Origin of the sequence: Microcoleus sp. Aus8_D2, from assembly GCF_036702665.1 — a bacterium.
Lineage (GTDB): Bacteria > Cyanobacteriota > Cyanobacteriia > Cyanobacteriales > Microcoleaceae > Microcoleus.
This window is the reverse complement of sequence record NZ_JAUBUN010000001.1, coordinates 69955-127625: the sequence shown is the minus strand read 5'-3', so window position 1 is coordinate 127625 and position 57671 is coordinate 69955. Positions and strand designations below refer to the sequence as shown.

General features: G+C 45.9%; 56 protein-coding genes, 1 tRNA gene and 1 pseudogene (1 of these 58 running past the window's edge). 20 read left to right on the top strand and 38 right to left on the bottom strand.

All coding sequences use genetic code 11. The annotated features are described in order from the left end of the window. The 5 genes from dxs to QUB64_RS00580 form a co-directional block, all read right to left on the bottom strand. Nucleotides 1–463 carry the 5' end (the start) of a 1-deoxy-D-xylulose-5-phosphate synthase gene (dxs, locus tag QUB64_RS00595; RefSeq protein ID WP_333270884.1) on the bottom strand. The gene continues 1445 nt to the left of window position 1, outside the view, so the window shows 463 of its 1908 coding nt (coding positions 1–463); its start codon is at nucleotides 461–463; its stop codon lies beyond the left edge, outside the window. Nucleotides 464–701: 238 nt separating this feature from the next. Continuing rightward, complete coding sequence (locus QUB64_RS32870) at nucleotides 702–866, bottom strand: DUF4926 domain-containing protein (RefSeq protein ID WP_442921621.1); 165 nt, start codon at nucleotides 864–866, stop codon at nucleotides 702–704. Next, nucleotides 850–969, bottom strand: coding sequence for a DUF4926 domain-containing protein (locus QUB64_RS32865; protein WP_442921617.1), 120 nt, complete (start codon nucleotides 967–969; stop codon nucleotides 850–852). Before QUB64_RS32865 ends, QUB64_RS32870 begins: the two co-directional genes overlap by 17 nt. Before the next feature lie 115 nt (nucleotides 970–1084). Further along, a complete protein-coding gene (locus tag QUB64_RS00585; RefSeq protein WP_333270881.1) occupies nucleotides 1085–1237 on the bottom strand; it encodes a hypothetical protein in 153 nt (50 codons plus the stop codon). Further along, nucleotides 1237–1470, bottom strand: a complete 234-nt coding sequence (locus tag QUB64_RS00580) for a hypothetical protein (protein ID WP_333270879.1) — start codon at nucleotides 1468–1470, stop codon at nucleotides 1237–1239. Before QUB64_RS00580 ends, QUB64_RS00585 begins: the two co-directional genes overlap by 1 nt. A 134-nt stretch (nucleotides 1471–1604) precedes the next feature. On the opposite strand from QUB64_RS00580, the gene QUB64_RS00575 reads away from it, so the two are divergent. Next, nucleotides 1605–1817 (top strand): helix-turn-helix domain-containing protein, encoded by a 213-nt coding sequence (locus QUB64_RS00575; RefSeq protein ID WP_332942973.1) that lies wholly within the window; start codon nucleotides 1605–1607, stop codon nucleotides 1815–1817. A gap of 451 nt (nucleotides 1818–2268) precedes the next feature. Here the strand turns inward: QUB64_RS00575 and QUB64_RS00570 are convergent, their stop codons facing one another. Continuing rightward, nucleotides 2269–4377 carry a thioredoxin domain-containing protein gene (locus QUB64_RS00570; protein WP_333270876.1) on the bottom strand — a complete coding sequence of 703 codons (2109 nt, stop codon included), beginning with the start codon at nucleotides 4375–4377 and terminating at the stop codon, nucleotides 2269–2271. 638 nt (nucleotides 4378–5015) lie between these two features. Here QUB64_RS00570 and QUB64_RS00565 point away from each other — a divergent pair. The 4 genes from QUB64_RS00565 to QUB64_RS00550 all read left to right on the top strand — a co-directional run bounded on the left by QUB64_RS00565 (nucleotide 5016) and on the right by QUB64_RS00550 (nucleotide 9522). Further along, the gene (locus QUB64_RS00565; RefSeq protein WP_333270874.1) at nucleotides 5016–5687 is read left to right on the top strand and encodes a PEP-CTERM sorting domain-containing protein; all 672 of its coding nucleotides are present in this window, start codon (nucleotides 5016–5018) and stop codon (nucleotides 5685–5687) included. Between the two features lie 160 nt (nucleotides 5688–5847). Next, nucleotides 5848–6684: a cyanoexosortase A gene (gene crtA / locus QUB64_RS00560; protein ID WP_333270871.1), complete on the top strand. Its 837-nt coding sequence runs from the start codon at nucleotides 5848–5850 to the stop codon at nucleotides 6682–6684. A gap of 386 nt (nucleotides 6685–7070) precedes the next feature. Continuing rightward, complete coding sequence (locus QUB64_RS00555) at nucleotides 7071–8666, top strand: outer membrane protein assembly factor BamB family protein (protein WP_333270868.1); 1596 nt, start codon at nucleotides 7071–7073, stop codon at nucleotides 8664–8666. Nucleotides 8667–9024: 358 nt separating this feature from the next. Beyond that, nucleotides 9025–9522 carry a 2TM domain-containing protein gene (locus QUB64_RS00550; RefSeq protein ID WP_333270866.1) on the top strand — a complete coding sequence of 166 codons (498 nt, stop codon included), beginning with the start codon at nucleotides 9025–9027 and terminating at the stop codon, nucleotides 9520–9522. A gap of 138 nt (nucleotides 9523–9660) precedes the next feature. Here the strand turns inward: QUB64_RS00550 and QUB64_RS00545 are convergent, their stop codons facing one another. Beyond that, nucleotides 9661–11121 (bottom strand): NB-ARC domain-containing protein, encoded by a 1461-nt coding sequence (locus tag QUB64_RS00545; RefSeq protein ID WP_442921616.1) that lies wholly within the window; start codon nucleotides 11119–11121, stop codon nucleotides 9661–9663. Between the two features lie 211 nt (nucleotides 11122–11332). Between QUB64_RS00545 and QUB64_RS00540 the strand changes: the two genes are divergently transcribed. Then, nucleotides 11333–11797, top strand: coding sequence for a hypothetical protein (locus tag QUB64_RS00540; RefSeq protein ID WP_333270863.1), 465 nt, complete (start codon nucleotides 11333–11335; stop codon nucleotides 11795–11797). Between the two features lie 181 nt (nucleotides 11798–11978). Then, the gene (locus QUB64_RS00535; protein WP_333270860.1) at nucleotides 11979–12437 is read left to right on the top strand and encodes a hypothetical protein; all 459 of its coding nucleotides are present in this window, start codon (nucleotides 11979–11981) and stop codon (nucleotides 12435–12437) included. Nucleotides 12438–12655: 218 nt separating this feature from the next. Here QUB64_RS00535 and QUB64_RS00530 read toward each other — a convergent pair whose 3' ends face one another. The 3 genes from QUB64_RS00530 to QUB64_RS00520 all read right to left on the bottom strand — a co-directional run bounded on the left by QUB64_RS00530 (nucleotide 12656) and on the right by QUB64_RS00520 (nucleotide 13568). Then, nucleotides 12656–12862 (bottom strand): type II toxin-antitoxin system HicB family antitoxin, encoded by a 207-nt coding sequence (locus QUB64_RS00530; protein ID WP_333270858.1) that lies wholly within the window; start codon nucleotides 12860–12862, stop codon nucleotides 12656–12658. A 67-nt stretch (nucleotides 12863–12929) separates the two neighbouring features. After that, a complete protein-coding gene (locus QUB64_RS00525) occupies nucleotides 12930–13235 on the bottom strand; it encodes a hypothetical protein (protein WP_333270856.1) in 306 nt (101 codons plus the stop codon). A 12-nt stretch (nucleotides 13236–13247) separates the two neighbouring features. Further along, the gene (locus QUB64_RS00520) at nucleotides 13248–13568 is read right to left on the bottom strand and encodes a ribbon-helix-helix domain-containing protein (protein ID WP_333270854.1); all 321 of its coding nucleotides are present in this window, start codon (nucleotides 13566–13568) and stop codon (nucleotides 13248–13250) included. A gap of 74 nt (nucleotides 13569–13642) precedes the next feature. Between QUB64_RS00520 and QUB64_RS00515 the strand changes: the two genes are divergently transcribed. Beyond that, nucleotides 13643–13876, top strand: a complete 234-nt coding sequence (locus tag QUB64_RS00515) for a hypothetical protein (protein WP_333270851.1) — start codon at nucleotides 13643–13645, stop codon at nucleotides 13874–13876. A gap of 349 nt (nucleotides 13877–14225) precedes the next feature. On the opposite strand, the gene QUB64_RS00510 is transcribed toward QUB64_RS00515, so the two are convergent. From QUB64_RS00510 to QUB64_RS00465, 10 genes are all read right to left on the bottom strand, one after another. After that, on the bottom strand, nucleotides 14226–15242 hold the full coding sequence (locus tag QUB64_RS00510) for a CHAD domain-containing protein (protein WP_333270849.1): 1017 nt from the start codon (nucleotides 15240–15242) through the stop codon (nucleotides 14226–14228). Between the two features lie 654 nt (nucleotides 15243–15896). Beyond that, a complete protein-coding gene (petJ, locus tag QUB64_RS00505) occupies nucleotides 15897–16235 on the bottom strand; it encodes a cytochrome c6 PetJ (protein WP_333270847.1) in 339 nt (112 codons plus the stop codon). Between the two features lie 126 nt (nucleotides 16236–16361). Continuing rightward, nucleotides 16362–16862, bottom strand: coding sequence for a photosystem II cytochrome PsbV2 (gene psbV2, locus QUB64_RS00500; RefSeq protein ID WP_333270845.1), 501 nt, complete (start codon nucleotides 16860–16862; stop codon nucleotides 16362–16364). Nucleotides 16863–16960: 98 nt separating this feature from the next. Then, entirely contained in the window at nucleotides 16961–18202 is a 1242-nt protein-coding gene (locus QUB64_RS00495) for an RNA-guided endonuclease InsQ/TnpB family protein (protein ID WP_333270945.1), read from the bottom strand. A gap of 262 nt (nucleotides 18203–18464) precedes the next feature. Beyond that, nucleotides 18465–18953 (bottom strand): photosystem II cytochrome c-550, encoded by a 489-nt coding sequence (gene psbV / locus QUB64_RS00490; RefSeq protein WP_293156458.1) that lies wholly within the window; start codon nucleotides 18951–18953, stop codon nucleotides 18465–18467. Nucleotides 18954–19102: 149 nt separating this feature from the next. Further along, complete coding sequence (locus QUB64_RS00485) at nucleotides 19103–19294, bottom strand: translation initiation factor IF-2 (protein WP_293156461.1); 192 nt, start codon at nucleotides 19292–19294, stop codon at nucleotides 19103–19105. A 477-nt stretch (nucleotides 19295–19771) separates the two neighbouring features. Beyond that, nucleotides 19772–20725, bottom strand: a complete 954-nt coding sequence (gene accD / locus QUB64_RS00480; RefSeq protein ID WP_333270942.1) for an acetyl-CoA carboxylase, carboxyltransferase subunit beta — start codon at nucleotides 20723–20725, stop codon at nucleotides 19772–19774. A gap of 446 nt (nucleotides 20726–21171) precedes the next feature. Then, a complete protein-coding gene (locus QUB64_RS00475; protein WP_333270838.1) occupies nucleotides 21172–21390 on the bottom strand; it encodes a hypothetical protein in 219 nt (72 codons plus the stop codon). A 71-nt stretch (nucleotides 21391–21461) separates the two neighbouring features. Continuing rightward, the gene (locus QUB64_RS00470) at nucleotides 21462–22283 is read right to left on the bottom strand and encodes a prepilin peptidase (protein WP_333270837.1); all 822 of its coding nucleotides are present in this window, start codon (nucleotides 22281–22283) and stop codon (nucleotides 21462–21464) included. 320 nt (nucleotides 22284–22603) lie between these two features. After that, nucleotides 22604–22762, bottom strand: coding sequence for a hypothetical protein (locus tag QUB64_RS00465; RefSeq protein WP_333343228.1), 159 nt, complete (start codon nucleotides 22760–22762; stop codon nucleotides 22604–22606). 190 nt (nucleotides 22763–22952) lie between these two features. On the opposite strand from QUB64_RS00465, the gene QUB64_RS00460 reads away from it, so the two are divergent. Further along, the gene (locus tag QUB64_RS00460) at nucleotides 22953–24530 is read left to right on the top strand and encodes an adenylate/guanylate cyclase domain-containing protein (protein WP_333270833.1); all 1578 of its coding nucleotides are present in this window, start codon (nucleotides 22953–22955) and stop codon (nucleotides 24528–24530) included. 32 nt (nucleotides 24531–24562) lie between these two features. On the opposite strand, the gene QUB64_RS00455 is transcribed toward QUB64_RS00460, so the two are convergent. From QUB64_RS00455 to QUB64_RS00425, 7 genes are all read right to left on the bottom strand, one after another. Next, nucleotides 24563–24805 carry a YgiT-type zinc finger protein gene (locus QUB64_RS00455; protein ID WP_333270830.1) on the bottom strand — a complete coding sequence of 81 codons (243 nt, stop codon included), beginning with the start codon at nucleotides 24803–24805 and terminating at the stop codon, nucleotides 24563–24565. Nucleotides 24806–24809: 4 nt separating this feature from the next. Next, entirely contained in the window at nucleotides 24810–25049 is a 240-nt protein-coding gene (locus QUB64_RS00450) for a DUF4258 domain-containing protein (RefSeq protein WP_333270827.1), read from the bottom strand. 245 nt (nucleotides 25050–25294) lie between these two features. Further along, a complete protein-coding gene (locus tag QUB64_RS00445; protein ID WP_333270825.1) occupies nucleotides 25295–25804 on the bottom strand; it encodes a GNAT family N-acetyltransferase in 510 nt (169 codons plus the stop codon). Nucleotides 25805–26376: 572 nt separating this feature from the next. After that, a complete protein-coding gene (locus tag QUB64_RS00440; protein WP_333270823.1) occupies nucleotides 26377–26589 on the bottom strand; it encodes a hypothetical protein in 213 nt (70 codons plus the stop codon). 62 nt (nucleotides 26590–26651) lie between these two features. Next, complete coding sequence (locus tag QUB64_RS00435) at nucleotides 26652–26945, bottom strand: hypothetical protein (protein WP_333270820.1); 294 nt, start codon at nucleotides 26943–26945, stop codon at nucleotides 26652–26654. Between the two features lie 13 nt (nucleotides 26946–26958). Further along, entirely contained in the window at nucleotides 26959–27288 is a 330-nt protein-coding gene (locus QUB64_RS00430) for a flavoredoxin (protein ID WP_333270818.1), read from the bottom strand. Nucleotides 27289–27844: 556 nt separating this feature from the next. Next, nucleotides 27845–28285: an RDD family protein gene (locus QUB64_RS00425; RefSeq protein WP_333270815.1), complete on the bottom strand. Its 441-nt coding sequence runs from the start codon at nucleotides 28283–28285 to the stop codon at nucleotides 27845–27847. Between the two features lie 221 nt (nucleotides 28286–28506). Here QUB64_RS00425 and QUB64_RS00420 point away from each other — a divergent pair, with 221 nt between their 5' ends. From QUB64_RS00420 to QUB64_RS00405, 4 genes are all read left to right on the top strand, one after another. Next, nucleotides 28507–29862, top strand: a complete 1356-nt coding sequence (locus QUB64_RS00420) for an NB-ARC domain-containing protein (protein WP_333270812.1) — start codon at nucleotides 28507–28509, stop codon at nucleotides 29860–29862. Between the two features lie 460 nt (nucleotides 29863–30322). Continuing rightward, nucleotides 30323–30664 (top strand): DUF433 domain-containing protein, encoded by a 342-nt coding sequence (locus QUB64_RS00415; protein ID WP_333270810.1) that lies wholly within the window; start codon nucleotides 30323–30325, stop codon nucleotides 30662–30664. Between the two features lie 3 nt (nucleotides 30665–30667). Further along, nucleotides 30668–31009, top strand: coding sequence for a DUF5615 family PIN-like protein (locus QUB64_RS00410; RefSeq protein WP_333270808.1), 342 nt, complete (start codon nucleotides 30668–30670; stop codon nucleotides 31007–31009). A gap of 11 nt (nucleotides 31010–31020) precedes the next feature. Beyond that, nucleotides 31021–31623 carry a Uma2 family endonuclease gene (locus QUB64_RS00405; RefSeq protein WP_333270805.1) on the top strand — a complete coding sequence of 201 codons (603 nt, stop codon included), beginning with the start codon at nucleotides 31021–31023 and terminating at the stop codon, nucleotides 31621–31623. 527 nt (nucleotides 31624–32150) lie between these two features. Here the strand turns inward: QUB64_RS00405 and fba are convergent. From fba to QUB64_RS00365, 8 genes are all read right to left on the bottom strand, one after another. Further along, a complete protein-coding gene (gene fba / locus QUB64_RS00400) occupies nucleotides 32151–33230 on the bottom strand; it encodes a class II fructose-bisphosphate aldolase (RefSeq protein WP_333270802.1) in 1080 nt (359 codons plus the stop codon). A gap of 240 nt (nucleotides 33231–33470) precedes the next feature. Continuing rightward, nucleotides 33471–33542, bottom strand: a tRNA-Lys gene (locus QUB64_RS00395). A 67-nt stretch (nucleotides 33543–33609) separates the two neighbouring features. Then, nucleotides 33610–34479 carry an aldose epimerase family protein gene (locus QUB64_RS00390; protein WP_442921620.1) on the bottom strand — a complete coding sequence of 290 codons (870 nt, stop codon included), beginning with the start codon at nucleotides 34477–34479 and terminating at the stop codon, nucleotides 33610–33612. A gap of 144 nt (nucleotides 34480–34623) precedes the next feature. Beyond that, nucleotides 34624–36699, bottom strand: coding sequence for a CapA family protein (locus QUB64_RS00385; protein WP_333270797.1), 2076 nt, complete (start codon nucleotides 36697–36699; stop codon nucleotides 34624–34626). 1043 nt (nucleotides 36700–37742) lie between these two features. Beyond that, entirely contained in the window at nucleotides 37743–38519 is a 777-nt protein-coding gene (gene panB / locus QUB64_RS00380) for a 3-methyl-2-oxobutanoate hydroxymethyltransferase (protein ID WP_333270795.1), read from the bottom strand. A gap of 60 nt (nucleotides 38520–38579) precedes the next feature. Further along, on the bottom strand, nucleotides 38580–38987 hold the full coding sequence (locus QUB64_RS00375) for a hypothetical protein (protein ID WP_333270792.1): 408 nt from the start codon (nucleotides 38985–38987) through the stop codon (nucleotides 38580–38582). Between the two features lie 71 nt (nucleotides 38988–39058). Continuing rightward, the gene (locus QUB64_RS00370; RefSeq protein WP_333270789.1) at nucleotides 39059–39538 is read right to left on the bottom strand and encodes a hypothetical protein; all 480 of its coding nucleotides are present in this window, start codon (nucleotides 39536–39538) and stop codon (nucleotides 39059–39061) included. Nucleotides 39539–39783: 245 nt separating this feature from the next. Further along, nucleotides 39784–42450, bottom strand: a complete 2667-nt coding sequence (locus QUB64_RS00365) for a tetratricopeptide repeat protein (RefSeq protein WP_333270787.1) — start codon at nucleotides 42448–42450, stop codon at nucleotides 39784–39786. A gap of 484 nt (nucleotides 42451–42934) precedes the next feature. Here QUB64_RS00365 and QUB64_RS00360 point away from each other — a divergent pair, with 484 nt between their 5' ends. Further along, nucleotides 42935–43429, top strand: coding sequence for a hypothetical protein (locus tag QUB64_RS00360; protein ID WP_333270783.1), 495 nt, complete (start codon nucleotides 42935–42937; stop codon nucleotides 43427–43429). 6 nt (nucleotides 43430–43435) lie between these two features. On the opposite strand, the gene QUB64_RS00355 is transcribed toward QUB64_RS00360, so the two are convergent. Then, nucleotides 43436–43930, bottom strand: a complete 495-nt coding sequence (locus QUB64_RS00355; RefSeq protein ID WP_333270939.1) for an IS630 family transposase — start codon at nucleotides 43928–43930, stop codon at nucleotides 43436–43438. Nucleotides 43931–43965: 35 nt separating this feature from the next. Beyond that, entirely contained in the window at nucleotides 43966–44478 is a 513-nt protein-coding gene (locus tag QUB64_RS00350; protein WP_333270780.1) for a helix-turn-helix domain-containing protein, read from the bottom strand. A 670-nt stretch (nucleotides 44479–45148) separates the two neighbouring features. Here QUB64_RS00350 and QUB64_RS00345 point away from each other — a divergent pair. The 6 genes and pseudogenes from QUB64_RS00345 to QUB64_RS00325 all read left to right on the top strand — a co-directional run bounded on the left by QUB64_RS00345 (nucleotide 45149) and on the right by QUB64_RS00325 (nucleotide 55162). After that, nucleotides 45149–48298 carry a DUF4347 domain-containing protein gene (locus QUB64_RS00345; RefSeq protein ID WP_333270778.1) on the top strand — a complete coding sequence of 1050 codons (3150 nt, stop codon included), beginning with the start codon at nucleotides 45149–45151 and terminating at the stop codon, nucleotides 48296–48298. Between the two features lie 210 nt (nucleotides 48299–48508). Next, nucleotides 48509–50443, top strand: coding sequence for a tetratricopeptide repeat protein (locus tag QUB64_RS00340; protein ID WP_333270776.1), 1935 nt, complete (start codon nucleotides 48509–48511; stop codon nucleotides 50441–50443). Nucleotides 50444–50626: 183 nt separating this feature from the next. Then, nucleotides 50627–50743, top strand: a pseudogene (locus QUB64_RS32860) (hypothetical protein); the annotation flags it as partial. A gap of 21 nt (nucleotides 50744–50764) precedes the next feature. After that, nucleotides 50765–52108: a serine/threonine protein kinase gene (locus QUB64_RS00335; protein WP_333270773.1), complete on the top strand. Its 1344-nt coding sequence runs from the start codon at nucleotides 50765–50767 to the stop codon at nucleotides 52106–52108. Between the two features lie 19 nt (nucleotides 52109–52127). Then, entirely contained in the window at nucleotides 52128–53501 is a 1374-nt protein-coding gene (locus tag QUB64_RS00330) for a serine/threonine protein kinase (RefSeq protein WP_333270770.1), read from the top strand. A gap of 383 nt (nucleotides 53502–53884) precedes the next feature. Beyond that, entirely contained in the window at nucleotides 53885–55162 is a 1278-nt protein-coding gene (locus QUB64_RS00325) for an RNA-guided endonuclease InsQ/TnpB family protein (RefSeq protein WP_333270768.1), read from the top strand. Between the two features lie 287 nt (nucleotides 55163–55449). Here the strand turns inward: QUB64_RS00325 and QUB64_RS00315 are convergent, their stop codons facing one another. Further along, nucleotides 55450–57204 carry a serine/threonine protein kinase gene (locus QUB64_RS00315; protein WP_333270765.1) on the bottom strand — a complete coding sequence of 585 codons (1755 nt, stop codon included), beginning with the start codon at nucleotides 57202–57204 and terminating at the stop codon, nucleotides 55450–55452. Nucleotides 57205–57671 lie beyond the last annotated feature (467 nt).

The following is a 57671-nucleotide window of genomic DNA, read 5'->3' as shown; positions in this document are numbered from 1 at the left end:
CTTCTAGTGCCATACCCCCTGTGAGTGCGCCGTCGCCGATGACTGCTACGGTTTTAAAGTTTTCGCCTTTAAGGTCGCGCGCCATCGCCATCCCTAGGGCTGCGGAGATGCTCGTGGAAGCGTGACCGGCGCCGAAATGGTCAAATTTGCTCTCGCAGCGCTTGAGATAGCCTGCAACACCGTCTTTTTGGCGCAGGGTGTGGAATTGGTTGTAGCGGCCTGTGATCAATTTGTGCGGATAAGCTTGGTGGCCGACATCCCAGGTCACTTTGTCGCGATCGAGGTCGAGTGTTTGGTAGAGTGCTAAGGTCAGTTCGACTACACCCAATCCTGGGCCGAGGTGTCCGCCGCTAGCGGCTACAGTTTCTAAATGCTTTTCTCGAATTTGTCGGGCAATTTGTTCGAGTTGATGAATCGACAGGCCGTGTAATTGGTTTGGATGAGTCAGTTCGCTGAGATGCATATTTTAAAATCCTGCTCCTAAGAATTAGGACGAATCCTTAACAGATAATAGGTTGAGCCTGCCGCGTTGGGTACGCGCAAACTTAGAATAGTTTACCTGTTATTTGGGGAAAACTGTTAGGCGTAAGATTTTTGTTATTTTTGGCCTGGTAATTATAGTAAATTAATTGTGCGCAGTCAATATAAAAAAGCTTATGTTGTTAGCTGCTGACGGCTAATTGTTAGCTGCACGGGGATTATTAGCGATTTAAAACTGGTTTTTGTAATGAGGGCTGACTTTTTAGCCATGGGGTTTCTGCAAGCGGACTGTGATGCAAAATCATTAACTGCGACTTGCTAAGGGGTTCTAGCGCGTAGGTACAACCAGGCAAATTGCTAAACTCAACCTCAAAAAAATTCTGCATCGTATTCATCAACTACTGTTCCCACTTGACCGCGATATAAGCCCTGTTGTGGTAAGTCTTCTAGTAATGCAACGACATCAAGTAGTTTGATTGTACAATTCATTTTTAGATGCCTCCTTTGTCGATCGATCGCCTTTTAAGTTAGCATGAACAGGATTTACGCATTCAGACCAAAGAAACCGGGTTTTTTACGACAATTCTTCGTTGTCGCCTGTAGATTAGGCAAAAAACCCGGTTTCTGACAAAGGAGTGCGATCGCAAACCAATGAAGACAACAAAGCCGATCGCCCTTCACGATTTATTGCTGGCAAATTCCAACACAAAAGGGCGATTCTTGCGCGGGATAGCTTCGCTCGCACGTACTTATCCATTAAAGCATTCGCTCTATCTCAGATGTTCGAGCATCTGGCAATTTCTCGGCCCCAGTCGTATCAAAGACGATCGCGTGTTTAGTCGCGGGTAACAACCGCCGTAAAATCTGAATATAGCCGTCAGCATCGCCCCGCCGGTGGAAGCGCGCCACAACCAATCGCTGCATATTTGGGAGTTGGCGCACGATGCACCAGGGATGAGTGTGTGATTTGGGCTTTGATGTTGGTATCATAGGATAATGTTTCCCCGCTCCAAGCGGGGTTGGCTAGAAAAGCGATCGCCCTTAAGTTTTCGAGGCTCCTAGGGCGATCGTTTTTAGTGTACATAGATCTTGTCGGGTACATATGCACCGATGTCAAGCCAAATATGGGATACGTGAGGCTCCGGATTCGAGAACTAGCTGAGCAAAGGGGTTGGACTTTTAAGGAAGTTGCCGATCGATCCGGAGTCAACTACAACACGGTAAAAAGCTACGGGAGACGCGATGCTTTAAACACAGTCGATTTGTCTGCTGTCTACAAAATTGCCCGCGCTTTCGACGTGACGATGGAAGATTTGGTTGAGATTTTGGAAGATTGAGAGCGATCGCAGATGCAGATGCAGACGGCGGTTGAAACCGCACGCCAAACAAACGATGTCCGCCGGACGCCGACTGAATAAAATAACGTAAAACGTAATTTCAACCGCCCACTCGGAAACCCACACTCCTTGGGTTTTGTTTGTATAGACGCGGTTTTAACCGCCCAGTCTTTATCCTCGCGTTTGACTTTGCACAATTTCTGCCAACAGCATCTCTTGATTTTATAACTCGTTCCCAGGAAGAGCCTGGGAACCTATATCCAGAGGCTCTGCCTCGGCTGCGAAAATGGAGGCAGAGCCTCCGGATCGGCGTGACCAGGCTCTTCCTGGTAATGAGTATAAACCCACACTCCTTGGGTTTTGTTTGTACAGACGCGGTTTCGACCGCCCACTCGGAAACCCACGGAGGTGCGTGAGTGTTTGTATAAACCTGGTTTCAACCGCCCGGTCTTTATCCTCGCGTTTGACTTTGCACAATTTCTGCCAACAGCATCTCTTGACTTTTCGCCGGTTCTTTGCAAGTCAAACACTCGCAAACTAACCCGATCGCACCTTCAGGCAAATCCGCCTCAATCTGACAAACAGCAGTCGGAAAATACTGCGAAATCAACCCCGAAATCTGGTCGGGCGAAGTGCGAACCAGGGTAGAATGCCGATACCAATCCAGAGCCGAAAGCAGACTCGGACAAGCTTGGGGAGTATCTCGGACAATACTGCTGAAAGCTTGCAAACCTTGTTCGGCGCGATCGAGATATTCTAAATTTTGGGCCAGCAGCGCAAGACGAACCAAAGAGGCGATCGCAATTCCATTCGCCGCCGGAGTCGCATTGTCAGTATAACTGCGTTCCCGCACCAACAAATCCCCGCTAGCATCCTTCGCAGTATTGTAATACCCCCCCAACTCCACGCTCCACAAAAACTCATCAAACTCATCTTGCACCCGCACAGCTTTCTCCAACCAAAACTGAGAATTCGGCAATTGCTGTGCTGCTTCCCCGTTTCCTAAAGCCAAACTCGCTTGATGCAAATCCAACAAAGCCTTCACAAACAAAGCATAATCTTCCGACTGCGCCGCCACAGCAGATTTTCCGTCATAATTCAGCCGCTGAAACCGCCCGTCAGTCCACTGATTGTCTAAAATAAAACTAGCAGCATTCACAGCCAATTCCAGATATTCGACATTCCCAAAAACAGCCGCAGCCCGCGCCAAACCCGAAATCATTAAGCTATTCCAAGCCGCAATCATTTTCGTGTCAGTAACTGCGGGAATTCTCCCCGGCCAACTGTCGTTTTTCGCTTCTTGATTGTTGCGGGCTGGGGGAAAAGTTTTCACAGTATCGGGATTCCCACCGTAGCGCACAGCGAAAAGTTTAGCCAAAGCCGTTTCTACCGTTTCGCTGAGTTTTCCCGGATGGCGGCGCTGCAATACATTCTTCCCTTCAAAATTGCCGCTGCGACTAACATTAAACTCTTCTTGAATTTCCGCAAATTCCTCAGCAGTTAACCGCGTTTGTAGTTCGGCGTAAGTCCAAACATAAAACGCTCCTTCCTCCGGTTCAGACCCCCCCGTTGCCCCCCCTTGGTAAGGGGGGGTTGGGGGGGTAAAGCTATCAGCATCCTGTGCAGCATAGAAATAGCCCGTCGGCGCGGTCATTTCTCGCTTCAACCATTCTACTGTCCGCGCGATCGCACTTTCAAAAGCCGGCTCTTCAATTCCCGCACTCCACAAATTCGCCAAATACTCCACAATTTGACCGTTGTCGTAGAGCATTTTTTCAAAGTGCGGTACAGTCCAAGTCGCGTCAACCGTGTAGCGGTGAAATCCCCCGGCTACGTGATCGTAAATGCCGCCCAACGCTAAGTCTAAGCCCCGCTGAGTGCAGGCTTGTTTGCTGTCGTATTTTGAATTAAAGCGCGTTCCCCGCAGTGCTAGCTCAGCATAGGGCATCATCGGAAAACTGGGCCCGGGGTTGCTGGTGGCAATAATTGCGGTATTGAGTTCTAAGCCTTTTTGGAAGACTTCGCGATTTAATTCTGCGGTTGCTGCTGTCAGCAGCGCCGACTGGTGGAGGCTGTCTAAAATTTCTCCTTTGAAGGCTTGCAATTTCCGCTTTTCTGTGTCGTAAAAGCGGCGAATAGATTGCAACACTTCTAAAAATCCGGGGCGTCCGTAGCGCGGAGTTACGGGGAAATAAGTGCCGCCGTAGAAGGGAACTCGCTCGTCGGGAGTGAGAAAAATGTTGAGGGGCCAACCGCCTTGGCCGGTCATCATCTGCAAAGCTTGCATATAAATGCTGTCGATGTCCGGGCGTTCTTCGCGATCGACTTTTATCGGTATAAACTGCGAATTCATGTATTGGGCGATCGCGCGATCGGAAAATGCTTCTCCTTCCATCACCGTACACCAGTGGCAGCTAGAGTAGCCGATCGACAGGAAAATCGGCTTATTTTGGCGGAGGGCCGTTTCTAAGGCTTCGTCGCACCAGGGCCACCAGTCGATCGGGTTTTCGGCGTGTTTCCGCAGGTACAGGCTTTGGGATTGAGCAAGACGGTTGACCATAATCAAATCTACTTTAACTCTTACTGGCTGCGCTTGTTAGTTCTCTAGCAGTTTAGCGCGATCTGTTTTACCTGAGTTGTTGGCGATCGCCCTGTTTTAAGCTGTACTGCATTTAAATGGTATATTTCCACGACCATCAAAAATCGTCAAATCCTCTCCCCCTATCCCCTATCCCCCTATCCCCTTCTCTGCCTCGATCGCCATACACAATCTAGATGCACAACAGCTTAACACTATCGCTAATTATCTAGATCTAAAATGGAGCGATCGTTGCGGAGAACATTCAATCCACAGATATTACAGTTTTTCCTTTGCTAAGTAGTAGTTCCGAATTAATTACACGGAATTTCGCCTGAAACCCTTACGCAGCAAAGATTCTTTCTGTAATTATTTTGGTTGTGTTACTTAATGACAGCGGTTCCTCCTGCTGCGATTGGCATCTAAGTACGTAAGAGAAAACACCTAAGTATGGGCCATCAATCTAGAAAAATTGGCTAAATCCAAGGCACCTCGTCTTCCCCAAAAAACTTCATCAAAACTTTATCAAAAGCCATTGCGTTAACCTGTGTTTCCGTTTATATTGAAGATGTCAAGGAAAAACACTCACTCCAGCCAAATTGAAAATAAAGGTATCAATCATGAAATTTACATTAACTGCAGTCAAGTCTATTTTAGCTGTTGCCAGTGTCGCTGCTCTTAGTGCTTTATCCGCTGCACCTGCCTCCGCCTTCAGCTTTGGTAATATCGCGGGTGGCGATACAATTGGAGACTCTTATGTTAATGACTTTAGCTTTGATGTCACAGACAATGGCAACAACAACGTTGGATTCAAAATTGCCAATAATAATACATCTGTAGCCGGTATATTTATTGGTTCAGTCTACTTCGACACAGGTAATAACTCTGGTTTATTGAGCAGCTTTGGCATTAATACTGGTAATACTGGTACGGTTAATTTTGGAAATAATGGAACTGCTAATATGGCACAAAGTGCCAACCTTACTACTGCTTGGTCAACAGATTTTTCAGCTACGAAAACAGGTGCTGCGTCGAACGGTGTCAACACAGGTGAGGTTTTGGGGTTGAGTTTTGGTGGAAATTATAATAACGTAATTTCCGCGTTGAATGCTGGTACTTTAAGATTAGGGTTGCACGTCCAGGGTATTAATGGCGGTAGCGATACTTTCGTCAGCAGCACTAGCAACACTGAAAATACTCCCGAACCTTTAACCATGCTCGCTGCGGTCACAGCCGTTGGTTTTGGTACTATGTTCAAAAAGCAACGCGCTCAGGCTCAAAAAGCTGAATAGACCACCATCATTTTAAGGGGTTTTGCATCAGGGCTTGACCCCAAAATAATTACTTTTAGATAGCTATAAAAATCTGGTTTCAGCAAGAAACCAGATTGATTGTATTTTTATTTAAAGGATATGATACGATCTAATCAATCAATTAATAACTAATGTCAAAATGTTCAAAAGAAAACTTTTTGGGCTAATCATCATCGCCACAGGTTTAGTAACCCTGAATATGACACTCCTTTGGAAAATGGGGGATATTGCTCATTTTTATATGAGTATAGTTTTTTGGTTGGCTGTGGGTTCCATACTTTGGGACAAGCAGAATCTTCTGAAACAAAGCGGGGTAAAAAGTGACATATTATCGATAGTTGCTGGAACTATAATAATAGCTTTTATTTTATTGAAAAGTGCTATGGTTTCCAGTAAATTCGATCAATTTTTAAGAATAGCACCTTTTTTATCTGGTTTAGGCTTGGGCCTAATTGCGGTAGGTTTTCAGGATTTAAAACAATATTGGCGTGAATTGGTAATACTTTTTTTTCATGGCATTCCCAGTGTAATTACATCACCTTTATTGGATATTATTACCTCGTTTACTGCTAGGTTTGCTCAGGTTATTTTGTGGTATTTAGGTTTTGATGTAATGCGTGAAGGTAATTATGTTGCTTTACCGACAGGAAGGGTGCTTGTATATGGGGGATGTTCTGGTATGGAGGCAATGAATTACTTATTAGGTTTATCTGTAGTTTGTTTGGTGATGTTCCCTACTAAACAAAATAAAGCTTTGGTAATAGGTGTCGCTATCGCTGCGGGTTTTATTATTAATGGTTTTAGAGTGGCGGCAATGGCATTGTTAGTTGCATCTAAGCGCCTAGATTTATTTAAATATTGGCATGATGGTGAAGGTTCTTTAGTGGTGGGGATGATTGCGGTGATTTTGTTTGGGATATTTTATCAATTTATGTTGAAAAAAGATAGCAAACTTAGTAAAAAATCGGTAAATTAATTCGTTTCAAGTTGAGGCTCTATGACGCAAACAGTAGTTAAAATACCATCTAGCTCATTGAGTCTCCCAGAATGGAAACCTGGTACTTGGGATTATTTGATCTAATCTCTAGTTTTAATGACCTTTTGACGATGATATTTTGATGATATTTTATATGGTTGGCTCAACAAGCAAATCCCTGTTTTACTTTTTTTAGTTATGAGTTATGAGTTATGAGTTATTGGTTATTGGTTATTTAGTAATGTTGCGCTCCCAGACGGCGGGGTAGACACGGGGACGCTACCCTACAGATTTACACCATTTATTTAGACGCACTCTCGTTAAATTTATTTATGCCGACCTACTCAATCATGTTTTAATATTATGATTGATTATTGAGAGCTACAATGAGTTTATCATCTCGGAGAACCTTCAATCGACGGCTAGGGCAATTTTTACTGACTGCCGCAGTTCCTCCCGCTGTTCTCAAACAGTGCCAAGCTGAATCCCCGAACCAAGTCGCACCATCGAACCAAGCGGTATTAAAAAGTAATAGTAAGAAAGTTCCGACTAAAAAAGTAGTTCCCGAAGTAGAATTATTCGTGCCGACTTTTTTAGGAAATGACCAGCGCAGGTTTTACGGTAGAGGTGTCCCCAAAGGCTTGAAGTTAATCGACAAATTTGAGCTAGGAAGCGGACGGACTTTTCTGGGGAGACAATCGCAAATTTGGAGCGGCGCCGGTTGGACTGGACAGCCAACAATTACCAGAGACAGAGATAAAACTTATATAATTATAGGTTCTTTCGACCACTATTTGCACAAAATAGATATGGCGACCAATAAAGAAGTTTGGCGCTATGAATTTGATGATATAATTAAAGGTTCATCAACAATTTATATCGACAAAACAGCCAGCGCCGAAAACAGAATTGTGATTTTGCAAGGCAGCCGCAGCGGCGGTGGCGGCAAAAATGTTGTGCCGAGTTTTAGGGCAGTGTCTTTTAGAACTGGTAAGGAACTGTGGAAGTTGGACATCAGGAGAACGCCCAGCTACAGTCAGGATAATGACAGCAGCGCTTTGTATCTGGGCGATGGCGTGTTGTTCAATGCCGGGGAAAATGCGATCGGCTATTTTATCAATAGTTCTGCCAGCAAAGCCAAAGTCCAACAAGGAATCAAGCAACCGCAGATATTGTCGGAAGTCCAGCTTTACGCTGCGGGAGATATTGGCAAGCACGGCGGCAACTTAGTAGCAGAATCATCACCATCTCGGCTGAAAGATAGACTATTTATCTCTGCTGGTTCCGGTCATATTTACGGTATCAGTATTAAAACCAAAAAGATAGTTTGGGATTTTTATACTGGTTCAGATATCGACGGAAGTGCTGTAATTTCTAAATCGGGAAAACTGTTTTGTGCGATTGAAAAACAATACATTGCCGGTAACGGCGGAGTCCTAAAACTGAATCCGAACAAAGAACCGAATGCCAGCGTTGAATGGTTTTTACCCACCGAAAACCGCCGACTTTCGGGCTGGGAAGGCGGGATAATCGGCTCTGTAGCGCTGAATGATGAGTACAATCCAGGGGAGTTTCCAGCCTTATTTGCCACAAATGCGATCGACGGCAATTTGTACATCGGTTCCCAAGATACAATTACAGGCAAAAAGAATTTTGTACCTTGGCGAAATCAGTCTTACGATACTCCGGTAATCGTGTTTAAAAAAGAGATTGGCTCTTCAATTTCCACTCCGATATTTACCGACGGCAATAAACTAATCAGTGCTGGATACAACGGTGTTTATTTGTTCGAGTTGAAGTGGGAACGAGCCAAGTCTGGGGATAAGAATGCTTTAAAAAATACTAAAGGCGAGTTTTACCGTTTGAAAGTAAAAGAATCCGCGAGATTTAAACCGGGTTTATCCTTTGAGGCGACGCCTGTAGTTTGGGACGGAATTGTCAGGATTTGCGCGAGAGACGGGTGGATGTATACTTTAGGTTAAAATCAAGGTTTGTAGTGAGGACTTTAGTCCGCATTTTCCGGGTGTTGAAATCCGCCAATGCCACCACCTGCCGTTTAACTGCACTTATCTCTATCATAGAAAAGATGTCAGAAATTAAAGGTTTGTAGTGAGGACTTTAGTCCGCATTTTCCGGGTGTTGAAATCCGCCAATGCCACCACCTGCCGTTTAACTGCACTTATCTCTATCATAGAAAAGATGTCAGAAATTAAAGGTTTGTAGTGAGGACTTTAGTCCGCATTTTCCGGGTGTTGAAATCCGCCACTCTCACCACCAGCCATTTAACTGCGCTGATCTCTATCATAGAAAGGATCTCAGGAATTATAGGAAACTTGTTATATGGCGACCAATGACAGTCAAATAACTCAAATTTACGGTTCAGAGGATGCTCAAGGTATTTTACAGCTTGCGATCGCCCGCCGACAAGATGAAGGCGAACTTTCCCGAGTGCAGCTTTTCGAGATTGCAGCGGAATTGGGCATTTCCGAACAGGATATCGTGGCGGCGGAACAGCAATGGTTAGCGACTAGAGGGGAATTTCAAGAAAAACTGGTTTTTAACACTTACCGTCGCGGCAAATTGCAGAAAAATGTGACAAAGTACGGTATTATCAATACTTTTTTAGTTTTGTTTAATCTAGCAGGATCGCACGAGCTTTCTTGGTCGCTTTTTATTTTACTAACGTGGGGATTGGGATTGTCGCTGAATGCTTGGAATGTTTATCAGACTGAAGGGGAAGAGTACGAACAAGCGTTTCAGCGGTGGCGTTTGAAGAAACAGGTAGGACAGTCGATTGGTACTGCGACGGATAAGTTCGTGAAGTGGTTGCAGTCATAAGAAGATTGGGCGGTTGAAACCGCTTCTATACAAGCAAAACCCACTCCAAGCGGGTTGAAGACAAAGGCGGTGAAAATTACGTTATAGTCTTCAGTCGGTGAGCGGACTGAAGTCCGCACTACGAACCTTTGTTTGCGGTCAATCGACGGGATATGATATCATATATTGTCTCAGCACTGGCGATAAACTGAACAGGGCTTGATTATCCTGTTCTTCTTTTTCAATCAATGCTCGATTTCCTAAAGATAGCAGTACATTGCATAAATCGTCCGGCGATAATTGCACATTTTCTAGCAATTTAGAAATTGAAACCGGTTCGATTTCATTCGCGATGCAGCACATGACCTGTTTCTCTAATTCCGATAAGCGATCGCACTGCTGCTCCAATCTTGCTTTCAATTCCTCTCCCAAGAATAGCGTATCATATTTTAAGAATTCGGCAACTCGACTGCTAAATAATTCTTGAATCATGGCTGCCACTATTTTCAACCACAAGGGATTCCCTCGATAAGTGTCAATCAGGGTTTCCCATTTCTCCGGTTCGAGTAAACCTTTTTCTCGGAGTATTTCGCCTGCTGCTGCACCTAAACCGTTGAGTCGTAAGGTGCGAACGCGGGCGTTTTCTCTGTTTAATGCGACAATTTCTCTAGGCGATTCCCAACTATTGACGATTAAGCAACTGTTGTGGCAAGTTTGGCCAATACGTTTGAATAGGGTGCTGTAATTCTCATATTCTGGTCGATAATTTCCTGCTATTTGTCCGCTGCTGAGAATTGTTTGTACGTCGTCTAGGATGATGAGGCAGCGGTGCGATCGCAATTTGTCGATTAGCAGCGATAGCAGTTCATCGGTGCTGGCTGGCAAAACCCCCCCTTCGCCCCCCCTTGCTAAGGGTGGGGATTGATTAGATAAAAATTTAAGTAGGCTTTTTAGGGTATGATCGAGGGTTGGGGATGTGCCGAGACTTCGCCAAATTATATATTCAAATTGATGCTGGATTTGTGGGAGGAGGTGGAGTGCGAGATTGGTTTTGCCAATTCCGCTGAGTCCTAATATTGCGACTAGGCGGGTGCGATCGTGTACGATCCACTGTTGTAGGGTGGCGAGTTCGGATGTGCGATCGTAAAATGAGCTGATATCTGGTGCGTCTCTTAAGTCTTGGCGTATTTCGGGTTGGGTGTTTTCTGAGGTTGAGGGCGATCGGTCTTTTGGAACTTCTGGAGAGTGTAAAGTGTCTCCACAGAGATTGATATTCCCAATCCCTACAAAGGCGTTACCGATAGCTGATGAAACATTAGAAAATTGGAACCTTTTCAAAGTAGAGCGAAAATTAGATTTATGAACTGCTTCACCTAATACATCTGAAAGTATTTTCCATAATTCCGAAGCAACATCCCTAGCATGACCTTCACTACAATGAGCTTCCTGTGAGATTTTTGGGTATTTTTGACCTTGCCAAGCACCGATCAATATAGCCTCTTGTACGTTGTCGAGGTGTTTTCCAGTCTTGGTAAAAACAAGGTTGTCGGCAAATTTTAAGATTTCTTCAACGTCCATCGATCGGGGTGGTGTGGGAGTTTTAGCTATTATATCCGACATTTTCCGATATTTTCCAATGGTGCTAAGATTTCCCTATCTGTGAAGTAGTAAAAATTATGTAAAACTACCGACACAATCCTACATTTTCCGACTAGACATAACTTGAAATTTGAGAGGAAAATATATTATAGTTACAAACATAACTGTACTTTCAATCGTCAAGTGTATAGCTAAAGCCAAGAAAAAATAACTTGCTATAGGAGGGAGGATTATGAGTAGTAGTAATAGTACCCTTGTTATTGTTAGTCTTGGGATTGGTATTGTTGTTATTATGGGCGTGGGCGGCCTTGTGGCATACTCGAATGTGAATAATCAGCTAGTTAGCAGTCAAGCTCAGTTACAGCAAGTGCAGAAGGAGCGAGACGATCTCAAAAAGCAGAGCGAGGACAAAGATAAAGAGATTAAAGACCTTCATGGAACTATCAGCGGTGGCAAAGAGGAAATTTCTCGAAAACTAGAAGAAATTCAGCAAGCTAAAACAGAAACTCAGACAGTAAGTGGCTGTCTAAAAGGTGTAGTGGAGGCGCTCTCATATACAGACGATCAAGCTAAGGCTATCTTTGCTCTAGGAGCAGTAAAGGATAAGTGTGCGTCAGCCGAAAGGATCGTAAAACGAATAGAAGACACACGAGATGAACAACCAAGATCACCTCGTACAAACAATATAAGCAATTAACGAACCAGTGTCGGTCGTGTATTTGTTCAAAAGTCAGCGGATTTCTTTAACTTCCATTGATTGTGTAGGTGTCATGGTTTTGTTTATTTAACTTTGACTTACCTTACACTGGTAAATTTCCTCAATTCTATACTTAATCGGGTGTTCTACACTCTGTACACATCATTTTGTCACTAAGGAAATGAACAAAAAATTAGGAATGTTCGCGATCGCAGCTTTGTTTACTCTAAGTGGGGCTATCCTTAAAGGTACTCAAATGGCTAATGCTAACCTAGTGCCACCCACTACAGTTACTAATCAACACTTTACAAATACTAACTCAACAATCTTATCCCAGGGTTATGGACAACCGCAGGGCAGCCCTTGGGGACAAGTAAGAGAGCCACAAACATACACAAATCCCGATACCGGGCAAGAATTTTGTTTTTATTCATCGGCACGTTGGGCACCCTGTCCAAATCACGGCACTACAGCTATCGTACCCCGGAATGCCAAATGTACGGGTTCCAATACTACCAAAGCATTAGCTGATCAATGTCCACGCGCTCAGTGTGAACTCGCGCGCCTCCAAGCCAGCTTCAGCGCACTTAGCAATAATGGCTACTCAACTCCTGCTTTACCTTGTACCGGTCTCCCCTAGCAAGCAGATGCAGATATACCTGATGAGTGAGTGTGATTTATACGGATGGCTTTATTAATACCTTTACTCTGGTATCAAATAATTTCTTTCCTTTTTAGGATTTTATCCCCAAAAGCGATCGCCCTTTTTTTCCTAAAGTGCGATCGCCCTTTCATTAACTACCGATACTCAACTACCGATGCGATCGCTATTGCAATATCATCCCTAGTAATAAAAGTCTAGGCACTTAACACCTCAAATGTTGTTAGTAAACGCGGGGAAGTTTTAGGTAAAGGGAATTCTTCTAAATAGAGTTCTGTTGCTTCTTTCAGATTGGCGATCGCTTCTTCAATGGTTTCACCCTGGCTGGCAGTTCCCACTTCAGGACATTCTGCCACATAAACATCTTCTTCCCAATAAACGATTGCTGTAAAGATACGAGGCATATTTTTTGCAATACCTACTTAGTTCTCACTCTAATCCTTATTTTAGCACATCGGGCGATCGCCCTGACTAATTTCTGACCTCTTGATATAAACCATCTGAGGGTACAGGTTTTGCTATCTCAGGCATATTACTCTCCTTAATAGCCTTCATCAAATCTTCCCGTAGCGCTTCTAAAAAATAGCAATCATTGCCCATATCCGATACTTCATCATCATCTAACTCTTCATCTTTCAAGCGTTTTTGGTATGCCTCGATCCGAAACTCCAGAGCTTCAATAATAAATTGTACATCCTTAAAAGATAGAATCATCACAACTCCATACAATTTGTTAGCTGGCTGGTTACGATCGCCCTTATCCTCATCGCAAACCATTAACTTCCTACTTCACTGTTGCTCGTCGTTGTCACTTTTTGGTTGCGATCGATTGTCACTGGGAATTCTGCCCTCAGATTTAGCTCGATCTAATGCTTCTTGAATTAATGACAGCACCATATTGGAGACTGGCCGATAATGCGATTTCGCTAACCGCTCTAGGTCTGCTTTAACCTCTTCTGGAAGATATACAACTATTCTGGGGAGTTTTGCTGGCAAGGCTGTTATCTGTGCTTTTACCGCCCTATTGTACCTTTTTTTGACCTCTAAAGTATCAATCTTACCATCAAGGGTTGACTTGGAGTGCATACCGTGATACTTTAGAGTTGACAAAAAACAAACCCCCACCGCTCAGACTTGCAATCGTTCGGTAGGGGCTTGAACTCCCATATTCAGGAGGAATCTCTATGATATCACCGCCCAAGTCAGTTCCAGAACTGCTCCGCAAAGAAACTCCCGACGCACCCATTGGCAAACAACCCATCCGGTTGCTGATTTGCGGGATTCCCAAAGGTGTAGACAGCATCGTCAATCTGCTGCACGTCTTAGGCTTTGCCGAAGTTGGGGAATGGAGCCCGCCTTTACCATCGCCGATCGCAGGTGAGATAATTCGGATCTTAACCCGTTACTCGAAAGAATAATCTTTGAGGTCGATCGCCCTTTCTTTAGCCATATCATGAAGTGCGATCGACCTTTCTTGTACATCTGTAGGGACACGGCACTGCCGTGTCCGGATTTCGGAAGGACACGGCAGTGCCGTTTCCCTACCAATATCTGTTATTTTACGCCATATTTGTAGGAACACGATGGAGGACACGGCAGTGCCGTTTCCCTACGAATATCTGTTATTTTACGCCATATTTGTAGGGACACGATGGAGGACACGGCAGTGCCATTTCCCTACGAATATCTGTTATTTTACGCCATATCTGTAGGGACACGGCACTGCCGTCTCCGGATTATCCTCCCCACGTTCTGCACCCAAAAAACCTAATAATTGTGCTGCGGAGCATCCCCATTAGCAGCATCATCAACCAGAGGATGAATTAAAGTCGATCGCAAACCTTCTCGAACTTCCGAACTCAAATACTTATTCTGCAAAACCTGCCATTTCTGCCAAGCCCCGTAGCGTTTTTCTGCCAACAAACCAGCCAGTTTCGGCAACTCTTTTGGCAAATCGCCATCGACAAAATCCGTCAAAAACTCCCCTAAAACTTCACTGTCTTGAATATCGCCCAAACATTCCTGAACAGCTTTCACATCTTCGACATAAGCTTCATAACTCTCGCCGTAAAAATCGCCAAACAGATTCATCAAATAGCGAACCCGCTTAGCTTGCTTCCGCAAATCGTGCAGAATTGTTCCCTCCGCTGCTAGCTTTTCTTCCACAGCCTCAGCAGTCAACTCAGCAACTTTAACTTTGCCGTCATATTCTGTGCCCAGCAGCCAAGCCGGATGCAGGAAAAATTCGCTGACTTGAGGTAACAGCAAATCTGGCAAAACCTCAGCAATTGGCAACTGTTCGATCGCCCGAAACTGCGGTTTTGAGAGCCAATTCTCGATCAACTGTTTCAGCGACTGGTAACTTTTATGTTCCAAAACAGCCCTCACCCGTTTCAAAGCCCGACGGCGCTGTTTGAGCAAACTCAACAAAGCGTCATCCAAAACTTCCTGTTCGTGGGCCGGCAAATTCGGGTAATAGCGGTTTTGGAGACTTTCGAGCATCACATCCAAATCCCTGAGGGTTCCCAGAATCCGCCCCACTTTACCAATTTTGCGTTCAGAAGCTGCTTTTGGCAAGTCTAGAACTCGAGCAAAACCCGTTACAGCCGATCGCAAACGCCGCATTCCCACTCGCATTTGGTGAAGTTCTTCGGCGTCTTTGTCTTTGAGAACTTCATCCTCGTGCTCTACTGTTTTGCGGAAATATTTCTCGATCGCACCAGAGGCTGCGTCTCCGAGAGTTTTAACTTGAGTCTTCACTTTTGCTGATGTTTTTACGTTCATGGTTGATGTAGAGTCCAATGAAAGTGATCGACTTTAATTTTGATTTCAAAGCTTTTCTAATAAGGTGTTACATCCTAGCACACACTTTTCTTCATGAACCACAGCCACAATAAATCTTAATATAAAGTGCTTGACAATTTATCCAAAGTCAGCATTGAGTAATTAATTGGCGATCGCGCGCTAATTTAATTGACGCGGTTTCTGAGTGTATTTCTGGTGTCTTGTCGCAAATTTTGCTGAGAAACCGGGTTTCTTGTCCCCATACGGAGGCCCTGTTACTTGCGACCTCAGAAACCCGGTTTCTTCAGATATTTCTCGTTTTTAGTCGCAAATTTTGCTGAGAAACCGGGTTTCTTGTCCCCATGCGTCGGTACTATTAATGTCCTGTGCTTGACAATTTATACAAAATTAGCAATCTTCAATCTTCAATCTCAAAAATCTTCAATCTAAAATCTCAAATCTCAAATCTCAAATATAATTTCCCTCCCCCACCCTTGAGCCAATAAATCCGATTTCTGGCGCGCTTTCCCAAATAGGTTAAGATCGCTGCAAACCGAGATTTATTCGCCAAAGAGAGAGAGAGGGTGCGATCGGGAAGACAAGTTTTAAAATTCAATCAAGTCCGCCCAGCTTGTCCGACTTCAAAGAGGCAGTTTAGCCTTTCCAGTCTTTCTCAGATTGTTCGAGCACGTAGGTTGCTACATCCTCGATTTGTTCGGGCTTCAAGCGGCCGGCGAAAGCAGGCATAGCATTTTTGCCCTTAGTTACCTGAGTCGTAATAGCTTCGATAGAATTCATGCCATACTTCTCAAGAGCGCCCTTTTTCAAGGTTTTCATTGCCATAACGACGTTGCCGCCACCGATGTGACAAGCAGAACAGTTGTTGCTAAAGATTTTAGATCCTTTAACAGCATCTCCAGCCAAAGCAGGGCGGCCGAAGCCGACAGTCAAAATTGCGAACGCTAACAGGGCGATCGATAAGAGTCTTTTCAACGCAGTTCTCCTCTAATGGACACACAAAGGGTGATTCTTTAGATATTTTACCTGTTAAAACAGGCGCGATCGCGACTACGCGATTGCCTTCTCCCGAGTAATTTACCACTTTTTGGCAGTGGCAGTTCAACTCTCAAAATTATCCACGCCCCAGCCCGGAGCTTTCTGAGCAGCCCGGATCACAAAAGCAGCCAAATTTTCAATCTCAGCCTGCGGCATCCAGCTTTCGGGCACTTGGCGGCACCAAAAAGTTTCCTCACTACCGTCATAAGTCATCGGCTCTCTCAGATACGACACCAAACCATTGATGTTGCTGCGGGGAGGCGTTGCCCCCTGGAGATCGGCCAAAGACAGAGATATCATCGGATCGGGCAAAGTTGCTCCTCCGACGTGGCAATTCAGGCAATTTTTCTCGAACAACACCTTGCCGACAGACAAATCCTGAGCTGAAAACAACCGAGTGTGTCCCTCAGCGTCCAATTCGAGTGCTACAGGTTCCCTGGCTTGTAAATATCTATTCACGTAAGAATCGCCAGCAGCCAAAACAGGTTGAGGAGCCAGCAGCACGAGCGGCAAAATAATTAACATCCCCAACAGAAAGCAGAGAAAAACACCACGATGCAGCATAAGGGCGTAGAAAAGTCAATAATTCACTAACATTTGCTCACACAATCAAATTTTCTTGTTGCACTCTGGCTTTCGTCGGCATCAACCAGTCCACAAGCTTAATTGACAACTCCCCTGCTATCGAGGCGAGGGGATTCTTGGATCGTCGGGAGTCCAATGACTTTACCCTCACCAAAATTCATTGCGATGTGCCCCACCGCTGTATATCCGCGTTGCAAAATCATTTGAGCGGCTGCGACATCTCGATTTGTTTCATAGCCACACTCAGGACATTTATGCACTCGTTGGGACAATTCTTTTTTGCCTGTATGCGTTTGGCATCTTGGGCAAGTCTGGCTAGTCCTATGCGCGTCCACTTTGGCAAAGTATGCCAAACGCTTAAAACAAACGTGACTCAAAATATTCAGGAACTGACCAAACCCGGCATCAAGCGTGTGCTTGCAGAGCATCCCTGCTGACATAGCTTTGAGATTCAAGTCTTCAGCAAAAACGGTCTGAGCTCTGTTGCACAAATGATGAGCAGTCTTAAAGTGAAAGTCCTTGCGACTATTCTTGATGTATTCGTGGTGCTTGGCAATCTGATGTTGTAGTTGACGAAATTTTCTAGAACCTTTTTTCTGGCGCGACCGTTGACGTTGCAGCAATTTCAGCTTGCGTTGTCCATCCACAAAGAATCGAGGTCTATCAATCAACTCTCCATCCGAGGTTGCCAAAAAGTGTTCTAACCCTAAATCAATTCCCAGCCCATGCCCTGATGGTGACGGCTGAGGGACTTCAGCATCGCACTGCAACGTAAGCATGGCATAGTAGCCAGATGCCCGCTTGACAACACGAATTTGCTTCACCTCAAAACCTTCAGGAATGGGTCGAGACAGGCGCATCTGAACCAAGCCAATCTTAGGCAGATTTATCCAGTCTGCACCATCAAACCGTTTGACGGACTCTAGGTTTAACTGCGGAAACACTACGGAGCGCATCCGCTTTTTGAATCTAGGGAAACCGTACCCGCGCTCCCACATTGACACAAACGCAGCTTCAAGTTGGCGCAAGGCTTGCTGTAATACGTGAGTGTGCGGCAATTTCAGCTCGGGGATTGATTTCTTTGCCAATGCCAATGTTTTGCACTGCCGCGCAAAGGTTGGGCGTGGTGCATCAGCAGGCATAACGTATTCCTGCCTAATGCTGCATGAGTTCAGATCGCACTTACGAGAATTGACCCAATCCTTTCGTTCCCGCAATGCAAAGTTGTAGACCTGGCGGCAAATGTTCAGCCACTGGTCGAAAGTTTCGCATTGCGCGTCGGTGGGAATGAGTTTGTACTCGTAGGTTAGATTCAGCATACAACCATTATACAGCCAGCCTGAATAAACGGTGTAGAGTTTATTCAAAATTCTCGATGAAGATATCCGAACTAAAAGTCGCCCGCTTAAGGGCGAGGCTTGTATCCCATTTTTTCGGTCAGCGGGTGCGACTGGGGAGAATCAATCAACCAGAGGTAAATTTGAGATTTCAGATTTTCGATAGAAAAACGACGAGCCAGCAATCCTTGCCAAATCCCAGCCCCTCTCAATCCAAAATCCAAAATCTCAAATTTCAAATTGATTAACGAGCGCCTTTGCCACCAGCCCACTGGCGGGAGATAATTTTCGGCTGCAACAGAATGTGACCGGCAATCGCGTACAAATCTTCATCCGAGAGATTTCTCATCTCAGCGAAAATATCCGCACTCTTCATGCTCGGATGCAGTTCCGAAATTTCTTGAAACCCGTCATAAGTCGTGGGATTTTTCATATAGTCCACCAGCGACTCAATATTATTGCGGGGTGGGTTGGCCAAAGCCAGAGTTTCCGGACTCAAATTGAGGTTTGGGTCAGTTTTTGTCATGCCTGCAGCGTGACATTGAGCGCAAGTATTTTGGAACAGGCGTTTGCCTTGCTGGACTTGTTTGAGGCTCAGCACTACCGGAGCGCCTTTGTCATTCAAAGTCACAGTGCGAAGTTCAGGACTCAGTTCGACAGCCATCGCGCTGCTGACAAATAACTGAAATGTCAAGAATACAGCGGTCAGAGCAATGAAATATCTTTTAAGCATGGTTCTCCTTAAAAAAATCCGGCAAATTATTGAACGCTAAGAGAGTATAGCTGGCAAACAGATTTCTGTTCAAAATTCCAGAATGCTGCGACAACTGGCGAAAGTTTGTGCAGCCATACCTTTAAAGGTAGAGGAATTTTGCGATCGATCTAATCTGCAATTCGTTTTGAGTCGCGCCTTTTTTCGAGAGCGGACATAATTGCCTTAACATCTTCCAAAGCCAAACGGGTTTGAGGGTGTTTGTAGGCAATTTCCAGCTCATCACACAAGCGGAGCACGTCTTCAACAGGGACGTTGAAGTCTTCTGCTATTTCTGCGATGGACAGGTCTGCAAAACCCATAATTTTCAGGTCGCTGACGGGTCAGAATTGAGTTGACGGCTATTGAATGAAAGGTGGACAATTTAACAAAGCGCTGTTAGCTGTCATCTGTTAGTTTGTTCTGAGATTTTGTGCGATCGCCAGCTAACTAACCACTAACTAACACTAAGCATTTTTGCTCATCCAAACTTCACACTCCATCAACTTCCAACCAATATCATCCCATTGCCGCGTCTTTATTATCAATAGGACTTGGGCGCGCAGGGCAAAAAACCCCGTATCTGCGTGCATTTCTCGCTACCAAAGTTCATGTTTTTCGTAGAAACCATGGTTTTTGGGGAATTCCTCTGAGGTTTTCGTCTTTGGCGGACTCACCAACAGACGATCGGGCGATTTGAGATTTGAGATTTGAGATTTACTCCACAGGTGTCTTATGGGGCTTGAACTTTGGTCTAAAATTTTGATCGGTTCGCGACAGGAGTCATCCGGCGCAGCAGCTTAGGGAGAAAGCTTGAAAGCGTGAGTCGGTGCCGCCACAGCGTGGTGGCTGTCGCTAGCATCGTGGACGGGGAATTCCGAGTCTGCCAAGAACGGCTGGGGCTGGTGGAGGCTGATGAGCCCAGCCAGAGTTTTCTTTAATTGAGTTCGGGGTACGATCAAGTCTACAAAACCGTGGGCGAAAGAGTATTCGGAAGTTTGATAATTTTCCGGCAGCTTTTCGCGCAGAGTTTGCTCGATTACCCGGCCGCCCGTAAAGGCTACAGTAGCTTTTGGCTCTGCAATTATAATGTCTCCCAACATGGCAAAACTAGCGGTGACGCCGCCGGTGGTCGGGTGGGTCAAAATTGGGATGTAAAGCAGTCTCGCTTCCCGGTGGCGTTCCAGAGCCCCGGAAATCTTAGCCATTTGCATCAGGCTGAGCATTCCTTCCTGCATTCTCGCGCCGCCGGAAGCGCAGACAATGAGTACGGGTAAGCGTTCCCGCGTGGCGTGTTCGATCAGGCGGGTCAGTTTTTCTCCGACAACTGAGCCCATGCTGCCGCCGATGAACTGAAATTCCATGACTCCGAGGGCGACGGGCAAATTTTCGAGTTGGCCGGTACCTGTTTCTACGGCGTCTAGGTGCCCTGTTTTTTCTTGAAATTCTCGCAGTCGATCGCTATATTTTTTGCGATCTCGAAATTTCAGCGGATCGGTGGCGTGGAGACCTCCGTTAATGGGCATCCAGGTATTGGGGTCGATCAACTGCTCGATGCGATCGTCGCTGTAAACTCTGATATGATGCCCGCATTCCAAGCAAACCATTTGATTTGCTCGCAGGTCTTTGGTATAACTCAGGGCATCGCAAGCTGTGCATTTATTCCAAAGTCCGTCGGCAATTTCTCGTTCCGGGCGTTCTTGGGAGTTCGGTACTGATTTTCGTCGATTTGCAAACCAATCAAATAGAGACATTAAAACTTGGGAATTGGTAATTGGTAGTTGGTAATTGGGAATTGGTAATTGGTAATTGTTAGTTGTCAATTGCCCGTTGTCATATCAAATCCGCACTACATGGGAATTATACTCTCTTTGCGCCCGATCGCGCCCAACGAGGGAACATCTGTGCGCCAGCTTTTGTATGAGTGTTCGCTGTGAGAGATCGCCAAATATATATAAGCTTTGCTGGGCGTCCCGCTTTTTACAGTCTCGTGAGATTCTCCCGGGAACTACGAACGTCTCGCTCGACTCTGCGGGACGCTCGCACTGCACTCCGAACACGATCGTTCCTATGTCAAGGGAAACCATATCACTTATCTACTAATGACTAATGATCAGGTTCGATCGCGGGGACAGCACTCCTAATGACTAATGACTACTGACTGTTGACTAATGACTGTTGACTATTGACTAATAACTAATCACTCTTGTTCTGGCTCATCTTCAACTGGACTGATGAGCAGCGATGCAGTTTGCTGGTGTTCTGGAAGAACTTGCAGCGCTGTAGCACTTCCAGCCCCAAAATAAGATGCTATGCCCAAGTCTACAATCCGAGCCGGTATTTGATGAGCAGCCAGGAGCTGCTGCATTAATTCCGCTTCCCAACGAAAGCTAGTGGTTTTAAGTGTAATCCAAGACACGGGCAATTTTACCAATTATTATGAACCGATATTTATGTTCGATCGCGCTTTTTACCCGCAGATCGCAAACCCTAATTCGGGAAAAACAACTGCAAGTAAATAGATAAGATAGGTTCGCCCCAGAGAGCCGTAATGGCTGCACCGAGAGCCAGAAACGGGCCGAAGGGCATGGGTTGACGCCGATCGAGCAATCGAAGGGCGATCGCAGAGCCACCAGCAAAAGCCCCGACTAAACAGGCGATAAATCCCGCTAGCAGCAAGAGTTTCCAGCCCAGCCAAGCTCCCATCAAGGCGGCCAATTTGGTATCTCCGGCGCCCATAGCAGTCTGCCCGAAGCCGATCGAACCTGCAAGTCCGATCGCGTCAAACAGCCACAACCCCACAACTGCTCCCAGGATTCCGTCTAGTACCAGATAGTGCACGGAGTCGATCGGGGTAAATGTCGGCCAGCAACCTTTGGCGATTTGGAAAACCAATCCCAGCACCAAGCCCGATCGAGTTAAAGAATTAGGCAAAGTCATTGTATCGCAATCAATCAAAGACAAAGCCAACAGCCAGCTAAAAAAAGCCCAAAACCCCACAGTTTGCACGCTCACCCCAAACCGCCAGAAGATTAACAAAAACAGCAAACCCGTAGCTGCTTCCACCAGCGGATAGCGGGCAGAAATCCGACTGCGGCAGTGATTGCAGCGTCCCCGCAGCCACAGCCAACCGAGCACGGGTATATTTTCGTAAGTTCTGAGTTGATTTAAACATTTGGGACAGCGAGAGGGAGGGTGTATCACCGACAATCCCGCAGGCAAGCGATAGATTACCACATTTAGGAAGCTGCCGATCGCCGAGCCGATAACAAAGACGATCGCGGTGACAAGGGAATTAAAGATTATTTCCATTAAGTTGTCTGTTGTCTGTTGACTGTTGACTGTTGACTGTTAACTGTTGACTGTCGTAATTTATTAGCTATTAGTTGTTAGATTGTGTTCTGTTAATTACTAATCATTTTTGTAGCGCTCAATCCAAATTTTCTGATTGGGATGCGGACTAAAGTCCTCACTACGAACCTTGTTTTTTATTGTGCGATGTGTTTGAATTTTAAGCTGTTACAAATGCCCAATGCCCAATGCCCAATTCCCAACTATCAACTATCAACTATCAACTGCCAACTGTCAACTATCAACTGCCAACTGTCAAGCGGTCAACTGTCAACTGCCAATTAATACATTTGAGATTCAATTTCGTCAAAAGTAACAAAACGTTCACCGGGCAATAAAACGGGTTGCGAAGCAAAAATTAGCTGGCCTCGATCGCTTCCTTGACAGACAACTACACCAGCCGGACGCTGCATCTGCTCGGAATGCACTTTCAGATACATACTATATGCGGATCGAGCAGCTCGGATCAAATCGGGAGCTAGCAAGCTGTGACTTTCGGAAATTTCTCTCCTAGGTTGTGAGTTAGGCTGGTATCTGGTCACTGGAAACTTATGATAAAGGTATAAGTCTAGCTATTGGTATTGCCTCTAGTTCGATCGAACTGACCTTATTTTTTAAAGAATAGACTAGGTGGAAATTAATAGATTAACCTACAATCCTCCCTTAGCTGCGATCGAACTGCGACTGCGAGCGCTCCTTTCCGCCGAACTTTACGCTGCGGCGTGGGTAGATCCGTCCCCCGCGACGCTAATGGGGGTTTTTGAACACCTGCGGACTCTCCGCTACATCCTTCACGACTACGTGCCCAGGCCAGTGTCAGAATCTCCGCCCCAGCCGGGAGAGGTGCGCTACCAGTGGCAAACAGGCACTTTGCTGTTCACGGATTTGGCAGGGTTTACGTCGCTGTTGGAAGCGAACGCGGCCCAGGGGCGCAAGGGCGCTGAAACGCTGCTGGGCGTGATTAACGACTATTTTGCCTCGATGATTGAAATTGTCAGCAAATCGGGCGGGGATTTGCTGGAGTTTACCGGAGATGCGATGCTGGTGCAGTTTCTGGGAGGGATTGACCGAGAGGAGGATACAGCTAGGGCGGTGCGGGCGGGTTTGCGGATGCAGCGGGCGATGGCTAAATTTGCCAATATTGAAACGGCGCGGGGTGTTTTGTCTTTGAGGATGCGGGTGGGTATCCACTGCGGCCGCTACGTTAGTGCTGATATCGGTACGCCGCTGCGGATGGCCCACGTACTGCTGGGGCATTCAGTCCAGCAAGCCAAGCAAGCTGAGGGTTCTGGGACTGTGGGGCGGGTGTGTTTGACTGAAACTGCTAGTTCGTCTTTGGGAGAGCAATTTCGTTTTGAACCGGGGAAACCTGGTTATTTGTTGGTGGCGGATGATTTCACGGACGATCGACTCGGAGAGTACGATATTACTTTGACTGGGCGGCGGATGCCAAGTTCGGTATTGCTCGATCGCAGCGTTTCGGGTTTGGTAAGCGAAATCGGGGAAGCTGTGAAGCGGCTTGAACCCCTTGCTAGTTATATTCCCAAAGCGATCCTGAGACTGCTGGTTGAAAATGCTGACAGACGGAAAATCCCGCCGGATTTTCCCGAACCGACGGTGATGTTTGTCAATTTAATTGGTTTGCCGGAGTCTGTGGACAAAGCTTCGCCGGAGGAAGAAGTTCGTCTGGTAGTAAGTTGTTCCCGGGTGTTTGCGTCGATCGATGCTGTAGTGTCAGCTAAAGGGGGCGTGTTGCAAAAAGTAACGGCGCACTTGGACGGTTCCGATATGCTGATTTATTTTGGCGTCCCCGACGCTCACAGGGATGACGCCAGCCGCGCGGCATGGGCGGCGATTGCGATCCGAGATTTGATTGCAGGTTTGCGAACAGTAATTATCGGCGGTGCAGAGGTGAAAGTAACCTGTCAAATTGGGCTGTCTCGGGGGCCGGTGTTTGCTGCTGAGGTTGGGGAACCCCGAGGTCGCAGGGAGTTTAACATCCTTGGAGATACGGTGAATACGGCTGCTAGGTTGATGAGCAAGGCGGGGGAAAATCAAATTTTGATTGGTGAAAGGGTGTTTGAGTCGATCGGGCTAAACTTCGATTGTGAGGCTTTGGGAGCTGTGTCTCTGAAGGGGAAATCTGGTCTGACTCCTGTTTTTACTTTGCACGGTTCCAAGCTGGAGAGGGGAAAAGGGGGCGTTTAAATAACTTTGCTGAGTAAAAGTTGTGCCGCCCTTTATGCTGATTCTAGATGACTAACTGGAATTTGTTCGGTTCTTTCAGGCAATCTCGCGACCGTTGCGACAGCATGAACCGCATGAAGAATATCGGCTGAATAGTATCGATTGCCACAGTTATCACAAACACCGATAGTCACATTTTCAAGAATTACAAATCCATTTTTATGTTTGAATGCCTCGCGCTTGACAGTGCGGGGTTGAACAGTTCCTTCGCAATACTCACATCGGTATCGATACATAGGATTAGGCCTCAAGTTCAGTGACTTCATAAACCGTGATGATTAGATAACGTCCGTTACTAGCGAAACGTCCAACCACTCCAACAGGTGTTTGTCTATCCAGTGCAGTCCCCACTACTACATATTTTGTACCTCTGGGGTCGCCTTTTTCAACCCGGATAATCTGACCGTTGAGAATCGCCTCTTCCACATCCAAGATGGTCAGCAAATCCTCAGCCATTTCTTCCATTGCGTGGGCTGACATATCGTACTGGCGGAGGCGAAATTTTTATCTGATACGGTTAATATCGTTGGGAGGCACTGGCTGATTAATGTTATATCTAGGCAATGATACCAAACCATACCATTTTATACCATGTCTCAAAAAAATTTCTACAAAATAAGTGTTGGGTTTGTTTATACGAACGAGAGTTTGTTAGGCGCGGATCTATAAGATTGTCGATATTTATTTGGGGGTTTTTCATGGCGACGCAGCCTACGACTACTTAATCACTCGCACAGACTAAACTCCGATCGATATTTCACCGTTCCGCTACAATCTTGGCAAGCTCCACTTTCTAACTCCAACACCATAAAAGCTTCATCGGGTGCATCATATTCGCATCCCAAGCTCTTGCTACTAGCAGGAACGAACCCGAAACGCGAATATAAATCTGGATAGCCCAGCACAACCACTGCCTGAAAACCCGATCGCGCGCACTCTTTTAAACCTTCGCGGATCAGTAGCGATCCTACACCTTGCCGCTGATAGTTGGGTAGAACTGCGACTGGCCCCAACCCGAGAATCGACAAATTGCTAGAACATTTTCCCTCGACGACAACCGGACTGAAGAAAATATGTCCGACAACTCGATCGCATTCTACGGCAACGAAGGAAAATGTAGATGCAATTCCCCGCAATCGATCGACTAAATTTGCCTCATTTTCTCGCCCGAATGCCAGAATATTGACATTGCGAACAGCTTCTACATCTTCGGGCTTTTCGGTACGGATATCCATAGCTTAGATTGATTAAAGTCGCTACATCCTGTGTCGATCGCAAATTCTATTCTAACGTCTGGTCAATCGGACAGATGAAATGGTACAGAAACCGTCAGTCTGAACCGATAGGTTGCAGGAAATGGCTGCTATATTTTTGAGCTGTTCTCAAAAGGTAGCTGGCATTTGTCGTGTTTCTGCTTTCACTCGACAGTGGGAAAACTCTCTGATAGATGCCACAACTTGCCAGGATGTCAGTGCTTTTAGCAGGAGAGTCACTTTGAGGTTGGTGAATGGATCGGACTGCGGTAAGTCTACGTCGATCGTGTTAATTTTTGAAAGACTAATCGTGAGCTTTACGTTTATTGTAGCGCATAGGGCGAGATCCCTTTTTTTGCTGGGGCGAGATCCCTACGGGATAGCTACGCTTCACGCCCTCTGTGCAATCAGCGCCCTTTGAAATGGTGGAAATGAATCAGATTGTCGGTGGAAACAGAGGTTGGGGTGACACGAGTGTTAACCGAATATGGAAGATGGGCGATCGCGATAAATGTCAGTCACCAGATTCATCAGCAGAATTTTAAAATAGTTAATTAGACCGTGACAGACTTAGCAATTTTGGCAAGCAATCGCAACGCTTCATTTACAGAAGCAGAGTCTCGAAATATCTCTGCTACATCTGGGTCGAGAATCACCACATTACTTGATTTCGTATAAGCTTGATAGTATTTGCCACGAACACCGCCTGAAAAATCATATTCAGGTTTCATATCGTCATTGACTGTTTCTTCAGATTCCTGACTCATAGTTTCTTCTCTCCTGTCGGGTGGCTAAACGGGCGCTGATTAAACGCACCTAATTTGGCTATTCAGGATATTGGTACAGCTAGGCCGCTCTCAGGTAAGCTAGAATTGCTCAGAATAATATCGTCTACCTGTCTAATCAGTTTCCAATCAATTACTGCAACCCAAAGACTTTCCTCTTCAGAATATTGAACCGCGCCGTCTACTTCTAATTCTTCGCTATAGAGTGTGAGCAATTTACCATTTTGCAACTTAATATTTTGGCGGCTCAAATCTTCGATCGTCCCAACACAATTCAGACGAAGGCGACCTTGTTCATCTGCATTATGAAAGTCGGAAAAAATTTTAGGGTGACTCATAATTATATTCTCATCAAGATGGTTGCTGTGCTGGATTGGGAATTGTTGGTGTCAGCAGAAGGCTTGCTTGCTCTGCTGTTAATCCAGTTAGAGTTGCATGATTTGAACTTCTGCCACAAGTACGGATGACATCTCCATCTTCAAATCGAACCTCACCTACTGTGGTCACACCAACTTGTCCGTGCGGGATTGTTGCTGCTAACTCTGCTACAGACAATCCTACTGCACATTCTACAGAAATTCCCGTGATACCGCTAGGGTGGGTTCCTGTGGCACGTTGAATATCTTCTGGGCGATTACGGCCGCCACGAACTACGAAGGCTTCGTTGGGAATTTTTTCCACAAATGCAGGCTGTTTGATTGAGGTACGCGCTAGATTCTATCAGAAATCTTGGCTATTATTCTGGGATTTTTTATATTAGCCTTTTCGGTGAAGGTAACAATAATCTGGACTGTTTTTAGGTCGTAGTCTAACACCCTTTATTCTCCCTGGGAAACTCGATCGCTCAATCTCGATTAAATCCTTATTCTACTCTTGGCGATCGAAAACAGTCCGAAGTGTTAAAAAGTGCGATCGGCCTTTCTTTCGGTGGGGCGATCGCCCTTGGCTAGAAAAAAATAATCAGGGCGATTGCCATTGTTTGAAAAGAATTAGAAGTGCGATCGCTCTTGTTTGAAAAAATTAGAAGGACGATCGCTTTTGTGGGAAAAAAGAAGAAGTGCGATCGCACTTGTGGAAAAAAATTAGAAAGGCGATCCCTCTTTTTTTGCTGGGGCGATCGCTGCCCATGCAATCATCGCACTATTTTGTATTTGTAATAAGTGCGATCGCATTGACATGGTGGAAATGGATCAGAGGGAAAGCCCTATCTAATTTTTATCGTTAGCCTTAGAAAGTGTTATCTTTCAATAACCACAGTTCTAGTAATCAAATCATGAAGTGCCTGACTCTTATCGGTGAAAGGAACTGGAAGAAAGTCAACCAAAACTAATGTCGTGAATAATACAAAACAGAAATACCTTCCGGTTGCCCTGCCAAAAGAGATTTTATTTTCATTTAGGTCACATATAATAAGTCCAAAGGCTCTTTTACCGAGCGTCGCCTGTCTAGGAGAACTATGATTTATCGAGTGGTAAGGCCAACCCACAATAATAAATATCAACCAAAATAGTTGATCGCTAGCTGCTGGAGAAGTAGTCGTAATGTCTCTAAATAGTGCTGGAAATACCGCTGGCAAAAATCCGGATACTAACCCATAAATGATTGAGGTTAAGACCAACCAGATAATCAAGTCAAGGAGAAAAGCCAAAAATCGCTTTCCAATGTTCGCGTGTTGCATTTCTAAAATCCTTAAAATCCTTAAATTTACTATTTGATACTTCTCCTATGGTTCTTAGAAATCAGCAGAAAATTTTTAATAAAAAATGTTCAATCTTGCCGATAATTTTACCCTGCTTTCACTTCCGTTAGTCTAATTTTGTACAAAAATGTACTAAAATATCTTAAAAAGCGGGTAACAGTGAGCTATAATACACAAAATGCTCGCATCTACCTGAAAAGATGAACATAAAAGAAGCGTTAAACCTCGCCGATCGCATATTCTTCGATAAAACCGGTCAGCACCTTGACGATTTACAAGAAGCGGTACTACGGGGAACTCTACAACATGAGACATATAAGCAAATAGCCAAAGATTTTGACTGTTCTGAAAGTCGTATTAGGAACGCAGCTTCGCAATTATGGCAAATCCTCTCAGAAGGATTAGGGGAAGAAGTAAGTAAAACAAATTTACGATCGGCAATGCAGAGGTGGCAAGTTTCAAATGTCTCTAATTTTGCAAAAGACGTTGTAGGGATTGGTATCTTTAACACCTGTGGAGAAGCAAAACACCCGCCAAACATACCAAACTCACACCCACCAAATCAAGAAACCTCGCATCAAGATTTAAGCGAGATGCCGGAATTGGGTAATTTCTTCGATCGCACCCCCGAACTCCAAACCCTCACCAACTGGATTCTACAACAAAACAGCAGCCTCATAGCCCTCACCGGCGGACTCGGCATCGGCAAAACAACCTTAGCAGTGCAACTCGTCCAACAAATAAAAGACGAGTTTGAATACGTCATTTGGTGCAATCTCGACACATCCCCCACCCTCCCTGAATTTGAAGCCCACTTAATCCAGTTTTTCTCGCAGCCGGAAAAGCAAGATTCACCCACAACCAACCCGAAAGCATTACCCCTAATTAAATATTTACAAAAACATCGCTGTTTAGTAATTTTAGATGACATTCACAATTTGTTCAGCAGCGGCGAATTAGCAGGAAAATATCAACCAGGATACGAAGAATATCGCTCTTTATTCAAAAAAATAGAAAAAATATCCCATCAAAGTTGCTTCCTGCTAATCGGTTGGGAACAACCCAGAGAAGTTACTCAAGTTAAAAGCCAAAATACACAGATTAATACCTTACAACTCAAAGGCTTAGACATCGCAGCCGGACGGGAAATACTCAGAGATTATGGATTAGCAGACATCGAAAACTACTCAGCACTGATTCAGCGCTACCAAGGCAATCCCCTCTGGTTAAAAAGCGTCGCCACTCTGATGCAAGAGTTGGGCGGATGCGTGACAGAGTTATTACCAGATGATACCATATTGTTGCCGGAAGATTTGAAAGATGTTTTACAGCAGCAGTGCGATCGCCTATCCGAACTAGAAAAACAAGTCCTCTCCTTGTTAGCGAAAGCAAGCGATACAATTAACCTCACCCAATTGCTAGAAAATAGCCGAATTCCCGCATCAGATTTGGTAAATGCGCTGCAATCTTTATCGCGGCGCTGCTTGATTGAACAACAAGCAAATTTTTACACGATTTCACCTGTGCTGAGGCAATATGCGATCGCAGCAATGTAATTTAGCTACATAACTTGTAGGTGCGGATACATCAAAAATCACTAAATAAAGATCGACAATCTCATAGATCCGCACCTTACTATTACTAATTCATAAAAAACATCCCAAAATCCTGTAGGGGCGGGTTCGCCAACCATTCATGGTAAAAATGAACAATATTATAAACCCGCCCCCGCCCACCAACAATAAAAATGTACGATGAATTTATTGGTAAAATGTTGATGTAAACAATGGCGGAGGAGGGCGGGTTTATGAGATTGTTTGTGGGTTTCATAGATGGTTGGTGAACCCGCCCCTACAAATTTGGTTGATTATAAAAATACAACGTGTCCTAACACGGGCGGTTGCTATATTAAAGGCTTCGATGCAGTATTTTCGTAAAAAAACCGGTTTCTGCGTAAGTCCTGTAAGAGATATATATTCGATAGAATAATCAGTAGTCGCAATTCCATTGTTTGCCATGACGCTGAAAGAATTAGAGCCTCAACTGCTGGCACTCTCAGACGACGAAAAAGCTCAAGTTGTTCAACTCCTATCTCAGGGGAAAATCACCCTGGGGCGCGGTATTGAAAAAACGCCTGATGTTTGTGGTGGGAGTGCCTGCATTGCGGGAACTCGCATCACCGTTTGGGGACTTGTAGAAGCTCGTCGCATTGGGTATAGCGAAGCCGATTTACTCACAAGTTATCTATCCCTCTCTGCTACTGATATTGCTAACGCTTGGGCATACGCCGAAGCTTTTCCCGACGAAATTGAAACAGAAATCCGGGAAAACGACGAAGTAATGGACGAGGAACTCTAACGTATGGCACGCCTCTATGCCGATGAGCAATACCCCTATCCGGTTGTAGAATTGCTGCGGGTTTTAGGACACGATGTTTTGACTGTCCAAGAAGCAGGCAGAGCGAATCAGAAAATTCCTGACCCAGATGTGTTAGCTTTCGCAACTAGCGAGGAACGTGCTGTCATTACCGAGAACCGAAAAGATTTGTTTCGGCTGCACCGCATACAGCCCGATCGTGCTGGCATTATCGCCTCTACGAACGATCGCGATTGGGAAGCGCTGGCTAACCGAATCCACATTGCGATTATAGCAGCAGAATCTTTGCAAGGCAAACTGATTCGCGTTGTGCGTCCTTCAAAGTAACTTATACGCCCATGATCGTACAAATTTCAGAACCAATAACAACTCTTAAAGAACAACGCTTTGCTTTACCCGGTTATTATACTTGGGAGCAATTTGAGGCGCTCGAAACCTTAATAAAAGATGCACCCGGCTTGCGAATAACTTATTTAGATGGGTGTGTGGAGTTTATGACACTAGGCGAAGACCACGAACAGATAAAAAGTGTTTTGGCTCTATTTATAGGACTTTACTTTTTTGAGAAAGGGATTAATTTCATTCCGGTAGGAAGTGCAACTCGCAGAAACCAGGCAAAAGATGTATCCTTTGAACCTGACGAGTCTTATTATATCGGTTCAAGAAAAGAGCATCCTGATTTAGCCGTAGAAGTGACGATTTCTAGCGGTAGCACAAATAAACTAGCTAAGTATCTACGACTTCGTATCCCTGAAGTTTGGTTTTGGGAAAATAATCGGCTTGCTGTCTATCGGCTGCGCGATGATGATTGCGGGCAAGTTTCAAGAAGTGAGTTTTTGCCAGAGTTGGATTTAGCATTGTTGCTACGCTGCGTTTTGATGCCTTCAATCATTGAGGCAAAGACTGAGTTTATTAATGGGATTCGGCCGCAGCCGCAGTAATTCGGTTAATTAATAGGATTTACGCAACGGGCACAATTAGTAGGGTGCGTCAAGAAAGCAAAACCCGAATTTTTCGTACTAACCTTAAGACTGACGCACCCTACAGCCTCGCGTCATAAAAAACCTCCCAAAATTCTGTAGGGGCGGGTTCATCAACCATCTATGACACCCACAAACAATCTCATAAACCCGCCCCATCCCCGCCATTATTTACATCAACATTTTACCAATAAATTGAGCGTACATTTTTATTGTTAGTGGGCGGGGGCGGGTTTATAAATATTATTCATTTTTACCATAAATTGTTGGTGAACCCGCCCCTACAAATTGGGTTTATATAATATAACAACCTGTCCTAACCGACTTTAATCGGTTGCTATATCTAGCTAGCGGGGACTCTCGTACTAATGCAACACCAAAACAGCGATTCAGGTACTCTCCACAAACAAAAACCGGGCAACTTCACAGCTACCCGGCTATCCAAACTTGAGATTTCAGATAAATCTAAAATCTCAAACCTAAAATTATTAAACAGCTACAGTCTTCTTAGCAGAAGAGCTCAATTCGCCCTTAGCATACTTAGCTGCAAAATCATCCAAAGACATTTGCTTAATCTTTGTACCGTTACCGGCGCAACCGAAAGAGTTATAGCGATCGCTACAAACCTTCTGCATATACTTGATCGACGGCTTCAAGAAGTGGCGAGGATCGAACTCATCGGGCTTAGCAAACAAAGCTTCGCGCACCGCAGCGGTAATCGCCAAACGGTTGTCAGTGTCGATGTTGATCTTGCGCACGCCGCACTGGATGCCCTTTTGGATTTCTTCCACTGGTACGCCGTAGGTTTCGCGGATAGTGCCGCCGTTGCTGTTGATGATTTCCAGCAATTCTTGGGGCACAGAAGATGAACCGTGCATTACCAAGTGAGTATTCGGTAAGCGGCGGTGAATTTCTTCAATGCGGCTGATTGCCAAAATTTCGCCAGTCGGCTTGCGGGTGAATTTGTAAGCGCCGTGGGAAGTGCCGATCGCCACTGCGAGAGCATCAACACCGGTTTGCTCAACGAAATTAACAGCTTCTTCGGGATCTGTCAGCAATTGATCGTGAGAAAGCGCACCTTCAAAGCCGTGGCCGTCTTCTGCTTCGCCCATCCCTGTTTCCAGAGAACCCAAGCAGCCCAGTTCGCCTTCAACGCTAACGCCGATCGAATGAGCCACTTTCACAACTTCGCGAGTAACTTCAACGTTGTACTCGTAGCTAGCGGGAGTTTTAGCATCTGCTTCCAAAGAACCGTCCATCATGACGCTGGTGAAACCTTGGCGCATGGCAGAATAGCAAGTACCGGGGGCATTGCCGTGGTCTTGGTGCATGGAGATGGGGATGTGAGGATAGGTTTCAACTGCTGCCAAAATCAAGTGGCGCAGGAAATTTTCGCCAGCGTAGGAACGAGCGCCGCGAGAAGCTTGCAGGATCACGGGGCTGTTGGTTTCGTCAGCAGCGCGCATGATCGCTTGGATTTGCTCCATGTTGTTGACGTTGTAAGCCGGTAGGCCGTAACCATTTTCAGCCGCGTGGTCGAGCAGCAGTCGCATAGGTACAAGCGCCATAGATATTCCTCCTAATTTTTTGTGTTTCTGGGAAGTGGATTTTGAACAAGCTCAATTCTTACGATAATCTTAAGACAATTTGTTGCCGATCGCGCATTATGTTTCCAGATTTCAATTTAGTCTCAAAAAATCCACATTCCCAACACTAAATTCAGGGCAATCCCGCTGGGCTTGCCCCGAATTCATTGTGAAAGCTAGAATTCATTCTGCCTTCTACTTTTTACCTTCTGCCTTGAAAAATGGGTCGCCCGGGATTTGAACCCGAGACCAATCGGTTAAAAGCCGAATGCTCTACCGCTGAGCTAGCGACCCGCGCCAACATTGTTACCGCACACAATTTCTAATAGTAGCACCCATCATTTTAAATAGCAAGTGTTTTTCAAAAAAAAGTTGCTGTCATGCGAACCAGCATCTCGCAAGTCGCTCCCGGCTGCAAATAAATCAAGTGTTCGCCAGTATTGATGGCATTTCGAGGAGCCGTCCAGGGTTCCAGACAGTAAAAATCCTTGCCCTTGAGAGTCCAGAAAACCAACTTCCCATAGCTGGAGTTGTAACTGACGGTGAGCCGCAAGCTGCGGGCTTCGTCAGTGACAGTAGCAGCAAGACCGGTGAGCTCGTCAAAGGAAACATCAATTTCATCCAGTGTCGGGTCAAAAACCCCCGTGAAATAACCCTTTTCGTGGGTGTTCTGATCTCTGTACTGCATCCCGGGAATCTCAAAGCGCAGATTTGTCTTGTCGGGAGCTAAAAAGTAAGGGTGCAAGCCACTAGCAAAGGGCATCGGTTCGTCACCAAGATTGGTGTATTCCTGCACAATTTCCAAAGAATTGCCTTTAATTTGATAAGTAAAAGCTAATTGGAAATCAAAGGGATAAACAGCTTGGGTCTTCTCGCTGCTGTCGAGGACTAGCGTAAGAGCCGCGCAACCTTCTGTAACTTGTTCCGTCGGCGTCCAAGGCAAGTCGCGAGCAAAGCCGTGTTGTTTGAGATGAAGCTCCACTCCCTTGTGGGTGTAAGTGTTGTCGGGGAGATTGCCGCAGATGGGAAACAAGATGGGAATCCCGCCGCGTACAGTCAGATCGGGATTGGCGAACCGTTCCGCGTCCAAGTAGAACATTTCTTTGCCTTCAACCAGCCAGCTAGTGGCAATACCGCCCCGTTCCGGCACAACTTCTAGAGTAGAGTTAGCGGTTTCGTCGGAGAGGATATAGGTTTTGTACTGCTTTTGCTTCAGCGCGATCGCAAACACATTTGTCATCGGTAGTAGGTCATCGATCATTGGTTGTCAGTAAAGTTGTCAGTAAATCAGTCGTTAATAATTGGTCGCTGGTAGTGGATTTTCATCCATTACCGCCCCTTTGGGCCCCCGCGTTTCCTCCCGGACTGCCACGGGCTAACCCACGTTCTCCGCTATAGGAGGCAGGGCGATCTGCGGCTGTGAGCGGTCGCTGTTTTTGCCTGGAACGATCCTGTTTGTCGGGTGTTCTTTGAGCGCGACTTTGAAAGATAGATCCCGAGTCTGGGGAAGATAGCTTTGGGGACTGAGCACCCCTCCCGAACCGGGAGATGGGGGCGAAATAAACGGTTCTTTGATGAATGGCTCTTTGGTAAACGGATCGGCTTCCCGGCTGGGATTTTTAGGTTGAGTGCGATAGATGCGCGGCGGCAAATCTTGACTCGGAGGCGGGCTTGACTCAATTGCAGGCCCAGTCCCGTTCTGGAATAATGAGGAGTTGTCCGGCTGTTTGGGCGCCAGTACAGCGGGCAAAATCGGAGTAGGTTTGGGTTGTCCTGGGCCTGTCATATTGCTTTCACCAGTCAGGGGGACTGGGGAACTGGGCGCCGGTTCTGTAGCGCTTTTTGCTGCTCCTGGCAAGGTCGAATTAGGAGTCTTTGGTGCCATTCCTGGGTTGATTGGGGCATCGAGAACTACAGAAGATCGCATCGGCTGAGCGAAAATACTAGAAATTTGTTCGACTTTTTTGAGGATGCGATCGCCCGCTGCTCCATTTACCACCTTCGGCTGAAACTTTTTCACCTCCACAGGCAAAAATTCTACCTTCATATTCCTTTCTTTGAGCGATACTTTCAGGACTGCGGTATCGTAATCGCTGCGAGCATTCCCACCGAATATAAAATCACCCAGCGAGTAAACAATCGGGCGGCCCTTGTAAATTTCTGCACCTTGCAGGACATGGGGGTGGTGTCCCACTACCAAATCTGCTCCTTGGTCGATCGTGAACCGAGCCAAATCTATTTGCCAGTCCCCCGGGTAATCTGCCAATTCGACTCCCCAGTGGTAATTAACAACAATCCAGTCTACCTGACCCCTGAGAGCTCGAATATCCTCTGCCACGCGATTGTTGCGGCGGGGGTTAGTGCCAGCCTTCCCTTGGTCGGCGGCATGAAGGTCTGAATCGTAATAACCGAGGTACGCGATCCGCTGACCCTTAACCTCAATAATATCTGGACGCCTCGCTTCTTTAATATCTCTACCGGCTCCCAGATGCCCAATCCCAGCATTATTTAGAGTATTTATAGTCTCCACCAGCCCCGGTTCCTCGTAATCCATAGCGTGGTTATTTGCCAGATTGACAATATCCACTCCTCCTGCTGTTAATACTTTCACCGATTCTGGATCGGCTTTAAAATTTAATTGTTTTTTCCCAAGGCCTAAGGTAGAGCGAGTCAGGGGGTTTTCTAGGTTAACCATCGACACATCTGCTTGCCGGTACTCGTCCATATTGGCAAAAGCCCAACGGTAATCGTTACCGGCAGATGCTGCGATCGCATCCAATAGATTCACATTTCCTCCGAACATCAGCGTTACGGTGGGGTCGTAGGGATTAGCAACCTGTTTTTGTTGCACTACGGGTACTACTTCTAAGGCCGCTTGCACCGCATCTGGACGTTTGGGAGGCGGCCCCGACATTAAAGCTACTTGCTGGTACCCAGAGACTGGCGATACTAACCGCATGGCCTGAGCCTCGTGATAGCTCACCCAACACCCTAAAATAAATGAGCCAAGTGCCGATCCCACTAGCAGCAGAGAACGATATGTTTTAAATTTAACCCAATCGACGACCAATAGGGAACGGTCACGTTGCCGCTGGCGGTTGGCCGGAGTAACAATTCGCACTGACTGTTTCCAGAGAATCTCTGGTTCCCCAGCCAAGCGCGCGTGAATTCGCACCCCTTCTACTGCTGGCGAGTTTAGTCTCCAGAGTTGGTGACAAATAAACTTGACTAAGCCTTCCCGGAGAGTGCTCCCCAGTAATGTAGTATCTGGCGCAAATTCGCGCTGGAATTCTACTAGGATTTGGACGCATCCAGCCTGAGCCTGTTCGACGCGGGCATAAATCCCTTCGGGTCGCAGCAAACTGTCAATCCAGTAATTCAGGGCTTGAAAGTTGCCCGATCGCGCTAGCTCCAAGATAGACGGCTGCGACCAATTTTCTGTATATACCATCAATTAGCCTCCTTCACACGTTATAGCGATAATTTCAATATATTTTGAACGGAACCGCCATTCTTTTAGCTTAACCGCCACTTCGCTGCCCGTTTTGAAGCTAGTTGTTGACCGCCACCATTTTCTACATTTGGGTGCTGCCTGCTGTCAGTGATTTTTATCACATTCCGGTAACAAAATTTGAGATTTGAGATTTTCCATTTTTCGATTTGACATTAGAGAGCGAGTCAAGAGGTTGTACAGCGCGATCGAACTAACGTCGGAACTTGAGTGCTCAGGGGCGACTTCTGTCTTCAGGCTGTGTATCCGTCTCTGGGTCAAGTTAAGTTTATGATTACAGTTGGGTTGGAGTCAAATCATTTGCGAACAAATGGAAATTTGGGCGACTTGAAGGACTCGATTTGAGATTTGAGATCGAGTCAAGAGGCTGTAGGCTCGCGATCGAACTAACGTCGAAACTTGAGGCTTCCCAGGGACTTGAGACAGAAGACGGCCAACGTAAGGTTTAGATTAAATTGAGATTTTCCGATTTTAGCGGTAATTGCGGGCATCGCGATCGGCAGAACAGATGCTGCTAGGGGTCGGCTCCCATACAAGACGTGTCATAATGTTCGGTGGATTGACCACAATCAGATTGGTTCGTAGTGCGTCCTGGCGTCCGCTCTTATTCTGCGGCCGCCAGGACGCACTACGAACGGTTTTTGCTATGGTAATCGACCGCACATGATATCAGTCGATTGGAGATTAAAGAATTGAATAATTTTAGATTTACTTGCAGCATTAAATCAGTGAGCAGGAACAGGAGTATAAAATTTTACGATCGACCCTGACGCTAGTTTCGTGGGCTTGTACCAGTTTTTAGGGTGGCTCAACAACCCGCTAGGTAGTATCAGCCGGGAGCATCTCATTTTCGCAAAAAGGATTTTTTTTACAGTGCTCCCGACAGCACTACAAATGCAAAACTGAGATGCACCCGTATCAGCCTGCTATATTGATAATCTTTGAATCCACCATCAACTAGATCCAGTTCGATTTATGATTTACTATTCAGGAAATTTGCGTTCTCTAACTTCTAGGGAATAATCTTTGACAGCTTGAGTAATTGTTTCTCGCAAATTGGTGTAAGATTTTGCAAAAGGCGGTTGTTTTTCCGAAAGTCCCAACAAATCGGAAGTAACCAAAACTTGTCCGTCGCAGTGCGGCCCGGCGCCGATACCAATGGTGGGAACACTTAATTTTTGGGTAATTTGAGCGGCTAAGTCAGGAGGAATGTGTTCTAGGACGATCGCAAAAACACCAGCTTCTTCAAGGGCGATCGACTCTGCTATGATGCGATCGGCAGATTCAGCAGTTTTGCCTTGTTTTTTGTAACCGAGTTGGTGTACCGACTGCGGAGTCAAACCAACGTGTCCCATCACCGGAATCCCAGCGGATGTTAGCTGCGAAACGGTGGCCGCCATTGCTGGATATCCGCCCTCCAATTTTACAGCTTGAGCGCCAGTTTCTTTCAAAACTCTTCCCGCCGAGTGCATGGCTTGCTGGGGACTTTCCTGGTAAGTTAAGAAGGGCAAATCGACAACCATTAATGCTTGTTTGACTCCGCGACGCACAGCTTTAGCGTGGTGCAGCATTTCATCGAGGGTGAGGGGGAGTGTTGTCTCGTAGCCCAAGACTGTCATGGCGAAGGAATCGCCGACGAGGATGATGTCTGTGCCGGCTTGGTCGAGTAGTTGGGCGATCGCATAATCATAGGCTGTGAGGGCGACAATTGACCGCCCTTGTTCTTTCCATTGAATTAATTGGTGAGTAGTGACTGACATTTTAGTGCAAAAATATAATATTATTTTTGGGTATTACTTATGATATCAAATCTGGGTTCGTTAATAACAAAAATGCTCTCTAGATATTGAGCGACGAAGCTGATTCCATTCTTGTTTAGAAACATCTGCACGAGTTTTATCGCCCGAGGGATCGCGGATAGTCCAAATTGTATCTGCAATGCGATCGAGCGATCGCCCGTGAGAACGATAGTCGAAGTCCCAGAAAGCATCACCGACACAATCTCCGGGTGTAGCAATCATTTCGCGATCGACTGTACGGCGAATCGCATTCCATTCGCGGATGTAGATAGGAGAATCGTCCGATCGCAATTTACGATCGCCTAATTGAGGATTAACCTTATAGAAAAACCAATCCGCAAACCGATCCACAGCTTGTTCTCGCGATTCTAAATCCCGCGCTGTAGCACTGTCTAGATTTGGGCAGAAAAACATGGCAAAACTTAACATACACACTGCTGAAAACTTCGATATGGACTTGATTGATAGTGATTTAATTAGCATAGTGATGCGCTCCAGTCTTATAGTCCACAATTAGAAAGAAACATCTCGCGTCGAATTGCTGACCATTCACTGATGCTGATTTTATCGTTTTTAGGAATTTGCTGTCCAGTCCTTTGAGGATGGCGGCTGTAAAAAATTGCATCTGCGAGGCGATCGTAAGTTTGTTCGTAGGTTTCGCCGTTAATTGTGGTGAATTCCCATCCTTTCTCTTCTGGCGCGACTCTAAAGCAGACTTCTTGTACCGATTTTACTCGCGGATCGATCGCCTCGCGTAATTTTTGCCATTGACGGATATATTCGCGATCGCCCGTTTGCAGTTTCCGATTGTTTAACTGAGGATTAACCCTGTAGAATAAGACATCCGTCAATCGATCGACGGCTTGTTCTCGCGATTCGGCTTTGGCTGGATTGGGGCCCAGGAGGAGAAGGGCGATCGCAAAAACACAAATTATTGAAAATCTGGACGCAAGTTTAATCGACAGCGACTCGATCAGCATAGTGATTTGACATTAATTCCTACTTCCATCCCTACCATCTTAACTAAGACTTACGACGAGAGTCCAGAAACCGGGTTTTTATGAAAATACTTTGTCGCAGCCTGTAGATCCAGTAAAACCCGGTTTCTTTGGGCGGAGTGCGTAATTCTTGTTAACAAGGGGACGATCGACATCAATAGCACCCCAAAATTCTGTTATTATTCGCTGTGTATCTTAATCTTCAACTCTTAGTCGATCGCTATCTATTAATTTTCTTGCAAATCTGCTTGAATTTCTTGTATCTGTGTCAGCAGCGGTAGCTGTTGTTCTTTACAAATTTGCTCGGCTTGATTTAGATAATATTGTATCATGCGCTGTATACTAATTCCGCATCTAAGCAGAGTTTTTACTAACTCTATAAGTACCTTGAAAGTCTCTACACTCTCTGTTCCAACTTTCCCGTCAATATTGTGCAGCGTCTCGCTACTTTGAATATCTTCAATTGCCTGCACAAATTCTCTTAATTTATGAAATTTTTCGCCCAATTTATATACCCATTCTGCCTTATTCCTGGCATCTCCGTCACTTTCAAGCTTAATACATTCACTCAAAATATCAAAAAATATTTGATATTCTTTGAGTCCATTATTCGCTGTCAATAAACCTTCTATCTGATATATACTATCGTACTTTTGTACACCATTAGTATAACTTTCCACAGACTCTTGCACCAAACTTATGACCATTTTATACTTGTGAATATTTGCACAAAAGTTACTCAGCTCAGTATGCAGATAAGTTGTACATTTGATTTGCTGTTGTTTGTCGGACATTATCGCTATATACTGCTTAAAATAATCGATAGCTAAATCGTACTTTTTTAAGCCAATGTGTATATTGCCCAAAGCAGCAAATGCGTTAGCTTCTCCTTCGAGAAAGCTGTTTTGACGAGCAACTTTTAAGGCTTCGGTATAAGATGCGATAGCCAACTCATATTTACCCCTGTAAAAGTTAAGGTATCCAAGAGTGTTTAAGACTTTAAATTCAATTTTATCTTCCTTGATTTCAATAGCAATTGCCAAACAATCCTGCAAATATTTAATAGCATTTTGGTAATTCTCTAGATATTGATGACCTCTTGCTATGTAAAATAAAGCCATTCCCTCTGCTTTTTTGTTTTCAATTTCTCGGGAAACAGACAAACCTCGGTCTAGATATTCGCTGGCAATTTCAAATTGTTCGATCGACTGGTAGCTTAAACCAAGCTGACACAAAACATCAATATGAGTTGCAGTATCATTTACTAATTTTCCTCCTTGTTTCCAATCAACAGGTATCAATTTGCTGTACAAATATATGAGGCGTTTAAAATGACTCCAGTAGCGCAGAGAATCGCAAGCATCAGAAATTGCGATCGCAGCTTCATCCCAATCCTCTGCTTGACAGGCATAATAGTGTGCTAACAGCAGCGGTTTGATATCGCGAATACTTTTCCATTCAGTTTTAGGCTTCAGGGGAATGTTCAGAAAGTAGCGGTATGCTTGCTGGTTAGCTGTGCGGAAATGTTCGGGATTTTGACACAGCAAGCGGTAAGCTTTTTCTTGAATTAAGGGATGCAATTGGTAGGATTCCCTTTGGCGATCGTAATCGAGAAATTGTCGGCGTTTTAAAGCTTGAATGACGTTTTCTTTTAAGTCATATTCGCTCACTTCTGGCATCTGGGCAGAAATTCCTGCAAAAGTTAGCGGATATTCTGATGTTTGATAGATGGAAATTCGCCGCAGACAAGTTTGTTCTTGTTCGCTCAAACGGTTGAACACTTCATCGATTAAATTTTCAATATCTCGAATCAGCAGCCAGTTGCGATCGCGCAAAAATCTCTCTACTTTTCCTTGAAATTCGCTGTCGTCCCGAATCAAGGCCGCTATCATTTCCAAAGCTTTTGGATGTCCTTGATAAGATTCAGCTAGTGCTGCTAATTCTGACTGAGTAGCTAATAACTCAAAACTTTGCAGTAAGGTAACAGCAGCATCGATATCCAATCCGGTGAGAGAGATAGTTTTAGTGGCGCGATGGGGCAATTCTGCTAAAGTTTCCCGACAGGTAAATATGACTTTGCTTTGATGTTCTGTTTCTGCTAACTGTTGGAGCAGCCAAGCATATTCAGGGCAGGATGCGGCAAAATATCCCGCTCGATCGGCTTTTCCAGTTTGCAAGACGGTCTCGACGTTATCCAGCACTATTAAACAAGGCTGTTTTTTCAGTAACTCGATCAGCTTTTCGGTTTTTTTGAGATAATCATCTCGAACGGCGGCGGTCGAAATTGGGCGGCGGGAGAGGGCAGACAACAGCGAGTCAACAATCCAATCAAAACCAGGGGCAACACCTGTAGCAGAACGCAAAGATTCCCATGCTACGGCGACAAATTGAGTGTTGTCTGACTGAAGTTGGCGCACTAATTGAGAGGTGAGAGTTGTTTTGCCAATTCCTGCTAAACCGACAACGCAAACTGATGTAATTGTAATTGCTCTGGTATTCGGATCTAGCAGTTGATTTTTGATTGTTTCTAGTTCTTGAATTCGCCCTGCAAAATTTCTAACTGGGGGCAACTTTTCCGGCAGAGTAAAGCTCAGAGGATGCGGGATTTGTGCTTTCTCTGTTGCAAGGTGTGAGTGAGGCACAGCTTGGTTGTGCGGGAGAGGATTTTCAGGAGTGCGATCGACAACTGCTTCCCAATTTTCTATTCCTAACGTCTGACAAATTCTAATAAAAGTATCGTGTTGAATCGGTTGTTTTGCCCAAAACCTTCTCAAAGTAGCTTTTGAGGTTAAAGCATCGCTGCACAGGACTTCTGCTGATTTGTCCCAGCGTTTCTGCCGTCGAGCTCTTTCCAGAATTTGGAACCCTTCAGCGGACAATTTCAGAGAAGCCATGCTCATCCTTAATTAACTTGCACTTTCACTTACATTATCGCTAGCTCAAGGGATGATACCTAGTTTTTGTCAGATATTGTTACACAGAGGGTGTGAGTTTTTACTTATAAAAGTGAGCAAAATGAGCAAAATGAGCCGCCAGATCGAGCAAAATGAGCCGCCAGATTGAGCAGTTAGCGACTTTTACGCAAGAGATTATAGATATATGGGAAACAAGAGTCCGATCGAATCCGAGCGATCGCCTGTTCGATATGTAGTGAGACGATCTTGGCTGCATCATTACCATACGGCTGCATCCGATCGGCAGCGAAGTTTGTAAAACTTAACGATTGGAGAGCGCGATCGCACGAACCAGTCGAACTTTGGCAGCAGTAGACCAGCCTGGTTGTTCCCAATCACTGACAGGAACATCAATTAACTCCCTAAAAAAGTCTAAAGGTGAGTAACAAATCTCAGCGAATAATCCACAAAGCGAGGAGAAAACATGAAAAACCTGACTCTAAAAGTTGCCACTATTATGGTTCTATCGCTATCTGCGAACCCTGTATCTGCTGCTAATCTGATTTTAAATGGAGATTTTTCTGCCGGCTTAAATGAATGGAAGACGGTAGACTTTACTCCGGGTGCCACAACTTCTCCGGTAACTGAAGGTGACAATACTTTCATCAAAATGCACCACGACATCGGCGGGGGATCTCCTGGTATACCTTTTGCCGGAGATTGGTCTGCGATCGGTCAAGAAATCAAGAGCAAACTAAGTCCTAATACAACCTATTCGTTCAGCTATAAGTATAAAACGGCTGACGTAATAGAATGTTTAGTTGTCGGTTTTTCCGATCCGGCTTTAGTTTTTACCACTGTGGCGTTGAATAAAGAATATGGCTGGTGTCATAAGCCCGTTGCTAATAACCAGTGGATTACCGATCGTTTTCAATTCACCACGACTAATACCAATTTCCTAAAGTCCTGCTACATATAGAGCCTCTCAAATAAATTTCCATCCCGTCAAAGAAGCAATAACTTCCAAAGTCAACTTATTTAACTCTTTTTGTACCGCCACTCTCAACTCTTCTATTTGGTCAAATCTCAACCATTTCAATTGTTCTTTTATATATCCCCACAGTCTTTCTATTGGGTTTACTTCCGGACTGTATGCGGGTTGAAACAGTAAAATCACATTTTCTGGTATGCTAAGATTTAAGGAGTTATGAAATCCTCCATTATCTAGTTGAATTATATGTAAATCCTCCGGATACTCACTGGCAAATAGCTCTAAAAATTTCTCGAAGCAAACTGTGTCTAAATGAGTAAATTCATAAAAAAAGCTTTCTCCAGTTAGCGGTTCTACTGCGCCATAAAGCCACAAATAAGTAAAGTCCCATTGCACTTTTCCTTGGGGTTTTACTCCGCAACCAGTTAACTTTCTTCTTTGAACTGTATGCAAACCCATTCGGCTTTCATCTTGACTCCAATAGCGCAGTTTTTTCCACTGTTTTAAAAAGCTATCACTTTGTTTCAGACTGGCTTTGATGAGAACTGAAAGTTTTTTTTAAATTCTTCTACTGCCCCTACTTTCTGTTTTTCACTCACCGGACGTGGCACTTTTAATTTAGCTTTGATACGATATTTTGTCCATTGATGTACTGTCCGATATGCCACAGGAATTTCGCAGCAGGTTGTCAGCCATTGATGTACTTCTTTGTAACTACTGAATCCTTCGGGGTCAAGCAATTCTTTTGATAATCTATCTACAGTTTCTGCTGTCATAATCCTTGGTCTTCCCGAGCGGGGTTTTTGATACAACAATTGTGCGATGCCTCCCGAACGATAACTAGACAACCATCTTTGGATTGTGGTACGATGTTTACCGACGCGCACCGCAACAGACAATACGCTATCTACCATTTTGGTTTTGAGCCAATACAGAGCTTGCAGTTTTTCGTGGCACACAGCATCTTTCTGTTGAGCCAGAAGAGCTTTGAGTTCTTCTGCTGTTTCCTGAATCTCAATCTTGACCACTCCTGACATTTTTCCTCCTTATATTTCAGTGTTTATTTACAAATAGTGCATCTATTAACTGTAGCACTATTTTATGAAACTGGTATAATACCTTTCCGGACGCAAGTACACCGATGTTTTCGATTACATACAACTATTTGAGTGCTAGTGGTGGCGATATTTACATTGATGATATATCAATTAAGCCTACTGCCGAGTCAGAGCCAGCTACACCAGTACCAGAGCCAGCCACGTCATTTCTGGCCATGTCCGCCTTTGTTTTTGGTGTGTTAAGGGCCCGAAACAAAGTATCTGTCACTTAAAACTGCGTCGTTGCCGATTAACAGTTGTATTCAGAAGTATAGTCCAATCATTAAATACTTCTATATTCTCTCGATCGGCTACGTCCGGATTAATGTGGTTACTTGAATTCAAATGGTGTTCTGGATATCATCAGCGACTTCTGTAGCAATTGCGGTCTGATATTAAGTAAATAGATGGCAAAAACTTGCACAATGTAACTGTTGTAAACAGAGCTAATTCAGCCAGTCGGCATCATTTAAATACTTGACAAGCGTTTACATGGTTGCATTTTACCCCCTCTACTTACTTATCTATTGTTAACCAGTATTAACCTGTTTTGGAGTAAAGAAAATCAGTGGCTAATTCTACTTTGTTAAAAAGATTCTCAACAAATAAGATGAAAAGCGTATCAACTTCCAATCTTCAGGCCCTCCAGGGCAAGAATGGGTTCGCGCGCCACTGCAAGACCGCCCAATTCTCGGCAATTTTGTTTATTGACCCCGCTGTTGCAGACTGGGAAAACCTGGTGCAGGGCGTCAAACGGGGAATTGAAGTAATAATTCTCGATCGCGGGCGAGACGGAGTAAAGCAAATTACCGAGGTTTTGGATTCGCGCACCGATATTACCAGCATTCACATTGTTTCGCACGGCAGCCCTGGTAGCTTGCTACTTGGGAACGCGCAGCTAAGTAAGAATAATTTAGACAGATATGCCCGTTTGTTGCAGCAGTGGCGACGCGCTTTAACGGATAGTGCCGATCTGCTCATTTACGGTTGCAATGTGGCATCTGACTTCACCCCCAACCAGCATTCTTGCTGGAAGAGAGCAGAGATTCCGTTCATTCAATGCCTAGCTTTGCTTACGGGTGCAAATGTCGCGGCCTCCGCCAAGCCTACTGGCAATGCTGAACTAGGTGGCGATTGGGAATTAGAATGTGCGATCGGGCAAATCAAGACCCCGTTAGCCTTTGAACCTGCTGTAATGGCGAACTACCAGGGCCTTTTGGCATCGGCCATCACCCGCGTCTCCGTAGACTCCGATGGCAACCAGAGTGATGGCGACCCAGGGGCTTTATCGGGCATATCTATCTCACGCGACGGGCGCTACGTAGTGTTTTCCTCTGTTGCTAGCAACCTCGTGAAGAACGACACGAACCGAGCGCGCGATATCTTCCTGCGGGATACTGTCAACAGCACCACCACGCTGATTTCCGCTAACTCAAATGGTAACTCCTCCTATCCGTCCATCTCCGCCGAGGGGCGCTATGTGTCGTTTGAGTCTGCTGCCACCAACCTAGTAAACGGCGACACTAACGGACAGATTGATATCTTCTTGCGGGATACCGCAAACAACACTAACAGCCGCATCTCCGTTGACTCCAATGGCAACCAAGGAAATGGTGAATCCGGCGCTTCAGCCATCTCAGCCGACGGGCGCTATGTGGCGTTTGTATCTAAGGCCAGCAACCTAGTAAGCGGGGACACTAACGCAGAGTATGACATCTTCGTGCGGGATACCGTCAGCAGCACCACCAGCCGGATCTCCCTTGACTCCAATGGCAGTCAGGCGAATCTCAGCTCCTATAACCCATCCATCTCAGCCGACGGTCGCTATGTGGCATTTTCGTCTCAGTCCAGCAACCTGGTGAGTGGGGACACGAACACCTCTGCTGACATTTTTTTGCGAGATACCGTCAGCAGCACCACCACCCGCATCTCGGTAGACTCGAACGGCAAACAGGGGGAGCGGCGCTCTGGCAGACCGTCGATCTCAGCCGACGGGCGTTATGTGGCGTTTGACTCTGAGAGTAATTTGGCGAATGACACTAATGTAATCGGTAGGCAGATCTACGTGCGGGATACCCTCAGCAGTACCACCACTTTGGTCTCATCATCATTAGGTCTAAATAACGCTTTGTTTTGGGACAACAACAACGGCCCATCCATCTCAGCAGACGGACGATATGTGGCATTTGACTCTATATATGCGATCCGAGGTACCAGCCCACAGTTTTCCAACACATGGGACATTTTCGTGCGGGACACCCTCAACAGCACCACCACCTTGGTGTCTGTAGACCCTAACGGCAACGGAGCCAATGACGCATCCGAGCCAGCATCCATCTCAGGGGACGGGCGCTATGTGGCCTTTAGGTCTGAGGCCAGCAACCTAGTGACTGGGGACACTAACAATGCTATGGATACTTTCGTGCGGGATCTCCGCGTACCCACACCAGCGACAACTCCGACTCCTGCGACAACTCCGACTCCAGCAACTACTCCGACTCCTGCGACAACTCCGACTCCGACAACGACAACTCCCACTCCCACAACGCCAACTCCGACTCCCACAACGCCAACTCCGACTTTCACAACGCCAACTCCGACTCCTGCGCCGACTCCAGCGACAACTCCGACTCCTGCCCCAGCGCCAGCGCCAACTACAGGGACAACTCCAGGGCCAACTCCACCGCCTTCGCCAACTCCGATTCCAGCACCGACAATTCCGACCCCAGCGCCAACTCCTGCACCAGCACCTGCACCAATACCTGCGCCAACTCCTGCACCAGCACCGGCGCCAATACCTGCGCCAACTCCTGCGCCAGCGCCAGCGCCAACTCCAACTCCGACTCCTGCGACTACTCCTACGCCTGCGACTACTCCTACGCCTGCGACTACTCCTACGCCTGCGACTACTCCTACGCCCTGCATTTGCGATCGAATTGTGCTGCCAAATTTTGCTTTGGTTACTTTCACCCTACGCGGCAGCAACGGCGACGACACCTTGACTGGCACCAATTCCAACGACGCTATTAGCGGTGAAGCTGGCAACGATATTATCTTCGGCAAACAAGGGAACGACACTATTACTGGCGGACTTTTGAGCAACATTCCTGTCGGCCAAATTCTCGATCGCGATTTACTATTCGGCAACGAGGGCAATGACTACCTCAACGGTGGTGCAGACGACGATACTATATATGGTGGCAAGAACGATGACCTCGCTGTCGGCGGCGCAGATGACGACTTGGTGCGGGGCGACAGTGGCAGCGATATCGTCTCTGGTGGCGATGGCAACGATACGGTACGCGGCGGCAAGGGTAACGATACTGTTTTGGGTGATGCTGGGGACGATCGGCTATTTGGCGATCGGGGCAGCGATTTGCTGTGCGGCGGTGATGGTAATGACACTCTGTTTGGAGAGACCGATCGCCTGGTACTAACGGGTGATACGGGTCTGAATGACTTGCTGTGCGGTGGTTCTGGGGATGACTGGCTAATTGGCGGTGAGGGTGCCGATACCTTGAGGGGCGATGGGGGGAGCGATCGATTTGTGCTGTCATCTTTCAGTACGGATACTGTCATCGATTTTGAAGACAATCGAGACTTGTTAGTATTAACTGACGGTCTGACTTTTGCACAACTGGCAATTACTCAAAAAAATAATTCTGCCTTCATTGCGATCGCCAATACCGGCCAAATATTCGCCATTCTCGATCGAGTGTCTGCTGCCAACATTACTGTCGCCGATTTCACCCTAATCTAAACATAACTTATACCAATTCTGCATGAAGCTGCATAGAAAAAATAGCAGAGGAGTAAAACGCTCACCCATCTCTGTCGCTAAGCATCACCCGTTGTTCATTCTTAAAAATTGAGGTTCGGGGGCGAGTTAAATCTGATGCCGTTAAAATTGCGATCGATCGCCAACCAAGTTGATTGCGGAAGTCAATAATAGTCCTTTATTTTTCATGTTATGAACGTTAACTATGACCCTAAAGACCACAAGACTGTAGAAGCCTCGTTCCGAAGAGCTGTCGAGCTTAATCCCAATCAACCAGAAGCTTACATTAACTTGGGAATTGTTCTCTACGATTGTGGCAAGCTAGAAGAGGCGAGCGATCGCTGCCAACAAGCCATTAACCTCGACTCCAATCGAGCCGACGCTCACTATCAGTTAGGAATAATCTTCGCAGAACAAGGTAATTTAGAGTCAGCAATTACTTGTTATCAACAAGCAATTCGGATTAATCCCGGCGATGCACAGCCTCATACTGGCATGGCGGCAGTTTTAACCCAGCGAGGCGATCGCGAAGCAGCTATTGCCCAACTTCAAGACGCCATTCGCCTTAACCCTAACTTAGTCCATACTCATAGAAACTCCATACTAGCTCTCAAAACACCAGACCAATTAGAATCTGAGATTTTCCAACTTCAGGAAACCATCCGCCTTCGTCCTAACGATGTTGAGGCTCATCTTAATTTAGGGAATGCACTGCGGCAACAGAACAAGCCAAAAGAAGCGATTGCAGCTTATGGGCAAGCAATTCGGTTTGATGAGAATAATGCGATCGTTTACTGTAAATTGAGTACAGTATTGATTAACCAACGCCAGTTTAAGGAAGCGCTCAGTGCCTGTCGCCGAGCCATTCAACTGGATGCCACATTTGCGATCGCCCATAATAATTTGGGAATTATCCTCGAGTTCCAACGAAAAACTAACGAGGCGATCGCGGCCTACACCGAAGCCCTACAGATAGATCCGAATTTAGCGCCAGCTCACCATAATATTGGAAGTATCTTACTCCAGCAGCGTCAACTCGATCTCGCTAGCATTAAGTACAGGCAAGCAATTCGATTCGATCCCAATCTTGCTGTCGCTCATCTTAACTTAGGGAAGATTTTGTGTGGAGAAGCAAAAACCGAGCGAGCTCTTGCCCAATTCCGGCAAGCACTTAGCTTTAATCCTAATTTTAAAATTGCTCGTTGGGCTTTGTGGCTAGAGCAGTTACAGCAAAACAAAAAGGTAAAAATTGTTTTTAGCGGGGCAGGAATCGTTGTTTCAGGTATGTGTATTTGGTTACTTTTGCTAGCCTATTCCCAGGAAAACCCTAACACTGCCCGTTTTTTACTTTCACTTAATCCTAATAATGCTCAGCTTCATTTTACATTAGGATTTGCTTTGAATAATAAAGGTAATCTAGAAGAGGCAACCGTTCACTACCGAGAAGCTATTCGCTTGAATCCTAAAGATTCGGGGGCGTACAACAATTTGGGGATAATTTTAGCGAAGCAAGGTCAATTGAAGGAAGCTATTTTTTACTATAAAGAGGCGATTCGTCTCGATCCTAAAAATCCTGCACCTTACAATAATTTAGGACATCTTTTAGAAAAACAAGGCAAACTAGAAGAAGCCATCGCCCTACTTAACGAAGTAGTTCTGCTCGATCCCCCTGATGCAGTTATTCGGGAGAACTTAGCAGGTCTTTCCTATCACCTAGGAATTTATTTAAACAGCCAAGCAAAGACGCCGGAGGCTTTTGTTGCCTATCGTGAAGCTATTCGTCTGACTCCGAACTACACACCCCCCTACAATAATTTGGCAATAATTCTCGAATCTCAGGGCAAAATGGATGAGGCGATTTCAGAATATAAAAAGGCAGTTAAAATTAATCCTGACCTGTGGCTGACTCAAACCAACTTGGGAAATGCTCTCTTGCGTCAACGTCAATTAGATGAGGCGATCGGGCACTATCGAGAAGCTATTCGCAGCAATCCCGACTATGTTATGGCTTACGACCAATTAAGCTATGCTCTCAGACAAAAAGGTCAACTAGAAGAAGCGAAGGCTCTCAGCAAAAAAGCACGGGATTTGCGGGAAAAAACTCAGAATATTCCCAAGAATCAATAATGTTTATTTGATATTTAATTACAGCACATTCCCGGTTTAGGTCGTACAGTATCTGCCTTAATTGTGTGCAGTTAATCCTCCGGGTGCGTCGCTACGATATCTTGGATATAACGCGACAGATTGACGGGTGGTGACGCACCCTACTTGGTGATATAGACCCTCAAAAATCCAGACTGCGAAGTACGCAGTAATGCGGCTATAGCTTTGGGTCAGTTGGGCGATTTGCGAGCATTAGAACTCCTGAGCATCGCCTCAAATAAGTATAGACAATTGCAATTTTGTCAACTAAACTGGGTTTAAGCACTTCTGGAGCAGGTGAAGGTGAGCGGAAAAAACATCGGCGATTTGTCAGGAGAAATATTAGCCGATCGCTATCAGTGCGATCGGCGGCTCGGCAAGCAAGCAGGACGGCAAACTTTACTCGCCCGCGACTTAAAAAGGCAACAGCAAGTAGTAGTCAAACTGCTCTCATTCAGCAGCGACTTTAACTGGGAAGACTTAAAACTGTTCCAGCGAGAAGTCGAAACCTTAAAATCTCTATCCCATCCCGCAATTCCCCGATATCTAGACTCCTTTGAAATCGACACGCCCAACCGCAAAGGATTCGCCCTAGTTCAGACTTACATCGAAGCCAAATCCCTACAAGAATATCTTTCAGACGGCCGCACCTTCAGCGAAAGCGAAGTCAAACAATTAGCAACAGCATTATTAGACATCCTCGCCTACCTGCACCAGCGACAGCCCCCGGTGATTCACCGCGACATTAAACCCAGCAATATTTTACTCAAAAATCGATCGGGAAACAGCGTCGGCGAAGTCTACCTAGTCGATTTCGGTGCTGTTCAAACCCTAGCCACGCAACAGGGAAAAACAGTCACAGTTGTCGGAACCTACGGCTATATGCCACCAGAACAATTTGGCGGCAGGGCAGTTCCCGCCTCCGACTTGTACGGCTTGGGAGCAACATTAATCGCCTTAATTACCAAGCAGCATCCAGCCGACTTGCCGCAGCAAGATTTGCAGATTGAATTCGAGCAATTCACCCAACTCAGTCCCGGTTTTACCAATTGGTTGAAGTGGATGACGCATCCCAGTTTAGATCGCCGTCCCGCCTCATTCCAAATAGCAAAAGAAGTTCTAGAAAAACCACAGCAAATAAATAAATATTCCCTACCAATGAGACAGGGAAAAACCGTGGATACCTTTAGCTTGTTGGGGAATGCGATTTGGCGCAGCACTGGGACAGGATCTCTAGCTGTAGGAATTTGTGCAGCATTTTACGCTACCTTTTTGGCCCCGATTCTGGGGACAATTGCGGGAGGAATCCTCGGCCTTTTTCTCGGCGCGCTGCTGGGTTTGGAGAACGGAATTATTATCTCACTTGTAACGGTCGCGTGTTTTTCCCCCCTAACTAATCCCCAGCTTCACCGACAGGTTTTAATTGCGATCGGTATGGCAATCTGTAGTTTTACAAGCATCCTCTTTATGGAGACGCTAGGTTTGGAGTCTCTTATTTTTGATCCTGGGGACGATACGTTTAGTTATGTACCCTCATTGACTGATTATATTTTTGTAGTTGTGGCACCATCGCTCATTGCAGGGCTGTCAATGGGGATAGGTAGCAAGTCTTTTGCCCGGTGGTATCAAAAAGAAAGTGGACTTTAATTTAAATTAAGCAAAAAACATGACTGGCAAAATATTAGCAGAACGCTACGAAGTGCAGCGGCAATTGGGAAAAAAAACCGGCCGCCAAACACTGCTGGCTCGCGATTTGGAAACTCAAGAATTGGTTGTTATCAAACAGCTATTCCTGGGCAGCGATTTTGAATGGCAAGACCTCAAGCTATTTGAACGGGAAGCGGAAACTTTAAAAACACTTTCCCACCCGGCAATTCCGCGCTACCTCGATTACCTGGAAATTGACGAACCAGACAGTAAAGGATTTGCCTTGGTACAGACTTATGTAGGGGGAAAAACTCTAGAAGAGCATTTGCGATCGGGTCGTACTTTTAGCGAAAACGACGTAAAAGAATTAGCTAAATCGCTGTTAGAAATTTTGATTTATTTGCACCAGTGCAATCCGCCTGTCATTCACCGCGATATTAAACCCAGCAATATTTTACTGGACAACAGATCCGCTCACACTGTGGGACAAGTTTATTTAGTTGATTTTGGTTCGGTGCAGAACCAAGCTGCCAAATTGGGCGGTACAATTACAGTAGTCGGAACATACGGATATATGGCACCGGAACAATTTGGCGGGCGAGCAGTTCCAGCTTCGGATTTGTACGGTTTAGGTGCAACTTTAATTTATTTAGTAACGGGTTTGCATCCCACTGAACTTTCGCAGCAGGATTTAAAAATTCTATTTGCCGATCGAGCCGCGTACCTGAATCCTAATTTCATTGATTGGTTAGAGTGGATGACAGAACCGAGTTTGGAAAAACGGTTATCTTCGGCTGGGGAAGCATCAAACTCGCTCGCAAATCCCCGCGAGATATCCAAAAGTATTATGCCCGTGAAGCCGCGAGGCAGCGATATTAAATTAACAAAAAATTCCGAGTTTATAGAGATTGTAATTCCGCCGCCTGGATTCGCTTTTGATTTGGTTTCCATACTTTCGGGTGCGGTTGGTGCGAGTATCACATTGTGGACTAATTATTACAAAATTCCGATAAATCCATTGGTTTTGAGGATGATATCAGGAAGTTTTTTAGTAGCGGCTGGATTAATGTCGATCTTTGCACTATTTCGGGAATTGCATCTGGTAATCGATCGGCAGCAAATCTCCTATAGCAGCCACCTGCTGGGGTTGAAATGGCCTTATGCTCGATCGACCCGCAGACAGGACATTTCCTATGTGGAAATTGAAGAAGTGGAATATTCTAGGGACTATATGCAGCCGAAAAAATTCAGAGTTATTGGGGCGAACGTTCAAGCGGGCGATCTAAAATATCAACTAGGAACAAAGCAGGGACTGAGCGAATCAGAAATCCAGTGGCTGGCCGCAGAGCTCAGCCAGTGCTTGGGAGTCAAAGTCCAAACAACCCAGAGATAATGCTTACAGAACTTATATTAGAGCCGTTTTCAGCTAGGTTTGGTATTTCTGACATTGATGCCTGATGTCAGAAACCGGGTTTCTTGGGACTTACTGAGAATGGTGCAAAATATCAGGTATTAGAAACCCGGTTTCGTAGGGACAACCCCCCTGTGGTTGTCCCGGGTTGGGAGGGGTGTACTTCAGGGACTTGGGGGAGAGCTTTATGCAGCCGAAAGGCCCGATCGCCCGTAAAATGCTATAGAAATTATGCTGAGAACCCCGGTCTTTTAAGCCGGGGATGAAAGCTAGTGGCAGCTTTTAAGCTGCGAGTCAAAGATTTTGCATTCTTCTCGGAATACTCCTACAAAATACTGTATGATTTTGTAGGAGGTGATTGAACAGTGTTGAGTTTAACTTACGAGTACAAGGCAAAGCCCACAGGGGAGCAGGTTCAGCTCATTGAGCAGACTTTAACAGTTTGCCGAAAAGTGTGGAATTTTGCCCTGCGTGAGCGTAAAGACTGGATTAATTCTCGTAAGTGCCCCATCAACGCTTGTTCAATTGCCTCGGAATACATCATTCCTGCGGACGCGCCTTACCCAAACTACTACGAGCAAGCCAACACGCTGACTCGCGCCAAAACGCAGTATCCAGAACTCAAAACGGTAAACGCGCAAGTGTTGCAACAAGTTTTGAGAAAACTGGAGACTGCGTTTGTGGACATGAAACGCAAAGGGATGGGATTTCCCAGGTTCAAAAACCGTTATCGGTTGCGGTCATTTGTTTATCCGCAATTGGGCAAGGCTCAATTCTTGAAAGGGAATCAGATCAAGTTGCCGCAGTTGGGATGGGTGGAGTATGTCAAGTCCCGTGAGATACCAGACGGCTTCGTGGTGAAGCAAGTTCGGGTTGTGCGCAAGTCGAACGGGTACTTCCTCATGCTGACACTGGAATCTGATGTGAGTGTGCCTGAGCCCGTTCCTTTGGGGTATCCCAGAGGGATTGATTTGGGTCTAGATAAGTTTGTGGCAACCTCTGATGGTGAGTTGATCGATCGCCCTCGGTTCCTCAACACTCTGCAACGTGAGCTTAAATTGCTACAACGTAGATTGAGAAACAAAAAGAAGGGATCTAACAATCGCCATAAGCTGAATCTTCATGTTGCTCGGTTGCATCAGCAGGTAGCGGATACTCGCAAGGATTGGCATTTCAAACTTGCTCACAAGCTTTGTGACGATGCTGGGATGCTGTTTGTCGAAGATATCAATTTCCGCTCCTGGGCAAAAGGGATGCTGGGCAAACACACGTTAGATGCTGGATTTGGACAGTTTGTTTCAATCCTGGAATGGGTGTGTTGGAAACGGGGTGTTTATTTTGCGAAAGTGAACAAGGATTACACCTCGCAAGTTTGCCCTAATTGCGATTCCCATACGGGGAAGAAGGACTTGAGCGACAGGCTTCATTCTTGCCGGGAGTGTGGATATACCACTCATCGGGATGTCGCAGCGGCGCAAGTAATTCGCAATCGTGGCGTAGAGAGCCTGTCTGCGGTGGGACGCATCGTGGACATAAAAGAAATTGCCTGTGGAGGCGGTCTGACGGGGACTGGCAACAGTCTAGTTAAGAGCCAAAGAGACAGGAAAAAGGGTGGAGAGGCGCGCATGGAGCCCGCCTCGTAGCATCCTTTGAGAATCCCCGTGCATTTATGCCGGGGAGCCGTCAATAACTAGAAGATACTTTTGTGGACTGATCGCTAATTCCGGCCCAGCCGAAACTACGACTACTCAACATCCTCATCGAAATTACCGCCGATCGCAAAAACAAATACAAGTTTGATAGAGTTCTTTTATCTGCGTCAATCTGTGTCGATCTGCCTTGTATCTGCGGTTTTTAGATTAGTCAGAAATTTGAGAAAGGCTATAGGTAGTTGTGCTTGGCGCATAGCGCGCAACTACATACCGAAAAATTAGCGCCATCCCAACCACCTGAGCACGGGCACAATTAAATAATGACTGATTCCCAAACAAAGCCCGATCGCACTTCCCAACAAACCAAAAAATGCAATTGAACCCCAAACTTGCAGCCAGAAGTTAGCACCAGACGACTGTGACAAAATCGCAAAGAAACTCCCCGGGAATATGTTCCAAGCATTCAGAAACAGAAATATTCCCGTGGAACAAACAGCCACTACCAAAGCGTGAACTAATTGATGGCTGCGCAAACCCATTCCCACAGTCACAGAGGCGATCGCAAATGCCCCCAAAATAATCCCCTGCACGCCGCTAGAAGTTGTTGCTTCCATCCAACACAAACCCGCCAACAAATAGCCCTGAGCACCCATCAATCCCGACAGCCAATACTGTTTTTGTTGGCGAAAACTCCCCGCATCTGTCAAACCGATCGCAGTTCCCCAACCGGCAAAGGCAAACAACAGCACTTCCGGCCCGACAGTAAAAGTCATATTATGGATTAATTGGTGCAAACCTTCATTCAGAAAACTGGCAACTTGCTCGCCTACAGGAGCAGTGCTTAACACCAAACCGCCGATCGCCCCCGCACATCCACCGACGCCGCCGAGCACCATTTCCCAGCCAGTATCCAGAGAAGCTACCACGATTTGGGCGATCGCCCCGAACACCAAAACCGTCAAACTTGCCGTTTTTTGCGCCGTCACCACGATTATTTGCCTGCAAAATTCCACAATAGCTTGACTGACTGGGGCAATCGCGATTTTGCCATTACTTTTAGCATAAATCTCCTTTAAACGCGCCCTCACCTCCGCAGCCGAAGCCGGACGCTGCTGTATATTCGATCGCACCATATCGTCCAACAAATTCGCCAAAGCCGGACTCACAGACACAATGTGGCGCCACCGCAACTCCCCCGTCATCGGATCTTCAATTTCGGCCGGATACTTCCCCGTCAGCAAATGAATGCAAGTCCGCCCCAGCGCATAAAAATCCGTCGCCGCCACCACACCGCCGCCCACAATTTGTTCCGGCGGGCTGTACCCGGGGGAAATCAACCGCGTCGAGCTCGGAGAATCTTTCCCCGCCGGTTCGCCCGATCCCATCTGTTTAACTCCCCCAAAGTCGATCGCCACCAATTGCAGCCCGCCCAAACCCTTGCTCAGCAATACTTGTGGTGATTCTGGATCTCGCAGCATCAAATTGCTCGGTTTAATGTCGCGGTGAATAATCTGACACCGGTGCAACTCCTCTAAAATTTCCACAGCTTGACTGAGCCAACTAAACACCCATTCCTGCGGGCATCCCTGATCGTGTTCTTCGAGAATTTCTTCCAAAGTTTTGCCGTGAATCTTTTCCATTACCAAACAAGGCAAGCGCCTCGCTGCGGCATTTCCCTCGCCGCCTGCAAAATTTTGGGTTTGCACGTGAAAATAACCGTCCGGCTCGACTCTCGGGACGCCGGGGTGCCGCAAAAGTGCTAAAACCCAAGCTTCTTGCTCGAACAGTTTCAGCGCTTTCGGGGCAGTTGCGAGCAATACTTTGAGGACGCGATCGGTTTGAGTTTCTGTGTCCCAAACTGTGTAGATGGCTGCAAAACCCCCGGAACCGAGACCTTCTAGAGGTATGTAGCGATTTTTTAGCCGCAGCGGAGTCCCGCAACTCTGGCAAAAATTGTTGCCCCAAGTCTGAGGGTAAGGCCTTGGGCAATCTGGATTGATGCAGTGGACGGCTTTTGAAGAGGGGTGAGGCACAACCAGAGTAAAAATGGGGCTAGATATCCATAGTAGACTTACGTGCAGCTAACGCCAAAACCCGGTTTTGAGCGAGGTTAAATTGCTGTAACGACGGATTTGGTCTGAGAAACCACGTTGCGACACAAGTTCTGTCCATCCATATTATGTGCTATGGTGCCGACTTTTGACTTGTAGGTACGTTGTTGCGCTTGGGCGCTCTTTCATAATATAAGAGCGCTCAAGCGCAACTACATACTTTTACTTTTCGCCCGCTGGTTCCTCAGAAACCGGGTTTCTACTGATATTTCTCGCTAATCAACGCAAATTTTTCGTAGAAACCCGGTTTCTCGCCCCCCACTACGGGATTTTTGATTGGGGATTTTTGATTGAGGATTGCTGCATTCGCGATCGCCCGCTGGTTCCTCAGAAACCGGGTTTCTACTGATATTTCTCGCTAATCAACGCAAATTTTTCGTAGAAACCCG

Excerpts from the sequence above, each read along its gene's own strand:
- QUB64_RS32870 (WP_442921621.1), bottom strand. The coding sequence starts at position 866 with ATGCAGAATTTTTTTGAGGTTGAGTTTAGCAATTTGCCTGGTTGTACC.
- QUB64_RS32865 (WP_442921617.1), bottom strand. The coding sequence starts at position 969 with ATGAATTGTACAATCAAACTACTTGATGTCGTTGCATTACTAGAAGAC.
- QUB64_RS00585 (WP_333270881.1), bottom strand. The coding sequence starts at position 1,237 with ATGGATAAGTACGTGCGAGCGAAGCTATCCCGCGCAAGAATCGCCCTT.
- QUB64_RS00580 (WP_333270879.1), bottom strand. The coding sequence starts at position 1,470 with ATGATACCAACATCAAAGCCCAAATCACACACTCATCCCTGGTGCATC.
- QUB64_RS00575 (WP_332942973.1), top strand. The coding sequence starts at position 1,605 with ATGGGATACGTGAGGCTCCGGATTCGAGAACTAGCTGAGCAAAGGGGT.
- QUB64_RS00570 (WP_333270876.1), bottom strand. The coding sequence starts at position 4,377 with ATGGTCAACCGTCTTGCTCAATCCCAAAGCCTGTACCTGCGGAAACAC.
- QUB64_RS00565 (WP_333270874.1), top strand. The coding sequence starts at position 5,016 with ATGAAATTTACATTAACTGCAGTCAAGTCTATTTTAGCTGTTGCCAGT.
- crtA (WP_333270871.1), top strand. The coding sequence starts at position 5,848 with ATGTTCAAAAGAAAACTTTTTGGGCTAATCATCATCGCCACAGGTTTA.
- QUB64_RS00555 (WP_333270868.1), top strand. The coding sequence starts at position 7,071 with ATGAGTTTATCATCTCGGAGAACCTTCAATCGACGGCTAGGGCAATTT.
- QUB64_RS00550 (WP_333270866.1), top strand. The coding sequence starts at position 9,025 with ATGGCGACCAATGACAGTCAAATAACTCAAATTTACGGTTCAGAGGAT.
- QUB64_RS00545 (WP_442921616.1), bottom strand. The coding sequence starts at position 11,121 with ATGTCGGATATAATAGCTAAAACTCCCACACCACCCCGATCGATGGAC.
- QUB64_RS00540 (WP_333270863.1), top strand. The coding sequence starts at position 11,333 with ATGAGTAGTAGTAATAGTACCCTTGTTATTGTTAGTCTTGGGATTGGT.
- QUB64_RS00535 (WP_333270860.1), top strand. The coding sequence starts at position 11,979 with ATGAACAAAAAATTAGGAATGTTCGCGATCGCAGCTTTGTTTACTCTA.
- QUB64_RS00530 (WP_333270858.1), bottom strand. The coding sequence starts at position 12,862 with ATGCCTCGTATCTTTACAGCAATCGTTTATTGGGAAGAAGATGTTTAT.
- QUB64_RS00525 (WP_333270856.1), bottom strand. The coding sequence starts at position 13,235 with ATGGTTTGCGATGAGGATAAGGGCGATCGTAACCAGCCAGCTAACAAA.
- QUB64_RS00515 (WP_333270851.1), top strand. The coding sequence starts at position 13,643 with ATGATATCACCGCCCAAGTCAGTTCCAGAACTGCTCCGCAAAGAAACT.
- QUB64_RS00510 (WP_333270849.1), bottom strand. The coding sequence starts at position 15,242 with ATGAACGTAAAAACATCAGCAAAAGTGAAGACTCAAGTTAAAACTCTC.
- psbV2 (WP_333270845.1), bottom strand. The coding sequence starts at position 16,862 with ATGCTGCATCGTGGTGTTTTTCTCTGCTTTCTGTTGGGGATGTTAATT.
- QUB64_RS00495 (WP_333270945.1), bottom strand. The coding sequence starts at position 18,202 with ATGCTGAATCTAACCTACGAGTACAAACTCATTCCCACCGACGCGCAA.
- psbV (WP_293156458.1), bottom strand. The coding sequence starts at position 18,953 with ATGCTTAAAAGATATTTCATTGCTCTGACCGCTGTATTCTTGACATTT.
- QUB64_RS00485 (WP_293156461.1), bottom strand. The coding sequence starts at position 19,294 with ATGGGTTTTGCAGACCTGTCCATCGCAGAAATAGCAGAAGACTTCAAC.
- accD (WP_333270942.1), bottom strand. The coding sequence starts at position 20,725 with ATGTCTCTATTTGATTGGTTTGCAAATCGACGAAAATCAGTACCGAAC.
- QUB64_RS00470 (WP_333270837.1), bottom strand. The coding sequence starts at position 22,283 with ATGGAAATAATCTTTAATTCCCTTGTCACCGCGATCGTCTTTGTTATC.
- QUB64_RS00465 (WP_333343228.1), bottom strand. The coding sequence starts at position 22,762 with ATGTATCTGAAAGTGCATTCCGAGCAGATGCAGCGTCCGGCTGGTGTA.
- QUB64_RS00455 (WP_333270830.1), bottom strand. The coding sequence starts at position 24,805 with ATGTATCGATACCGATGTGAGTATTGCGAAGGAACTGTTCAACCCCGC.
- QUB64_RS00450 (WP_333270827.1), bottom strand. The coding sequence starts at position 25,049 with ATGTCAGCCCACGCAATGGAAGAAATGGCTGAGGATTTGCTGACCATC.
- QUB64_RS00445 (WP_333270825.1), bottom strand. The coding sequence starts at position 25,804 with ATGGATATCCGTACCGAAAAGCCCGAAGATGTAGAAGCTGTTCGCAAT.
- QUB64_RS00440 (WP_333270823.1), bottom strand. The coding sequence starts at position 26,589 with ATGAGTCAGGAATCTGAAGAAACAGTCAATGACGATATGAAACCTGAA.
- QUB64_RS00435 (WP_333270820.1), bottom strand. The coding sequence starts at position 26,945 with ATGAGTCACCCTAAAATTTTTTCCGACTTTCATAATGCAGATGAACAA.
- QUB64_RS00425 (WP_333270815.1), bottom strand. The coding sequence starts at position 28,285 with ATGCAACACGCGAACATTGGAAAGCGATTTTTGGCTTTTCTCCTTGAC.
- QUB64_RS00420 (WP_333270812.1), top strand. The coding sequence starts at position 28,507 with ATGAACATAAAAGAAGCGTTAAACCTCGCCGATCGCATATTCTTCGAT.
- QUB64_RS00415 (WP_333270810.1), top strand. The coding sequence starts at position 30,323 with ATGACGCTGAAAGAATTAGAGCCTCAACTGCTGGCACTCTCAGACGAC.
- QUB64_RS00410 (WP_333270808.1), top strand. The coding sequence starts at position 30,668 with ATGGCACGCCTCTATGCCGATGAGCAATACCCCTATCCGGTTGTAGAA.
- QUB64_RS00405 (WP_333270805.1), top strand. The coding sequence starts at position 31,021 with ATGATCGTACAAATTTCAGAACCAATAACAACTCTTAAAGAACAACGC.
- fba (WP_333270802.1), bottom strand. The coding sequence starts at position 33,230 with ATGGCGCTTGTACCTATGCGACTGCTGCTCGACCACGCGGCTGAAAAT.
- QUB64_RS00385 (WP_333270797.1), bottom strand. The coding sequence starts at position 36,699 with ATGGTATATACAGAAAATTGGTCGCAGCCGTCTATCTTGGAGCTAGCG.
- panB (WP_333270795.1), bottom strand. The coding sequence starts at position 38,519 with ATGTCAGTCACTACTCACCAATTAATTCAATGGAAAGAACAAGGGCGG.
- QUB64_RS00375 (WP_333270792.1), bottom strand. The coding sequence starts at position 38,987 with ATGTTAAGTTTTGCCATGTTTTTCTGCCCAAATCTAGACAGTGCTACA.
- QUB64_RS00370 (WP_333270789.1), bottom strand. The coding sequence starts at position 39,538 with ATGCTGATCGAGTCGCTGTCGATTAAACTTGCGTCCAGATTTTCAATA.
- QUB64_RS00365 (WP_333270787.1), bottom strand. The coding sequence starts at position 42,450 with ATGGCTTCTCTGAAATTGTCCGCTGAAGGGTTCCAAATTCTGGAAAGA.
- QUB64_RS00360 (WP_333270783.1), top strand. The coding sequence starts at position 42,935 with ATGAAAAACCTGACTCTAAAAGTTGCCACTATTATGGTTCTATCGCTA.
- QUB64_RS00350 (WP_333270780.1), bottom strand. The coding sequence starts at position 44,478 with ATGTCAGGAGTGGTCAAGATTGAGATTCAGGAAACAGCAGAAGAACTC.
- QUB64_RS00345 (WP_333270778.1), top strand. The coding sequence starts at position 45,149 with ATGAAAAGCGTATCAACTTCCAATCTTCAGGCCCTCCAGGGCAAGAAT.
- QUB64_RS00340 (WP_333270776.1), top strand. The coding sequence starts at position 48,509 with ATGAACGTTAACTATGACCCTAAAGACCACAAGACTGTAGAAGCCTCG.
- QUB64_RS00330 (WP_333270770.1), top strand. The coding sequence starts at position 52,128 with ATGACTGGCAAAATATTAGCAGAACGCTACGAAGTGCAGCGGCAATTG.